This window comes from Salmonella sp. 3C (assembly GCF_025426275.1).
Classification (GTDB): Bacteria; Pseudomonadota; Gammaproteobacteria; order Enterobacterales; family Enterobacteriaceae; genus Salmonella; species Salmonella enterica.
In genome coordinates, this window is record NZ_CP104858.1 from 3,166,216 (window position 1) to 3,223,886 (window position 57,671).

The following is a 57,671-nucleotide window of genomic DNA, read 5'->3' on the forward strand; positions in this document are numbered from 1 at the left end:
GTTTGGTTTCTATGTAAATTCTACCAATATATTCTCCAAGAATACCTATTCCTATCAATTGAACGCCACCCAGGAAAAGAACAGAAACAAGAAGAGACGGGTAGCCAGGAACATTATTTCCAAATATTAATTTATCAATAATCATCCATGCACCGTAAAGGAATGACATACCTGCAATAAACAATCCAATGTAAGTCCATATGCGGAGCGGAAATGTTGAGAAAGAAGTTATTCCCTCCAGCGCCAGGTTCCATAATTTCCAGCCGTTGAATTTCGAATCACCGGCCACGCGTTCGGCACGGGCATATTTAACAACATCCGTTTTTCCGCCAACCCAACTGAGCACACCCTTCATAAACAAGTTGCGTTCTGGCATTTGTTTGATGTTCTCGACAACCGCACGGCTCATTAACCGAAAGTCGCCAACATTTTCTTCGATTTTTGGATTGCTGATTTTATTGTGCAGCTTATAAAACCACTCAGCTGTCTTACGCTTCAACCTCCCATCAGTTGAGCGGTCTGAGCGCTTAGCCAGCACCATATCCGCGCCAGCCTGCCACTTCTCAATGAGATGAGGGATAACTTCTATCGGATCCTGTAAATCGACATCAATAGGAATGACCGCATCTCCGGTTGCATGGTCGAGACCCGCGAAAAGAGCAGGTTCTTTACCGAAGTTTCGCGTAAACGAAAGCGGAATAACGAGCGGATCAGATGCGGCTATTTTGTTAATTATTGATTCAGTCGCATCTTTACTACCATCATTAATAAAAACGATCTCAATTTCATATTCTTTTAGCTCATTAAACTCACGTACCGTTTTATAGAAAATCGGTATCGTGTCTTCTTCGTTAAAAACTGGAACGACAAGAGAGATTTTCATCTTATATCCCTGAAAACAATGAATCTGGAATAGATAAAGCCGCATACCAGGCTAATTGCCGAGAAAGTGATAAGGGTAATCAATGGTGGCAAGGAACATTGGTCAGCCATCCAGCCAACAACAGCGCTCAGTGTTCCCATGAATCCCACATACATCATGTAGCGAAGCGTGGTGGTGGTGGCATTAAAGGTGAAACGCGCATTGGCATAGAAGCTGAACGATACGGCGATAACAAAACCGGAAAAGTTCGCCAGCGCCTGATGCGTATGCATCCCATACACACAAAAAGCAAATACGCCCCAATGAATAAGCGTGTTAAGAACACCGATCGATGTGTACTTAGCGAATAACTTCAACATTATGAAAATCAGCGGATTCGGAAAGGTCTGGAGTGTAGCACTACAAATTGCTTTGATCGATATAAACGATCAATAATGTAAACTTTGATAGTTTAAAGTTATTGTTTGCTCGTTAATTGATCGCTGTTACCGATCAATAGGTATTGCTGATTGCTAAGTAGTTTGGGACAAAAACGGGACACACAAAGCTTTGCATTGGTTTGCAAGGCTTTGCATGTTTTTCGAGGATGGGGCGAGTGTGAGCGCCGTAGTAATGGGATAACTTGTTGTTAGCTCAGGTAGTTCCAGGAACATCTAAGCCGTGGGTCGCAGGTCCGAATCCTGCAGGGCGCGCCACTTATATATCAACTGGTTACGCCTCTTTAATTCTCATATGGGACATCATCACCAAAAATGTCGTCTATTTTCCTCGCGTGTTCCGTTAAATGATTAGGCGCAAGGTGAGCATATCTGTGAATCACCACGGATAACCTGGACACTTCTGAGTCGTTGATGATATAGGTTTTCATATTCAGCCGGTGGCATCTGCTCGCTCGAACCATGCCGGCGTCTACTGTTATAAAACATTTCTATGTAATCAAAAATATCGCTTCTGGCTTCGTCTCTCGTTCCGTAGATCTTTTCCTTTATCCGTTCACGCTTCAGTAGCTGGAAAAAGCTTTCTGCAACCGCATTGTCATGACAGTTGCCACGACGGCTCATTCTGCTCTCCAGTCCGTGCGATTTCAGGATCGACTGCCATTCATAGCGGGTGATTACGTCGCCACACGGCCATCAGAAGCGCATTCAGGACTCTATCTTTTGTCATTCATGGTTGCAGTGACCAATTGAATCTATTGCGGCTTTTTTTAATATGTCCCGTTCGTCAGTAACCCGCTTCAACTCTTTCGGGAGTCGGCGGATTTCGGTCTGATCATCTGACTGCTCTTTATTTCTTTATTGGTGGAGGAGTTCGACCCGTACTTCTTTATCCTGGCGTAAAGACTGTGGGTAGTAATATCGAGATGTGTTGCGACGCTGGAAACAGAATGGCCACGCTCAACAACCTGTCTTACCGCTTCAATTTTAAACTCTTCGGGATAACGTTTACCGCTCATAGGCACCTCTCTTTAAGTCATCTTAAATGGCTCTGAGGTGTCTGTTAAATCCGTGGCGATTCACATTGACCGCAGATTGTCAGGTTCCTTTACCCGGTAGTGAAACCAGTAGGGGGCAGTTTATCCGCACTAAAAGACGGTGTTCCTGCATCTGTGGTGGAGTTGAACCGGATGGGCTTTGGGCACATGCGTATCCTTGCGTGTATTGGTCAGTTGCCGGAGTCTGGATTAATGCACTATGGCTCCGTTGGGTTCTTTTTTGGGACTGATGGTGCATTGCGACTTCTTGCTAAGAAACCTGATGGGGCATTTGTGACATACGATATGTAGGAATCCCCGCCGCCCGTTACCCATTGGTGGCGGGGAACATTAATTATACATGAATGTTATTTAATTATTTCCGTAATATTCTCATTTGTCCTCGCCCCTGTTCTAACGTCCCATGTCCCAGATGTAATTGATTCTAATTCATTTGAATCTATGTCGTTAATCGCCCGCCCGGAAAGCCATCTTCCGTCTATTTGGAATGTCTTCTTGTCGACATCTGCATTTATAATTTTTCCATCCTTTGTTTTAAAGCTAATGAACATCGCTGTCTTCTCATCAAGAGAATCAGCAGGATTCTTATTAAACTCAAATATTACAAAGGTTTTAATATCCATTTGCTGTTTATATATCCATAATGATTTTATATAAACGTTGTTACATATTTTTGCGTTAATATTAAGAGGCTTGAAATTAAAGGCTCGTGAATAGTCGAAAAATCCTGGAGCAGTTATTTTCAAATCAATCCCGTAGTATCTAGACATTGCTTCACTGTTAAACGTATCAAGACTTGGGCCTGCATGCAGTACCGGTGGAAAGTAATAATCAGGAATTATCGCTTGATCTTGTTTGTTATGTTTCGCCCTGTCTATTATTTCTTCCCTAATCTCCGTTTGTTTGCTTATTGATTTAATTGATGAGTAATAGAGGATGTATGATGGAATGAAATATAAAAAAGCCATTGCATATGTAGTAACAGATAAATAAATGGAAGCCTTGTTAAATTTCGTAAATGCAGAATGAGCAACAAAGGAAATCGAAAGAATCATAAAGCAGAGTGCTCCATTGAGAGCCCTGCTGGGCATTGCAGGAGATGCAAGGAACGCAACATTTGCAGCAATTGCACCCAGTATGAATAAAAAGCTTCCAAACATAAGTTTGCTGCTACTATTCCTTGATAACACTACAGAGATTAGTAGTATTATAAATGCAATATAGACCTGCCAATATGCCCCCATTGCTGATGGCAGCCTTTCTGAAAAGTGCTCAAGAACCCTCCATGCAAGTGGTTGATTGTACCAGTCTTGTATTGTAGACGCACGGGATAGGTTTCCCGGAGCCAGCAGGAGAACCCCCGCGCCTATTGCAGATCCGAATACGCCAATCAGTAAATATTTATTTCTATTCATTATAAAGAAATATGCTACAGAAATTAATACAACTACAAGAGATGTATTTTCATTTGAGCAACCTGCAAATATCGATGATATGGCATATACAAAGAGTATTAAATTGGATTTTTTACCATTGCTTAAATATATAGAAATTAGTATATAAATGGCAATGAACATGTTGGTCCATAAGTAATTTGCTGACCCAACAAGCCAGAAGTTAGTTTGACCGAGGGCTGGATTTGCAATGAAGTATAAGAAAAATAAGAAAATCATCACATATGGGGACGGTGACGACTTTGTTAATGTAGCTGGGATCATTGTCCAGCACAACACCATTAATGTTAGCGCTGCTGAGTTTATTGCATTGTAAATATGCGGGGAGAAAAACTTTAATAGAGATGTGCTGATCGTATCTGACACAACCCTTCCGCTCCATCCCAAATAGTGCATTTTTACGCTAGAAAGCGAAAGCTCTCTTAGGGCATAAGTATAGTCATCAGAGTTCATTGGTGTGATAAATCCTATTGAATACACCAACGAGAAAACTATAAGGATAGCAATTACCATTTTTAATCTATTGTTAACCATTTTTCTTCTCATTCTTAATTATGTACTTAGGTCTTTTTTTGGTTTCTATGTAAATTCTACCAATATATTCTCCAAGAATACCTATTCCTATCAATTGAACGCCACCCAGGAAAAGTATAGAAACAAGAAGTGACGGGTAGCCAGGAACATTATTTCCAAATATTAATTTATCAATAATCATCCATGCACCGTAAAGGAATGACATACCTGCAATAAACAATCCAATATAAGTCCATATGCGGAGCGGAAATGTTGAGAAAGAAGTTATTCCTTCCAGCGCCAGATTCCATAATTTCCAGCCATTGAATTTTGAATCGCCGGCAACACGTTCAGCGCGGGCGTATTCAACTATATCAGTCTTGCCGCCCACCCATGACAGAACGCCTTTCATAAACAGATTACGTTCTGGCATCTGTTTAATATTTTCGACAACCTCACGACTCATTAACCGAAAGTCGCCAACGTTCTCTTCAATTTTCGGATTGCTGATTTTATTATGCAGCTTATAAAACCATTCAGCTGTCTTACGCTTCATGCGCCCGTCAGTTGAGCGGTCTGAGCGCTTAGCCAGCACCATATCCGCGCCAGCCTGCCACTTCTCAATGAGATGGGGGATAACTTCTATCGGATCCTGTAAATCGACATCAATAGGAATGACCGTATCCCCGGTTGCATGGTCGAGACCCGCGAAAAGAGCAGGTTCTTTACCGAAGTTTCGCGTAAACGAAAGCGGAATAACGAGCGGATCAGATGCAGCTATTTTGTTAATTATTGATTCAGTCGCATCTTTGCTTCCGTCGTTGATGAAAACAATCTCAACTTCATACGGTTTTAGCTCTTCAAACTCGCGAACCGTTTTATAGAAAATAGGTATCGTGGCTTCTTCATTGAAGACCGGAACGACTAACGAGATTTTCATTTCGCATCCCTAAAGACAATGAACTTTGAATAAATGAATCCGCATATCAGGCTGATAGCTGAAAAGGTGACAAGAGTAAGGAGTGGCGGCAGGGAACATTTGTCAGCCATCCAGCCAACAACGGCGCTCAGTGTTCCCATAAATCCCACGTACATCATGTAGCGAAGCGTGGTGGTGCTGGCGTTAAAGGTGAAGCGCGCATTGGCATAGAAGCTGAACGATACGGCGATAACAAAACCGGAAAAGTTCGCCAGCGCCTGATGCGTATGCATCCCATACACACAAAAAGCAAATACGCCCCAATGAATAAGCGTGTTAAGAACACCGATCGATGTGTACTTAGCGAATAACTTCAACATTATGAAAATCAGCGGATTCGGAAAGGTCTGGAGTGTAGCACTACAAATTGCTTTGATCGATATAAACGATCAATAATGTAAACTTTGATAGTTTAAAGTTATTGTTTGCTCGTTAATTGATCGCTGTTACCGATCAATAGGTATTGCTGATTGCTAAGTAGTTTGGGACAAAAACGGGACACACAAAGCTTTGCATTGGTTTGCAAGGCTTTGCATGTTTTTCGAGGATGGGGCGAGTGTGAGCGCCGTAGTAATGGGATAACTTGTTGTTAGCTCAGGTAGTTCCAGGAACATCTAAGCCGTGGGTCGCAGGTTCGAATCCTGCAGGGCGCGCTATTTAACCTCTCAAAATTATGTTAATCCGTAAGCTTCTGCGGGGGCGACGTTGCGCCATCCGCAGTACGTGACGCTAATATGCAAATAACTAATTGCGTTTAATCTGTTTATGGTGCTCCTCAGCCTGGATCTCGTGGGAGAAAGAATGGGCATTATTCATCGATTGATGGATGACCATTGCTTTTTCATAGTCGTCCATTTCAGAAAAGGATGTCGCATTTTCCACAGTAGCCGGGGCGCTGGTTTTCTGTGTCTGAGCCATTTGCTGATGTGCGAAGGCGTCACCGTTATTCATCATCTCATGCGCCGTGGCGGATAATTGGCGAGATTCCATTTTCTCTGCGGCTTTTACACCAGCTGAAATAAAAAAACGACAGCTAAAAGGGATGTAAACTTATTCATCTTATTTCTCCGGTGTGGGTTAATAAGAGAAATAATAAAACAGTCGTTGGGGCTGGCGCGTGACAGGATAATGACGATTATATCAGATTATTTTGCTGGCTAGTGATAGCGCCTTTCACTATCGCTACAGTTCAACGGAGGTGTTTGGGTAATGTCAAAATAAAACGAGTAGCGCGCGTATCGGAGGTGACAGAAACTTTTCCCTGATGCGCAATGACGATGGATTTTACAATTGCCAGGCCTATACCGCTGCCTTCCCCTTTACGCTGGCGGGAGGGATCAACGCGATAAAAACGATCGAAAAGGCACGGCAAATGTTCCGGCGCGATTGGCGTACCGGGGTTTTCAACAATAATATGTATCTGGTCGTCCGCTTCTTTTATCCGAAGAGTAATGGTTTTACCCGGCGGCGTATAGCGCATCGTATTAGAGAGTAAATTACTGATCGCTCTGCGCAGCATGATGGGATCGCCGGTGATTCAGCAGGCGCGGCCTTCAAAGCGCAAGCTCCCAACACCTTTTCGGCAGAAAAACTCGATGAGGCGCTTTACCACGGGGCGGTGCTCCGGGTGCGGCCAAAAGCCATGACGGTAGCGGTGATTATCGCCGGTCTGCTACCTGTTTTATGGGGGACCGGCGCGGGTTCTGAGGTGATGAGCCGTATTACCGCGCCATTGCTGTCGCTGTTCATCATTCCGGCAGCCTACAAGCTGATGTGGCTGCGCAGGCATCGTCGCCTTGCGGCATAACGTGTGCACCCCGCCTGCGGCGTCAAACTGCAGGCGGGTTCAGCGTACGTTTATCGTCCGAGCGCGCTGACCCGTTTGCGGTACTCGCCTGGTGTACAACCGAATTCACGGACAAAAGCTTTGTGAAAAGAAGATTCGCTCGCATAACCTACCGACTCGGCAATCACCATCACCGGCAGCACTTCACGCGACAGGGTCTGGGCGGCGATTTGCAGGCGCAGCGTTGTTAACACGGCTAAGGGCGTTGTAGCGGACACGTCGCGAAATAGCTGGGCGAAGCTCGCCCGCGACATGTGTACCCGTTGCGCCAGCGTTTCGACCGTCCAGGGATGCGCCGGTGTTTCCAGCATGTGAAGGATCACGCGGCCCAGCCGGGGATGCAGTAATAAATTGAGCACGCTTTTCGCCGTGCCAGCCTGCGATAGCCAGTCGCGAACGGCGAGGGTAAACAGCGTGGCGCACTGCTGACTGTATAAGACATCAGCGCCAGGTAAATGGCGTTCTGACTCCTGCTGTAACAGCAAAATGGCGGCGTTAATCCAGATACTGGCGGGGCTATGCGGCGGCGGGGCAAGACATAACACTTCCGGCAACGCGGTAAGGAAATAACGTGACGTCGTGTGCAGACGTAGACTACCGCAGACGATATGTGTCGGTGATTCGCCAGACTGGCGCAAACGGTGGGCGGAGTTTTGCGGCAGAATCACCACCTTTCCCGGCGTAAGCGTCATGGCGTCGCCGGTAGGCATTTCCAGTTGCGCTTCGCCCTGCGTAACGGTATGCCAGCGAATCACCGATAGCTCGCCAGCGGCGTGCGGCAACTGCCAGTCGCCGCCTAACGGGCAATTCTTGTCGATTGAGCCCTGAGGGGCGTTAAGCGTCAATAGCCGACTAAGCGCATCCATATAGACTCCAGAACAGATTCTTTTTCAAAAATAGGGATAACCATTTCTGTCTCTGATCACTATATTTCGGACTCAATGTCATTTCTACTCTTGTTTTTGCTAAGGGCCAATTTAGACGATAAGACAAAAAATGACGCGTTGCGGATAACTCTGTCTTTTTTGACGTTATTTATACTTGTCCTGACAAACAGATGGTGATTTGGCGGAGAAAGAAGATGACACAGTATCAGGCGCTCATTATTGGTTTTGGCAAGGCAGGAAAAACGTTGGCGGCAACTCTGGCGAAGACGGGATGGCGCGTGGCGATTATCGAACAGTCCGCCAGTATGTTCGGCGGAACCTGCATCAACATTGGCTGTATTCCAACGAAAACGCTGGTGCATGACGCAGAACGTGAGGGCGATTTTTCTGTCGCCATGCAACGCAAAGCGGCGGTCGTAAATTTTTTACGCGACAAAAATTTTCATAATCTTGCCGACCTGGACAATGTCGATGTGATTGAGGGAAGGGCGGAGTTTATTGATAACCATACCTTACGGGTATTTCAGGCGGACGGCGAGCGGGTGTTACGGGGGGAAAAGATCTTCATTAATACTGGCGCAGAGTCGGTGATCCCGGCTATTACGGGCTTAACAACGACGGCAGGGGTGTTCGATAGCACCGGGCTACTCAGCCTGAGCCAGCGTCCGGCGCGGCTGGGGATTTTAGGCGGTGGTTATATTGGCCTTGAATTTGCCTCAATGTTCGCCAACTTTGGTACGAAGGTCACTATCTTTGAAGCAGCGCCGCAATTCCTGCCTCGTGAAGATCGGGATATCGCGCAGGCAATTACCCGTATTTTACAGGAAAAGGGCGTCGAGCTGATTTTAAACGCCAACGTACAGGCCGTATCCTCAAAGGAGGGCGCGGTACAAGTTGAAACGCCGGAAGGCGCGCATCTTGTGGATGCCCTGCTGGTGGCGTCGGGGCGAAAACCGGCGACGGCTGGCTTACAGTTGCAGAACGCCGGCGTGGCGGTGAACGAACGTGGCGGGATCATCGTGGATGATTACCTGCGTACCACGGCGGACAATATCTGGGCGATGGGCGATGTTACCGGAGGGTTGCAGTTTACCTATATTTCACTGGATGATTTTCGTATTGTACGCGACGGGTTATTGGGAGATGGCAAACGCAGTACCCGCGATCGCCAGAACGTTCCATACTCCGTCTTTATGACGCCCCCGCTCTCTCGTGTCGGGCTGACGGAAGAACAAGCGCGGGCAAGCGGCGCAACGGTGCAGGTGGTAACATTACCGGTGGCGGCGATCCCTCGCGCCCGTGTTATGAACGATACCCGTGGCGTACTAAAAGCGGTAGTGGACGTGAATACGCAGCGTATTGTAGGGGTGTCATTGTTATGCGTCGATTCTCATGAAATGATTAATATCGTTAAAACCGTTATGGATGCAGATTTACCTTATACGGTGTTACGCGACCAGATATTTACCCATCCTACAATGAGTGAGTCTTTAAACGATCTCTTCTCTCTCATTAAGTAAAACATAAATAATGTAGCCCTGTTAATCAGGGCTTTTTTTTGCCTGTCAGACCATAAAAATACGCCAGGACAAATATGCTGGCGTCTGAAAGAAAAGGCTTTAGTCAGGCGTAACGTATTATAACACCATTGAAATAACCCACGACTGGAAATCTCGATGTTAAAAGTTACCACACTTATTGCTTCATTATTGGCTGCGCCGCTGGCGTTTTCCGTCTCCGCCCAGCCGCTAACTGACGTTGAATATATCAGCGTTTCTGCGGTGTCAGCAACGCCGTCAATGCTTGAAGACGCTATTGCCAGACTGGCGCAAAGTAAACAGGCGTCGTCATGGAAAATTACGTCAATGCGTATTGATAATACGGGTTACGCCACTGCGATATTATATAAATAAGGAGAGCCTGAGATGGATAAATATCTTCGTCTGTTAAGTCAGGGGGATCGGCTTGGATTAACATTAATTCGCCTGAGTATCGCCATCGTTTTTATCTGGATTGGACTACTAAAATTTGTGCCCTATGAGGCAGACAGTATTACCCCGTTTGTGGCGAACAGCCCGTTTATGTCTTTTTTCTATGAACATCCTGAAGAATATCGTCAGCATCTGACGCATGAGGGCGAACTAAAACCGGAGGAACGCGCCTGGCAAACGGCCAATAATACGTATGCGTTTTCGGATGGTCTGGGCGTGGTGGAATTGATTATCGCGGTGCTGGTACTGGCTAACCCTGTCAGCCGCTGGTTAGGGCTGGCGGGCGGCGTGCTGGCATTCCTGACGCCATTTGTCACGCTGTCGTTTTTAATCACCACGCCGGAGGCCTGGGTTATGCCGCTGGGCGATGCGCATTATGGTTTCCCGTATTTATCGGGCGCTGGGCGGCTGGTATTAAAAGATACGTTAATGCTGGCAGGGGCGGTGATGATCATGGCGGACTCCGCCCGTTCGTTACTTTTACAGCGACAGTAGCGACCCTCTTACCCTCTTACCCTCTTACCCTCTTTATGCCGCGATTCGTCGGGTGGCGCTTGCGCCATCCGACAATGTGTTGATGAATGATGGACTACCCTGACAGAAGTTCCTGTTCCACCTGTTGAACCTGCGCCTCCAGCGTATTGCGAATTTCGGTTAGCGCCCGTTCCTGCTCGGAGAAATAGGCTTCCTTATCCGCAACGGAAGAGGCGAGCCGCCAGGCGTTTTCCGTTTCCAGCTGCGTTATCTCTTTCAACAGCGCGTCGATTTGCGTGCGGAGCTGGCGTATTTTATGGCGCAGATGTTCCAGGTTATTGAGCCTGTCGCTTGCCATCATCGGTTCCAGACCGCTTTGCAGCTGCGTCAATAACGCGCGAATTGCCGCCAGATCGGCATTCTGCCGCGCCTGATTAAGTTGTACCATCATCTGGTGCGCTTTTTCTTTTAATTCATCGGCGACCACATCCGGGTGACACAGGCGGCTGGCCTGACGCCACAAACGTTTTAATTCATTGCGTTCGTCAGCCGACAAACGTTGATCGCGAGCGTAGCGGAATTGCGCTTCCTGCTGCTGCTCCCGGTACTGGTGATAGTCCTGTTCCGCATTTTCCTGCGCCTGGCGGAATGCGCTGTCGTCCTGATGGGAAAAATCCGCTTCCAGCTCGCGAATTTCCGCCAGCAACGCGGTAATTAATTCCGTCTGCTGCTGGATTCGCTGACGGATGCCCACCGCTTCGCGCGAGGCGGCATTCAATCCTGTCCACTGCTGTTTTAGCGTTGCCAGTTGATCCACGGCCTGGGAAATAAATTGCAGGCAGGATTGATAATCCTTTTCCCGGCGTTTTATTTCGGCTTCTTGCTTACGCTGCATACTCACCGCGAGCTGTTTACGCAACTCCAGAATACGGCTCATCAACGGCCCGAGACGCAGATGATAGAGGTCGTTGAAATCGTCGAGGATTTGTACCCGCGCATTTCGTTTGTCAATCAGATCGCGAAGTTGGGCTTCAAGCGCTTTCAGCTCCAGTTTACTGGCGGCAATAGAGGGATCTTGCCACGTCGAGAGCGCCCGTTGAGCCTGTAGCCAGGCGGCGATCTCTTGCATGGCGTCACTGAATCGACGAGCTTCAATCGCCTGGGCAATCGCGCTGATTACGGCATCCTGCGGCTCATTTTTCAGGTAGATGAGCTGCTGACGGATAATCTCTTCGTCCTCAAGTTCGATGGCGCTTTTGATGATCTCTAAACGTTTGATGATCTTATTCATGACGTTGATGCCTGGCGTGGCTCAAAAACGGATAACAGATACCAGGTCTGATTCACCTTTTTGAAAATACTGAAAAAATACTAAATGTATTCTGTAGGGTGTCGTACTTTTCGTCCAGAGTTATTCACATATTTTATACTCGGCGTCTGTCACCCGTAACGTTCTATATCGGCGCGCACTCTTTTCTTTTTACTCCCCGCGACATCTTTTTTTACACGATAACGTTAACGTCCGGAGTTGAGCCTTGACAAACGATTGCGCCTTGCGGCAGCGAGAGCGAAATGTTAAAAGGTGCCCCTCAATAAAAACGATACAGGGGTAGGACGTGAAAAACGCGTCAACTGCATCCGGCGCCAGCGTGTCGGATGCCGCGTCGAAGAATGAACCGACGCTTCAGCGGGGGTTGCAAAACCGCCATATTCAGCTAATTGCGCTGGGCGGCGCCATTGGCACCGGACTGTTTCTGGGCATCGGCCCGGCGATTCAAATGGCGGGGCCGGCTGTTTTGTTGGGCTATGGCGTTGCCGGGATTATCGCTTTTCTCATTATGCGCCAGTTGGGTGAAATGGTCGTGGAAGAGCCGGTTTCCGGATCGTTTGCCCACTTCGCCTGGAAATATTGGGGGCCGTTTGCGGGCTTTTTGTCGGGCTGGAACTATTGGGTCATGTTTGTGCTGGTCGGGATGGCGGAGTTGACCGCGGCGGGCATCTATATGCAGTACTGGCTGCCTGACGTACCAACATGGGTATGGGCGGCGGCGTTTTTTATTATCATTAATGCCGTGAATCTGGTGAACGTTCGTCTGTATGGCGAAACGGAATTCTGGTTCGCGCTGATTAAAGTGCTGGCGATTATCGGCATGATAGGTTTTGGTCTGTGGCTGCTGTTCTCCGGCCACGGCGGCGAACATGCCAGCATTGATAACCTCTGGCGTTATAACGGTTTCTTCGCTACCGGTTGGCATGGTTTGCTTCTGTCGCTGGCGGTGATTATGTTTTCTTTTGGCGGACTGGAGCTGATCGGCATTACTGCGGCGGAAGCGCGCGATCCGCAAAAAAGCATCCCGAAAGCGGTGAATCAGGTGGTATACCGTATTTTGCTGTTCTACATCGGTTCGCTGGTGGTGTTGCTGGCGCTCTATCCGTGGGTAGAGGTGAAATCCAATAGCAGCCCTTTTGTGATGATCTTCCATAACCTGGACAGTAATGTGGTGGCTTCGGCGCTGAATTTCGTTATTCTGGTCGCGTCGCTTTCGGTATATAACAGCGGCGTTTATTCGAATAGCCGAATGCTGTTCGGCCTGTCCGTACAAGGCAACGCGCCGAAATTTTTAACCCGTGTCAGCCATCGCGGCGTACCGGTGAACTCGCTGATACTTTCCGGAGCGATTACCTCGCTGGTGGTGCTGATCAACTATCTGTTGCCGCAAAAAGCGTTTAGCCTGTTGATGGCGCTGGTTGTCGCGACGCTATTGCTAAACTGGATAATGATCTGTCTCGCGCATTTACGTTTTCGCGCGGCGATGCGTCGTAAAGGGCGCGAGACGCAATTTAAGGCGCTGTTCTATCCCGCCGGAAACTATTTGTGCATTGCGTTTCTGGCGCTGATTCTGGTGTTAATGTGTACGATGGACGATATGCGATTGTCGGCGATTTTGCTGCCGGTATGGATTGTATTCCTGTTTATCGCGTTTACAGTTTTGCGCCGTAAGGCTCATTAACTTTTTTGCCCGATCCCATGCTCATGCGATCGGGCAATCCATTAATGCCGCAATGTCCCTGACAGCGCACGAATATCGCTGCCGGTCGGCGTCTGATGAATACGCAAGCCGAACTCTTCCACCACGGCAAAAATATGGTCGAAAATATCGGCCTGGATGCTCTCATATTCCAGCCACACGACGGTATTGGTAAAGGCGTAGATCTCTATCGGCAAACCATGATCGTCAGGCGCCAGTTGGCGTACCATCAGCGTCATGTCTTTACGGATGCGCGGATGGTGGCGTAAATATTCGTTCAGATAGGCGCGAAATGTCCCGATATTGGTCATTCGGCGGTGATTTAAGGCTGATTCCGGCGCATCCAGTTGTTTATTCCATTCATCGATTTCCTGATGACGGCTGGTAAGGTACGGCTTTAACAGTTGCGCGGTTAATAGCCGCTGTTTTTCATCATCATCCAGAAAATGGATACTGGTCGCGTCAATATTAATGCTGCGTTTAATCCGGCGTCCGCCGGACGCAGACATGCCGCTCCAGTTTTTGAACGAGTCGGAAACCAGCGACCAGGTGGGAATGGTGGTGATGGTATTATCCCAGTTGCGTACTTTTACCGTGGTTAAACCAATATCAATGACCGCGCCATCTGCGCCATATTTTGGCATCTCCAGCCAGTCGCCCAGTTTGAGCATATCGTTGGCGGAAAGCTGTATACCAGCAACCAGGCCAAGAATCGGGTCTTTAAAGACCAGCATTAATACCGCGGCCATCGCGCCAAGCCCGCTGATTAAAATTGCTGGTGACTGGCCAATCAGCAGTGAGATCATCAGAATGCCGACGATAATTGCGCCGATGAGCTTAATGCCCTGAAATATTCCTTTTAGCGGTAACTGAGAGGCGGCGGGCCATTTTTGCGATAGATTGAAAATCACGTCCAGCAGAGAAAATAACGACAGCAGGGCGTAGGTCATAATCCATAACTGCGCGCAGGTCGTCAGGATATCCGCAGCCTCACTGCCTTTTTGTAGCCAGAGCGCGGCCTGAATATTGACAATGATGCCTTGTAGCGTAAAAGCCAGACGATGGAATAATTTATTCTGGGTAATAATTTGCAGCCACAGGCGGGAACTGGCGCTGGCGCGTTTTTCGAAAGCGCGCAGTACTATCCAGTGCAAAATAATATGCACGACAACTGCTGTCAGAAAAATAATACCAAATATCACCACCAGCGACGTGGTGTGATTCATTTCAATTCCCGCTAAATCTTCTACCTGGGATATCAATTCCTGCATAATCTCTCCTTTATAAACAGCAGCCTATGATGACTGCTGAATGGCATTTATGCAAATCAGGACGCCTGCGCTTCAGGCATAATCAGCAACAGACGGGTAAAAGCGCCTCTGGGGTTATCCATACGCTATATTTTATCCAGCGCCCTGTAAACGTCGTCATTTTACGCGGTTCCCTCTTTTTGAACAGGCGCCAGTCCGTCAACAATGAATGAAAACTTTTTAACCAGAATGTTTAAAACGATTGCAATATCTCTGTCGGATAATGATTAGCACCGTCGTATCTATCAACAATAACATTAAGGAACATCGGATGACCCAAAAGCGTACCCTGCTAAAATACGGCATACTCTCGCTGGCGCTGGCCGCGCCATTATCTGCCTGTGCGTTTGACTCTCTTACGGTAATTGGCGATAGCCTTAGCGATACCGGAAATAACGGTCGCTGGACCTGGGATAGTGGTCAAAATAAGCTCTACGACGAACAGTTGGCCGAACTATATGGGCTGGCATTAAGCCCTTCCAGCAATGGCGGTTCTAATTATGCCGCCGGCGGCGCGACGGCGACCCCGGAATTAAACCCGCAGGATAATACCGCAGATCAGGTACGGCAGTGGCTTGCCAAAACGGGGGAAAAGCCGACCACAACGGTTTGTATATTCACTGGGTCGGCGGAAACGATCTGGCGGCGGCCACGATCTGGCGGCGGCCACCGCGCGACCTGCCATGGCACAGCAAATAGCCGGTAATAGCGCCACTAGCGCGGCGGCGCAGGTAGGGCTGTTACTGGATGCCGGCGCCGGGCTGGTCGTGGTGCCAAACGTACCGGATATTAGTGCGACGCCAATGCTTCTGGAGGCGGTGATCACCGCCGGGCTGGGCGCAGCGGCTCCCCCGGCGCTAAAAGCGGCGTTAGAGGCGCTGGCGGAGGGAGCTACGCCCGATTTCGCCAGTCGGCAACAGGCGATCCGCAAGGCGTTGCTGGCGGCGGCTGCAACGGTAAGCAGCAATCCGTTTATTCAGCAACTGCTCGTTGAGCAACTGCTGGCGGGCTATGAAGCGGCGGCAGGGCAGGCGTCAGCTCTGACCGATGATTATAATCGGATGGAAGAGAAGGGGCTGGAGCAACACGGCGGCAATATAGCCCGTGCCGATATCAACGGCCTCTTTAAGGAAATTCTTGCCCACCCGCAGGCGTTTGGTCTGACAAATACCGTAGGTATGGCCTGCCCGCCGGGCGTATCCGCTTCGGCGTGCTCCTCGGCAATGCCTGGATTTAATGCGTCGCAGGACTATCTGTTTGCCGATCATTTACATCCCGGTCCGCAGGTCCATACCATTATTGCGCAATATATCCAGTCGATCATTGCCGCGCCGGTACAGGCGACATATCTGAACCAAAGCGTTCAGTCGATGGCGCAAGGTAGTCGTACCACGCTTGACAGCCGTTATCAGCAGCTTCGCCAGGGGGAAAACCCTGTCGGTTCGCTGGGCATGTTCGGCGGATACAGCGGGGGATATCAACGTTATGATAATAATGAGGCCGACGGGAACGGTAATCATAATAATCTGACGGTTGGCGTCGATTATCAGCTTAACGAGCAGGTACTGCTGGGAGGGCTGATAGCTGGTTCTCTGGATAAGCAACATCCTGACGATAATTATCGTTATGACGCCCGTGGTTTTCAGGCCACCGTATTCAGCCATTTGCGCGCCGGTCAGGCGTGGCTGGATGGCGATTTACACTATCTGTCCGCTAAATTCAGTAACATTCAGCGCAGTATCACGCTCGGTGCGCTAAGACGGGTGGAAGAGGGCGAAACCAACGGTCGGCTGTGGGGCGCGAGGTTAACCAGTGGTTATGATTTTGTCATGATGCCGTGGTTAACGACCGGACCGATGCTGCAATATGCATGGGATTACAGCCACGTTAATGGCTATAGCGAGAAGCTCAATACCAGTACATCAATGCGTTTTGGCGACCAAAACGCCCATTCGCAGGTGGGTAGCGCTGGCTGGCGTCTGGATCTCCGCCACAGCATCATTCACTCCTGGGCGCAGATTAATTATCGCCGTCAGTTTGGCGATGATACGTATGTGGCGAATGGCGGCCTTAAATCGACCGCGCTGACGTTTAGCCGCGACGGAAAAGCGCAGGATAAAAACTGGGTTGATATCGCGATTGGCGCAGATTTTCCGCTGTCGGCAACGGTGTCCGCTTTCGCCGGGCTGGCGCAAACGGCAGGGTTAAGCGATGGCAATCAAACCCGTTATAACGTTGGGTTTAGCGCCCGATTTTGATGATACGCCAGGGAGGGCCAACTCCGTGGTGACAATATCGCCATCGTAGGCGCAAACCGGTGTCACGCCGTTTTCTCCTTCATCCAGATGGGGGTATCCAGATATGGCAAACGGCGTGCCAGTTTTAAATATTATTTATTTTCAATAGTTTGAAAGAGAAAGTTAACACTGGCGATGTAAAACCTGGCACTTCGCGCCATTGATCATTGGGGAACCTGGCAGAAAGGTGAAAAAAGCCGGACGGGCGTCCGGCTTAGGCAGGGGATTAAACTTCCGTCAGTGTGGTTTCAAGCGGCAGACGTGATTTCGGCAGCCCGGCGTTGAAATCCTCGACGCTATGATGGCCGACCGGCACCACGACCAGACTGGTATAGCCTTTTTCTTTCAGACCAAATTCAGCGTCGAGCACCTCGGCGTCGAAACCTTCAATGGGGACGGCGTCGAGACCCATCGCGGCGACGCCCAGCAGAAAGTTGCCGACGTTCAGATAAACCTGCTTCGCCATCCACTGGTGGTCATCTTTCAGCGAGACGCGGTGCATATCGGCGAAAAAGCGGCGACCTTTATCATTTGCCGCTTTAGCTTCCGGCGTAGCGAAACGGCCATCAGCATCTTCCTGATCGACGACGCGCTCAAGCCATGCGTCATCCATTGCGGTTTTGGCGCAGAAGACCACCACATGGGAGGCGTCCAGCATTTTGCGTTCGTTGAACGTGTAGTTTCCGGCAGCGGATTTTGCTACGCGCGCTTTGCCTTCTTCCGTACTGGCGACAATAAAGTGCCACGGCTGGGAATTGGTGCTGGAGGGGCTGTACTGTAGTAGTGTTTTTATTTTATCCGCTTCTTCGGCGGTCAGTTTTTTGCTGGGATCGAACGCCTTAGTGGAGTAGCGCTGTAAGGCGACAGAAACGATATCCATAAATGCTCCTGGTTGGTTTAGTACCCTTTTGTATCAGCAGGGTACCGGGTTATCGGTAAAAAGATAAGGGAGGAAAATGCGGAAACGGTTATTGCATCAGCGCGGTCGCAGGCGCAGTTGCTCTCTTTTAGGCAGCCCGTCTACGACCAGATTCCATGAGTCATTTATCAAATCGTTGAGTAGCGAGACGGTGATATCCTCGCCCGCATAGACTGAAATCCAGTGTTTCTTATTCATGTGATAGCCTGGCGCAATGCTGGGGTAAATTTGTTGATTTACCAGGGATTTTTGGGGATCCGACTTCAGGTTTACCACTGGGCGACAGTGATGTTCAGTGAACAGCATGAATATTTTGCCGCCGACTTTAAACACATCGTACTGTGGGCCGAAAGGCCAGCAGTGTTCGGTAAAAGGCAGTTCCAGCGCAAAGCGTTTTGCACAGGCGTGCAGTGTTTGACCGTCCATTATTGCTCCTCGCGAGTCAGCGCGCGCCACATCGCTTCGAATCCCAGCGCAATATATTCGCCAGCGCGAGCGGGATCGCGCGCGGCGAAATCCATTGTTGTTTCAGCCAGCGCCAGAAAAAGGCCGTCGCCGAAGGCGCGGTACTCATCCGACATAAACACCATCAAAACGGAACGATGACATAAATCGCGCAATTCGGGGAACATATCGTCGGCCCGTTGTTCCGTCTCTTTGGTGAGCTTTTCGCTGACGGCCAGTTGACGGATCGCCCGGTGGCGCGCGGGATGGTTCAGACCCCAACTGATGTAACTGTTCCAGATAAAGCGGGTCATCGTTTTGGCATCGGTAATGGATCGATCCAGCTCCATTATCATTGACTGGCAGAGATCCTGCTTTAAATGCAAATACAACGTGTTAATCAGCTCATCTTTGGTCGCGAAATAGCGAAACAATGTTCCTTCTGCAACACCTGCGTTACGCGCAATCACCGCCGTTGAGGCGGCGATACCGGATTGCGCTATCGCCTGGGTTGCCGCTTCCAGTAATGCTTGTTTTTTGTCTTCACTCTTCGGACGAGCCACTACACGTTACCCTTATGTCTGGAAAAACATGATTGAATCATGCCCGTTGTCGCGTCGCAACGGTGAATGTCAACCTTTGAAAAGTACCTTGACGGCGTATCTTTGCTTTCTATAATGAGTGCTTACTCACTCATAATCAAGGGCTGCCGCATGAAGTGGTAGAAAAGCCTATTGCAGGCCATGCGATAAGCCATCTCACAATTTGTGTGGTTATTACTATGCTTATTGCTGTTGCCGTAAATGTGCGGTGCGGGAGCCGCTGACGAGTTTGATAGAGGGGAGAGCACGATGACCATTTCCGCTCAGGTTATCGACACGATTGTCGAGTGGATTGATGATAATTTGAATCAGCCGTTACGTATTGATGATATTGCCCGTCATGCGGGGTATTCCAAGTGGCACCTGCAGCGCCTTTTTATGCAGTACAAAGGGGAGAGTCTGGGGCGCTACGTGCGTGAACGGAAGCTAAAACTGGCGGCGCGCGACCTGCGCGACACCGACCAGAAGGTGTATGATATTTGTCTCAAGTATGGTTTTGATTCGCAGCAAACCTTTACGCGCATTTTTACCCGCACGTTCAACCTGCCGCCAGGCGCTTATCGTAAAGAAAAGCATGGTCGTACGCATTGAAATGTTTAATCGGCCAGCGAAAACCAGCGCCGCCAGATAAAGCGAATGACATAATATTCCAGCGCGCCGAGCAACAGAAACCATAAACAAAACAACAAAGTATAAAGCTGGTTGAGATCCATAAGATGAAAGATCCCGACCAGTTTTTGCGCCAGCGCAAGGCCGAGCGAAGGGGCGGGCAGCAGCAGGCTGGAGAGCAACGCCATCAGCAAAATACCGGCAGCGGTCATCAATGATTCAAGCGGGTGTTTCATGGCTTTGTTAAACGTAAGTTAAAACGCCATTGTCCGGGATATCGCCTGGTAAGGCAAATATGCTGTCTATTGTCCCGCCCAGATTTCACAATGTTTTTGTACCAGACCTATCAGCGATCCGCCGTCGGCAATAAACTCCCGCATATATTGCGCTTCGTTACCGCCTTTTTTCACCTGCAGACGTAGCGCGTCAATGGCGCTGTCGGCGCCCAGCTTGCGCGCAGAGGGGGTAACGTTGTCCAGCAGACGCAGCGTATCATCTGCCAGGCGACGGCGGTCGCCGGTATAGGCATCGGTTATCACGCCCTCCAGACCATAGCGGCAAGCCTGAAAACGGTTGAATTTATATAACAGATAGTCTTGTTCCTGCGGTTTAAAGGGACGCTCGGTCAGCAGCCAGTGCGCGGTCGCCTGAATCAACCCTGCCATATTGATGGCATGATCAAGGGTGAGCGGCGTATCCATCACCCGAACTTCTACCGTGCCAAAGGCCGGGTTGGGGCGGATATCCCAGTGCAAATCTTTGATGCTGTCGATCATCGTGGTGTAAGACAGACGGCGAAATAGTCCGGCAAACTCTTGCCAGTTACTGACCCACGGCATGGGACCGTTATCGGGAAAAGCGGAAAAAATATTCAGGCGCGCGCAGGCAAAACGGGTGTCAGATCCTTGCATATGGGGAGACGCGGCGGAGAGCGCAATAAAGTGCGGCACAAAATGCGACAGCCCGTGTAAAAGATAAATCGCATCGTCGCCATTCGCGCAGCCGACGTGGACATGCTGGCCGAAAACCGTCGCCTGTTGAATTAAGTAGCCGAAATTTTCCAGCGTGCGTTGATAGCGCTCATTATCACAGACCTCCTGACGCTGCCATTTTTGAAAAGGGTGCGTACCGCCGCCGCAAATGCCGAGATGGTGTTCCGACGCCGCCTGTAAAATAACGTGCTGCATGGCAGAAAGTTGGGCCGCCGCCTGGTCAATATCGCGGCAGACGCCCGTGGCCATCTCCAGCATACTTTCGGTGATATCGTGCTTAATTTCTCCCGCAGTAAGTTGGGGCTTAACGGCGTCGATCAGCGTAGAAGAGTCCTGACTTAAATCGTAGCCAGGTGGATTGATCACCTGCATCTCCAGCTCAATACCAAGCGTATAAGGTTCAGAAACGTGAAAATCATTCAGCGCCATAGCGATCTCATTTATCGGGGGATTGCGTTAAGTATAGAAGCGGGAGCGCTCCTGTCGTGGGGAAAGCGCGTTATTGCAGAAACAAGAGTAATAACGCTATTGCTACGTTGAAACCATTCTGTACGGACGGTACGTTCAGCCATCATGGCGGCAAAGGCTGGCAGCAGATGTAACGAGATGTGCGTGGCGGTAAGCGAGGTAACTTTTGCGCTATCGAATCCCGGGAGCGTGACGCGGTCTGAAAAGGCTTTATAAACGCTCTCTTTGGCGGAGAAAGCCAGCGTCAGGGCAAGCGGAAAAGGGAGCGAGCTCGCCTGGAGAATTTGGCGCTCATCGCTATCAATAATGGACGGCGCCAGCTCTGTCGCCGTGTGTTGACTCATGATTTTTTCTATATCAATGCCGATACGCTGTTGGGATATGACGGCCAGCGCCGTTGTCGCACAGTGGCTGATGCTGCCAAATAGGCCGTCCGGCCATAGCGGCTGTCGCTTGTCGCCAATACCGGGCACTGTCCTGACGCCCACCTCGCGTAGCGCATGAACGGCGGCGATGCGGCCTGCCAGATGTTCAGCTTTACGCTTGCGTCCGGCAGACCGGAGCCGATCGTGATGAGGCAGCCATAGCAGGTCGTGTTCGTGAAAGCTGCTCGCATCAAAGTCGACGATATGCAGCCTGTGTCCGGCAAAGGGAAGGGGAAAATGAGATGTCCGCATCGTTTTTTGCTAATTCCCTCCCCGAATGAGGGAGGGAAGGTTGCCATCAGAAATGGGTATTAATGCTCATATACCACGTACGTCCCGGTTCGTTATAGGTGTACGCGCCAGCACCCGCCATATAAGCGCCAGTTTGCGTATCCCTGACGGTTTGCGCGTTACCTTCACGCCACAGACGTTTGTCAAAGAGGTTATCCACGCCACCGGTCAGGCTGACATTTTTGGTCACGTCCCAGGTCGCGCTCAGGCCAACAATACTGTATGGGCTGACCGCTTGCTTATCTGTTCCGGTAACGGGGTTACCCTGATAATCATATTTCTTCGGCTCTTGTTTGCCGTACCAGGTGAAGGTCGATTGCAGAGAAACGTCCTGACGTACCTGCCAGCTCAGGGTAGAGTTAAGCGTGTACTGTGGAATAATCGACAGGCGTTCGCCGGTCTCTTTGTTTTTACTCTGCAGCATATACGTAACGTTATTCGTCCAGTTGACGGTGTCGCTAACCGGTACGTTTAACGTGCCTTCCAGACCTTCAACGACCGCTTTCGGCACGTTCTCCCACTGATAGACATCCGTTTTGCCGTTATTGATACGCTGCAACGGCACTGTACCCGCTTCAATCTTATTGCGGTAATCATTGCGGAACCAGGTGATGCCGGCCAGCCAGCCATCGCGTTTAAATTCCAGACCGATCTCTTTATTGATGCTGGTTTCGGCTTTCAGATCATCGTTACCCATCATATAGCAGCCGATGCCGGTACCCGCGCCAGTCGCGTAGCAACCCTGACCTTTACTGTACAAAATATAGTTTGGGTTAGTCTGGTACAGACTCGGGGCTTTATAAGCGCGGGCGATCCCCATTTTCAGGGTAAAGTCATCCCCCAGACCTTGCGACAGGTTCAGCGACGGGCTCCAGTTATCCCCCACAATACTGTGATGATCGAAACGTAGCCCCGGCGTCAGCATGGTGCTGTCGGTCAGTTCCATGTTGTTTTCAGCAAACAGAGAGAAAATTTCCGCTTTTGAATAGGGGCTACGATTGGTACTGCTGTAACCCGGGATATTTCCCCCCATAAAGGTTTGCGAGTTGGAGAGCTCGTCTTTCATACGCTGTTGGGCCCATTCGGTACCCAGCGTCAGGTTTTGATTGACCAGCAGATCGAAAGGAAGGCTCACTTCGCTGTGTAGGGTGACGTCATTCAAATCGGCATCGGCATATTTTTGCGATGCTTTGGGATCGAAAATTCCTTCGGTGCCGCCTGCCAAGCCTTCCGGCATCCGGGAGTTACGGGTATGTTCGTATTGCACCCAGTTACTGGTGGTTACGCCATTATCCCAGCCGCCGTTCCAGGTCAGAGAGTAGTTCTGCCGATAGAGGCGGTTCGTCTCTTTTCCGTAATTATCTTTCACCAGTTGGTTCGTATTGGTGTTCTGAGTATCGCCGGCATAGAGATTGCCCTGGCGACTGTATCCGGCCTCCAGCTCCAGAGACTGAAGCGGAGCAAAATCCCAACGAACCACGCCGTTGATATCTTTGTTAATGACCCCCTCGCGTCCTGCTGGTAGCGTGTCGGCGTAACTCCCGGTACGTTCAGACTGATGCCCCTGGTTAATATTACGCGCATCCGCCTGCGTTTTGTCGAGGTTGCCATACAGGCGGAAGCTGAAATCCCCGCCCAGCGGGCCGTTCAGGCTAAAGTTAGTGCGTTTGGTCGCGCCTTCGTCTTTATGTTCCGGAGCGTTGAAATAGGTATTCCAGGAACCGTGCCACTCGCTACCGCCTTTTTTGGTAATGATATTGACCACGCCACCCGCCGCGCCGTTACCGTAGCGTGCGGCGGCAGGGCCACGCAGCACTTCAATGCGTTCGATCATCTCCGGCGGCACCCACGCGGTATCGCCACGGGTATCGCGTTCGCCGCGCCAGCCCAGGCGCACCGAGTTACGGCTGGTGACGGGTTTACCGTCTATCAGGATAAGGGTGTTTTCCGGCCCCATGCCGCGAATATCGATTTGGCGGTTATTCCCGCGCTGACCGCTGGTGGAGTTGCCGGTCAGGTTCACGCCCGGCATGGTGCGGATGATTTCTGACACGTCGCGCGCGGGCGGATTTTTGCGGATCTCATCGGCGGTGATAGTGGATACGCCAGGCGCCTGTAGGTTTTGCTGGGCAGCGGTCACCACGATGGTGTCTTCATTGGTGAGCGCAGCGCTATCGGTTTTTTCTTCCGCCATCACGGGCAGAGCGGCCCCGTAAATCCCTAAATTGACCAGTAAGGTCAGGGAATGAATCTTCTTGTTCATTGTATATCCTGCTTTTCTTTAGCCACATAAGCCAAAGCGCCCGTCAAAGGCATTGGCCGGGTGGTGAAATTGTGTTCGCGCGTCCCATAGCGCGACAATACGCTATTGCAAATGCAAATAGTTATCAATAATATTATTAATATATTTCACCTTTTATATACAAAATTCATAATAAACACAGGGTTATAATGAAAGAGGCGCTGGCAACGGGAAGTAAGGCCTGGTGGAGGACGAAAACCGGGCCGGAATGGATACGGGAAAAAGACGGAAATTATCGGGTCACTTTTTGGTGGCGCGACCCGCAGGGAAACGAAACACACTCCCCGATACGGCGTGTCTGGGTCTACATCACTGGCGTAACCGATCATCATCAAAACGCGCAGCCTCAGACGATGGCGCGTATTGCCGGAACGGATGTCTGGCGCTGGAGTACGGCGCTTAGCGCTAACTGGCGTGGCAGCTACTGTTTTATTCCTACCGAACGCGATGACGTTTTTGCCGCTTTTGCGCCGGGCGAAACGCCCGATCGGAACGCACTGCGTGAAGGCTGGCGACAGCTATTACCGCAGGCGATTGCCGACCCGCTTAATTCGCAAAGCTGGCGGGGAGGACGTGGTCATGCGGTTTCAGCGCTGGAAATGCCGGATGCGCCCCTTCAGCCGGGATGGGATCGTCCTGAAACGCCGTACTCGCCGCCTTTGATGATGCAGTGGCATAGCGCACGTCTGGGTAACTCCCGCCGCGTATGGATATTGACGACCGGAGACGAGGCGCCGGAGGAAAGACCGTTGGCTATTCTGCTGGACGGTCAATTCTGGGCGGAAAATATGCCCGTCTGGCCCGCGCTTGCCTCGCTGACTCATCAACGCCTGCTTCCCGGTGCCGTCTATCTGCTGATTGACGCGATTGATACTCACCACCGCAGCCAGGAGTTGACCTGCAATGCCGACTTCTGGCTGGCAGTGCAGCAGGAACTGTTGCCGCAAGTCAGAGCCGTGACGCCTTTTAGCGATGATGCCGGGCGAACGGTGGTCGCCGGACAGAGCTTTGGCGGCCTGTCGGCGCTGTATGCCGGCCTGAACTGGCCGACGCGTTTTGGCTGTGTACTAAGCCAGTCAGGATCGTTCTGGTGGCCTCATCGCATCACCCCGCCGGAGGGGGAAGTCATTACCCGGCTGAAAACCGGCGCATTATGTGCGCGCGGACTGCGTATCGTACTGGAAGCCGGCGTGCGTGAGCCGATCGTGTTTCAGGCGAATCAGGCGCTTTATGCCCAACTGAATACTTCGCAGCAGTCCATTTTCTGGCGTCAGGTTGACGGCGGACACGATGCGCTTTGCTGGCGCGGCGGGCTAACGCAAGGGCTGATGATGCTTTGGCAGCCGCTTATCGACACGCTTTAACCGGGCACATGTCCATGACAGGAGTTGAGTATGGAATTCAGTAATCCCTTCGATAATCCGCAGGGACAGTTTTACATCCTGCAAAATGCGCAGCGTCAATTCAGCCTTTGGCCAGCGGCGTGCACGCTTCCCGCAGGCTGGGACGTGGTATGCGAACCGCAATCGCAGGACGCGTGCCAGCAGTGGCTTAATACGCGCTGGACAACACTGAATCCGGCGCATTATGCCGATAAGCAGGAGGCGAAATGACGCAGCGTTTACCGTTAGTCGCCGCTCAGCCGGGGATCTGGATGGCGGAAAAACTCTCTGATTTACCCTCCGCCTGGAGCGTGGCGCACTATGTGGAACTGAATGGCGAGCTGGATGCCGCCTTGCTGGCAAAAGCGGTAGCGGTAGGGATGCAACAGGCGGATACGCTACGGATGCGTTTTACCGAAGAGAACGGCGAGGTCTGGCAATGGATAGATCCTGAGCACACCTTCGGCGAGCCCCCGATTGCCGATTTACGCGACCATCCCGATCCGCATCACGCGGCGCTGGCGTTAATGCAGGCGGATTTACGGCAAAACCTGCGCGCAGATAGCGGTAAGCCGCTGGCGTTTCACCAGTTAATCCGCATTGATGATACCCGCTGGTATTGGTATCAGCGCTATCACCATTTGCTGGTGGATGGCTTTAGCTTCCCGGCGATAACTCGCCAGATTGCGGCGATTTATCGCGCCTGGCAGAGCGACGCTCCTACGCCGGAGTCGCCTTTTACCCCCTTTGCGGATGTGGTCGAGGAATATCAGCGCTATCGCCAGAGCGAGGCCTGGCAGCGTGACGGCGCCTTCTGGGCGCAGCAGCGCCGCGAGCTGCCGCCGCCGGCGTCAATGTCTGCCGCGCCGTTGCCGGGGCGGTCGGCGAGCGCGGATATTCTACGTATGAAATTGAACGCGCCGGCGGGGGCGTTTCGCCAACTGGCGGCGCACATGCCTGAGATACCGCGAGCGGATCTTGCCCTGGCGCTGGTGACGTTGTGGCTGGGACGATTATGCGGGCGTATGGATTATGCCGCCGGATTTATCTTTATGCGGCGGATGGGTTCGGCGGCGTTAACGGCGACCGGGCCTGTCCTTAACGTGTTGCCGCTGGCGATTAACCTTCATGCGACGGAAGATCTGCCAACGCTGGCGAAGCGTCTTGCGGCGCAGTTAAAGAAGATGCGCCGCCACCAGCGTTACGACGCCGAACAGATTGTACGCGATAGCGGGCGAGCCGCAGGGGAGACGCCGCTATTTGGCCCGGTGCTCAATATAAAAGTGTTTGATTATCATCTGGATCTTCCTGGCATACAGGCGCAAACCCATACCCTGGCGACGGGGCCGGTTAACGATCTTGAACTGGCGCTTTTTCCGGATGAAAACGGCGGTCTGGATATTGAATTGCTGGCGAATGCACAGCGTTACGATGATGCCACGCTCTCCCGCCATGCCTTACGATTGATGGCGCTTATCACGCAGTTTGCGGATAACCCGGCGCTGCGCTGCGGCGATGCGCAAATGCTGCTGGCGGAAGAACAAACGCAATTAGCACACCTTAATAATACGGCGGTAACGATTCCCGCCGCCACGCTTAGCGATTTGGTGGCGCAGCAGGCGCAAAAAACGCCAGAGGCTTCCGCGTTGGCAGATGCGCATTATCACTTTACCTACCGTGAAATGCGCGAACAGGTTGTGGCGCTGGCGTACGCGCTGCGGGAACGCGGCGTTCAGCCTGGCGATAGCGTGGCGGTGGCGTTGCCGCGGTCGGTTTTCCTGACCTTAGCGCTGCATGGCATTGTCGAGGCGGGCGCCGCCTGGCTGCCGCTGGATACCGGTTATCCTGACGATCGGCTGCGAATGATGCTGGAAGATGCGCAGCCGAAACTATTAATTACGACTCAGGCGCAGCTGGCGCGCTTTCACGATATTCCGGGGATGGAATATTTGTGTTATAGCCAACCGCTACCGGTCAGTGACGCCACTCCGCTGGGGCTGTCGTTACCGCATCATACCGCTTACATCATTTTCACCTCTGGCTCGACGGGCAGGCCGAAAGGGGTGATGGTGGGACAAACGGCGATAGTCAACCGGCTGCTGTGGATGCAGGCTCACTATCCGTTGACGGCGGATGATGTAGTAGCGCAAAAAACGCCGTGCAGTTTTGACGTCTCAGTATGGGAGTTTTTCTGGCCGTTTATCGCCGGGGCGAAACTGGTGATGGCCGAGCCGGAAGCGCACCGCGACCCGCTCGCGATGCAGCGGTTCTTTGCGCAATACGGCGTCACGACCACTCATTTTGTGCCGTCGATGCTGGCGGCCTTTATTGCCTCGCTCACGCCAGCGTCGGCGGGGAAAAGCTGCGCTTCCTTAACGCGCGTTTTCTGTAGCGGCGAGGCCCTGCCGACGGCGCTGTGCCGCGAATGGGAGACGTTAACCAACGCGCCGCTACACAATCTGTACGGGCCAACGGAGGCCGCGGTGGATGTGAGCTGGTATCCGGCCTGTGGCGATGAGCTGGCGGCTGTTGACGGCAACAGCATCCCGATTGGTTATCCCGTCTGGAATACCGGTTTACGTATTCTCGATGCGCATATGCAGCCGGTGCCGCCGGGCGTGGCTGGCGATCTCTATCTTACCGGTATCCAACTGGCGCAGGGCTATCTGGGGCGTCCGGATCTTACCGCCAGCCGTTTTATCGCCGATCCTTTTGCGCCAGGCGAACGGATGTACCGTACCGGAGATGTGGCGCGCTGGCTGGATTCCGGCGCGGTGGAGTACCTGGGGCGCAGCGACGATCAGCTCAAAATTCGGGGGCAACGTATTGAACTGGGCGAGATTGACCGCGTCATGCAAACGCTGCCGGATGTTGAACAGGCGGTAGCACATGCCTGCGTCTTTAATCAGGCGGCGGCGACGGGCGGGGATGCCCGGCAACTGGTCGGCTATCTGGTGTCGCACTCCGGTTTGCCGCTGGATTTACCGGCGCTGCAGGAAAAATTACGCCAAAAACTTCCCGCGCATATGGTGCCGGTTGTGTTGTTGCAACTTGCCGGTTTGCCGCTTAGCGCTAATGGCAAGCTGGATCGCAAAGCCCTGCCGCTGCCGGACCTGACGCCGCGCGTGAAAGGGCGTGCGCCGCAGTCCGCAACGGAGATTGCTGTCGCCGCGGCGTTTTCCCGCCTGCTGGGCTGTGAGATTAACGACGTTGAAAGTGATTTCTTTGCGCTGGGCGGACACTCGCTGCTGGCGATGAAACTGGCCGCGCAGCTAAGCCAGACGTTTAACCGCCAGGTGACGCCGGGGCAGGTGATGGTGGCGTCTGACGTGGCGCAGTTAAGTAAGCTGCTCGATACTGACGATGACGAACGCTCGCGCAATCTGGGGTTCGGGCCGCTGTTGCCGCTGCGTGAAAGCGATGGTCCAACGTTATTTTGTTTCCATCCGGCGTCGGGGTTCGCCTGGCAATTTAGCGTATTATCACGCTATCTCAGCCCGTCGTGGTCGATTATGGGGATTCAGTCGCCGCGCCCCGCTGGCCCTATGCAAACCGCAACCACCCTTGATGAGGTATGTGAACATCATCTGGCGACTTTGCTCGCCCGGCAGCCGCATGGCCCTTATTATTTATTAGGCTATTCGCTGGGCGGGATGCTGGCGCAAGGGATCGCCGCCCGGTTGCGCGCGCGCGGCGAAACCGTGGCGTTTTTGGGGTTACTGGACACCTGGCCGCCGGAAACGCAAAACTGGCGGGAAAAAGAGGCGAATGGCCTCAATCCGGACGTATTGGCGGAAATTGAACGTGAACGCGCTGCGTTTGTCGCCGCTCAGCAGGGAAATGCCTCCGAAGCCTTATTTACCGCCATTGAAGGCAATTATGCGGATGCCGTCCGTTTGCTGACGACGGCGCATAGCGTACCGTTTGATGGACATGCTACGCTCTTTGTGGCGGATAAAACGGTGCCGGAAGGCGTATCGCCTGAACAGAGCTGGTCGCCGTGGATAGCGTCGTTGGCTATTTATCGCCAGCCGTGCGCGCATGTAGATATTATTTCTCCCTCCGCTTTTGAAACTATCGGGCCCATCATCAGCGAACTTATTAATAAATAACGGGCGTTGTTTCTGCCTTTAACAAATTAAATCCTGAAACCCATAATAATTACTAATTATTATGGGTTTTTTATTGCAACTATTAATTCTTTTAACATAAGTGATACATGCTACAGGCAAGTTTAATTCCGAATATTTAGCTTTTCGGGCACTGGCGCGCAAAGATTGTTTCGGATAATTCTGACTTGCTGTTAGAATCTCTGACAGGAATGTGTTCTTTCATTGGATAAAGTTTTCAGGTCATACGGCATGCCATCTCTTAATGTAAAACAAGAAAAAAATCAGTCATTTGCAGGTTACTCACTGCCGCCCGCCAACAGTCATGAAATCGATTTGTTCAGCCTTATAGAGGTGTTATGGCAGGCGAAACGTCGTATTCTTGCTACCGTTTTCGCCTTTGCGTGCGTGGGGTTGCTTCTGTCCTTTCTGCTGCCACAAAAATGGACCAGCCAGGCGATTGTCACACCGGCGGAGTCGGTACAGTGGCAGGGGCTGGAGAGAACGTTGACCGCGTTGCGCGTGTTGGATATGGAGGTAAGCGTTGATCGGGGCAGCGTATTTAATCTGTTTATTAAAAAGTTTAGCTCGCCCTCGCTGCTGGAAGAATATCTTCGTTCTTCTCCGTATGTCATGGATCAATTAAAAGGCGCGCAAATAGACGAGCAGGATCTTCACCGGGCGATTGTCCTGCTGAGCGAAAAAATGAAAGCGGTGGACAGTAATGTCGGCAAGAAAAATGAAACGTCGTTATTCACGTCGTGGACGCTGAGTTTTACCGCGCCGACGCGGGAAGAAGCGCAAAAAGTGCTGGCTGGCTATATTCAGTACATCTCCGATATCGTCGTGAAAGAGACGCTGGAAAATATTCGTAACCAGCTGGAAATCAAAACCCGCTATGAGCAGGAAAAGCTGGCGATGGATCGGGTGCGTCTCAAAAATCAGCTTGATGCCAATATTCAACGTCTTCATTATTCGCTGGAAATCGCCAACGCCGCCGGTATTAAGAGACCGGTTTACAGCAATGGTCAGGCGGTAAAAGATGATCCGGATTTTTCTATTTCTCTCGGCGCGGATGGTATTTCCCGCAAACTGGAAATTGAAAAAGGGGTAACGGACGTGGCCGAGATCGACGGTGATTTGCGTAACCGTCAATACCATGTTGAACAACTGGCGGCAATGAATGTGAGTGACGTGAAGTTTACCCCGTTTGAATATCAACTGTCGCCGTCTCTGCCAGTGAAAAAAGATGGCCCGGGTAAAGCGGTCATTATTATCCTGGCGGCGTTGATTGGCGGTATGATGGCCTGCGGCGGCGTATTACTGCGTCACGCGATGGTCTCACGTAAAATGGAAAACGCGCTGGCGATAGATGAACGGTTAGTCTGATTTACCCGAAAAGCCGGATAGCGATATCCGGCTTTGTCATCTGTGTGGGCGACTATCGCCGCCCCAACGGTACCACCAGCGGCGTACCGGCAACCGGATCGTCGATAATCATACAGCGCAGCCCATAGATTTTTTCGATAAGCTCTGCGGTAACAATCTCTTTCGGCGCGCCCTGTGCGACAATATTACCTTCGCGTAATGCAATCAAATGCGTGGCGTATCGGCAGGCCTGATTCAGGTCGTGCAGGACGGCGGCGAGCGTATAACCTTTTTCGCGGTTGAGATCGCTTAACAACTCCAGCAAATCAATTTGATGGCTAATATCCAGCCACGTTGTCGGCTCATCCAGCAGCATGATGGACGTTTCCTGCGCCAGCACCATGGCTATCCACGCCCGCTGACGTTGGCCGCCGGACAGAGTGTCTACACTTTGCGCCGCCAGTGAGGTGATACCTGTTGCACGCATGGCACTGGCGACGGCGTCGGCATCTTCCTTGCGCCAGCGGGTAAATAACGGCTGATGCGGATAACGCCCTCTGGCGACCAGCTCTTGTACGGTTATATCGCCCGGCGTGGTGGCGTTTTGCGCCAGCAATCCGATGCGCCGCGCCACCTCTTTACTGGCGTAACGCTGTATTTGTTCGCCATCCAGCCAGACATGGCCGTCAACAGGCGTCATCAGACGGCTTAGCGTACGTAGCAACGTCGACTTGCCGCAGCCGTTAGGGCCGATGATGGCGGTAAAATGGCCGTCCGGAATCGAAACATTAAGGTTTTTTGCGACGGTATAGCTGCCATAACCCAGCGTTAACTGGTCGCCGCGCAAACGGGCTACGGATTCGGTCATTTTTTGCGGGACTCCTGAATTAACAAGACGATAAGGTAAATACCGCCGAGGCTGACGGTGACCACGCCCACTGGAAGCTGATAAGGCATAAACAGTTGCTGCGCGCACGCATCGGCGGCCAGTAGTAATAATGCGCCGCACAGCGCCGACTGGGTTAATCCCCAGCGCGCTGTGCCGCTAAGACGGTGGGCGATGTGCGGCGCGACAAGGGCAATAAACGAGATGGGGCCTGCCAGTGCCGTTGCCGCAGCGGTGAGCGACACCGCCACCAGCATCAGCATCAGGCGTGACCGCTCCACGCTAACACCCAGCGCGCAGGCGCTGTCATCGCCCATCTCCAGCAGCCGCATACGACGCACCAGTAGCGCGGCGCCTGTCAGCATTACAATAATCAGTGGCGCTGAAGGCCAGGTTTTTGCCCATGTCAGACCGTTGAGCGACCCGGCGTTCCATAAGCCGGCGGTGAGCGCCGTTTCCAGCGACGCCTGCAACAGAAGCCAGGTATTAAAGGCGACTAACATCGCGCGGATGCCGATACCGATGATAATCAGCCGGAAAGTTTCAATCCCGTTACGCCAGGCGAGCAGCCAGACAATCAATGACGTGACGATACCGCCCGCCATTGCAGCCAGCGCGATCGCGGTAAGATGCTGGCCAAACAGGACCATTGCGACCAGTACGCCGCTCCAGGCGCCGGTATTAAAGCCCATCACATCAGGGCTGCCTAGCGGGTTACGCATCAACGACTGAAAAATCGCGCCACTGACGCCAAGCGCAGCGCCAATCAGCAGCGCCATTAATACGCGCGGTAGTCGCCATTCGGTTACGACAAGGGTGATGTTACGCGGCGCGTCGCCCAGCAGCGCGGCAATAATCTGCCCGGTCTCAAGAGGCACGGCGCCGCTTTGCAGACTCCATAAGCCAATGGCGAAGCAGCCAGCCGCCAGAAGCAGGCAACTTACGATAAGCCGACGAGAAAGAAACATCACAGGCCGCCTCCGTTCGATTTACGGCGTACCAGAAAGATAAGTACCGGCGCGCCGATAAACGCACTGACGACCGATACCCGGAGTTCGCCCGGCACCAACAGACGACCAATAATATCGGCAAAAAGCAGCAGAGCAGGGGTGGCCAGTAGCGTCACTGGCAGCGACCAGCGGTGGTCTGCGCCCACCAGCCAACGCGCCATATGCGGCATCATCAGACCAATAAAGGCGATAGGGCCGACCAGCGCCGTTGCGCTGCCGCACAAGACGGTAATCGCCAGTAAACCGATAAGTTGGGTGCGCGCCACTTTACTCCCCAGCGCCGTCGCGGTATCGCTGCCGAGGCTCAGGCTGTTCAGCGCTCGGCTCAGAAATAGCGCCACGATCCCAGCGATAACCACGGGCGCGAGCGCGACTTTCAACGTTTGCAGGCTACGAATGTCCAGCGATCCCGCCTGCCAGAAGCGAAGCTGATCATAGACCTCTGGATTTAACAGCGCGATGCCGCTGGTCAATCCTTCCAGTACCGCGCCAAGCGCCACGCCCGCCAGTGTCAGGCGGACCGGGCTTAACTGGCCGCCGCCCTGACTACCGGTGAAGGCGACAATCAGCGATGCGATAAGCGCGCCGCTAAATGCCATGAAAAGCTGCTCCAGCGGCGTGGAGAAACCAAACAGCGCCGCGCCCAGTACAATGGCGAAGCTGGCGCCGTTGTTAACGCCCAGAATCCCCGGGTCGGCGAGCGGGTTGCGAGTAAGTGTTTGCATGAGCGCCCCGGCGAGGCCCAACGCGCCGCCTGCCAGTAATCCGGCCAGCGTACGCGGCAAACGCGCATCCAGGACGATGGTGCAATCGGCGCTTTGGCACACGCCGGTGAACGCCTCCAGCACGACGGCGGCGGGCAGCGGTTTCGCGCCAATGACCAGGCTTAAAACCGCGGCGAGACTCAGTAATAACAACAATCCGGGCACGGCAAACGCGCGCGTCACGGAAAACGAGCATGACATAGTAACTTCCCTGATAATGATAGTAATTATCGTTATCTATCTTATTTGGTTATGTTAGCATGTGCAGCCATTGAATGGATATTTAAAAAAACTCGCATTAAGGCGTTGTAATGAATCGACAATCCTGGCTGCTCAATCTCAGCCTGTTGAAGACGCACCCTGCATTTCGCGCAGTATTTCTGGCCCGTTTTATCTCTATTGTCTCGCTGGGGCTGCTTGGCGTGGCGGTTCCGGTACAGATCCAAATGATGACGCACTCCACCTGGCAGGTAGGGCTGTCGGTAACGTTAACCGGCGGCGCCATGTTTATTGGCTTAATGGTGGGCGGTGTGCTGGCCGATCGCTACGAACGCAAAAAGGTGATTCTGCTGGCGCGCGGTACTTGCGGTATTGGCTTTATTGGCCTGTGCGTGAACGCGCTGTTGCCGGAACCGTCATTGCTGGCGATATATCTCCTTGGCCTGTGGGACGGCTTTTTCGCGTCTCTGGGCGTGACCGCGTTACTGGCGGCGACGCCAGCGCTGGTCGGAAGAGAAAATCTGATGCAGGCCGGCGCGATTACCATGCTGACGGTACGTCTGGGATCGGTTATTTCCCCGATGTTGGGGGGCATATTGCTTGCCAGCGGCGGCGTAGCCTGGAACTATGGGCTGGCGGCCGCCGGGACGTTTATTACGCTATTGCCGTTACTGACGCTGCCGCGACTGCCTGTTCCTCCGCAGCCGCGGGAAAATCCTTTTATCGCGTTACTGGCGGCATTTCGTTTTTTGCTCGCCAGTCCGCTTATCGGCGGTATTGCGCTGCTTGGCGGTCTGGTGACGATGGCAAGCGCGGTACGCGTCCTCTATCCGGCGCTGGCGATGAGCTGGCAGATGTCGGCGGCGCAAATCGGTTTGCTGTATGCGGCAATTCCGCTGGGGGCGGCCATTGGCGCGCTGACCAGCGGACAACTGGCGCATAGCGTTCGTCCGGGGCTCATTATGCTGGTTTCGACAGTCGGTTCTTTTCTGGCGGTGGGGCTGTTCGCCATCATGCCGGTCTGGATCGCAGGTGTTATCTGTCTGGCGCTGTTTGGCTGGCTTAGCGCCATCAGTTCGTTATTACAATACACCCTGCTGCAAACCCAGACGCCGGAAAATATGCTGGGGCGAATGAATGGCCTGTGGACCGCGCAAAACGTCACGGGAGACGCTATCGGCGCGGCGCTGTTAGGCGGTTTTGGCGCAATGATGACGCCGGTCGCTTCCGCGAGCGTGAGTGGATTCGGGCTGGTGATTATCGGTTTGCTGCTGCTGTTAGTGCTGGGCGAGCTACGCCGTTTTCGCCAGACGCCGCCGGTTAGCGATGCTGGCTGATGAAGGGGCGTTTATCCGACTGACAAAATCGGTCTGGTCAGTCGGATAAGACTCCGATAAGGCTAAAACAGGGCGGCAAGCCGGTTAAGCAACAATGTTGCGCTGTAATAATCCAGACGGAACGTCTCCGTACCCAGGGCATAGACGCGCTTATTTTGCACCGCTGGCAGGTGCGCCAGCAGCGGATTGGCGTAAAGGGCCGCAACATCGTTGTTGTCGCCGGCAAACAGGAAAAGAGATTCACCGTTTAACCCGGCGGCCAGATTTTCACCGCCAAGCTGAATGATATCGTGGCGCTTACCCTGGCTTTTGCTGGTTTGCAGCCCTCGGGGCAATGTCGCCAGCGTAAAGCCTAACTGTGTCAATAGCTTGCCTTGTGCTGATTCTGGCGTCCACAGATTGGCGCTATGCGCGGCAGGGGTATACACCAGCGCGCTAACCGGCTGCGGCGGCAGGGCGATTCGCTGTTTAACCGTCGTCAGTTGCGCCTCAAATTCCGCTATTCGCGCGGCGGCCTGTTTCTCCTGACCGGTGATCTCGCCAAGTTGCGTGAGCAAACTCTGCCAGCTTTTATCGTCATAATTGATGACGAGTGTCGGCGCGATAGCGGAGAGCTGATCGTAAAGCGCCAGCGCGGAGTCGCCGCCGGTGGCGCTAATCAAAATGAGATCCGGCATTTGCGCGGCGACCGTTTCGGCATTCGGTTCGCCGATGTACAGCCGGGCGACATGGCGAGCCTTTGCTACGTCGCTCCACTGGCGCATAAACCCTTGATCGTCGGCAAAGCGGTTATTCGGCGTAGTGGCTCCGCTGGCGACGACGGGCGCATCAATCGCCAGCAGCGAGCCTGTCAACGTCACGCTGGTAGAGACGATACGCGCGGGTTTGTGGTCCAGAGTATGAACGCCGCGGCTGTCCTGGATTTGCCGGGGCCAACCGGCGTCCTGGGCTAAGGATATTCCTGAAATTGATATACCAACCACTAAAAGCAGCCAACGATAAAAGGCGGGGAGTCTCACAATAGCGTCCTGTTATTAATAAAGTTAATGCTTCTCATTTTCATGTCGGCGGCAGCGAGATGCAAGCCTTAGTGCCATTTAACTCATGACCAGAGTTGACAGAGCGACGTTTTACTCTTAGGTTAGCGCACTAAAAATAGAAATAATAATCATTATTATACACAAAATCATTCAAGAAGCATCGCAACGGCAAGGGAAGAAATCCCCGCGGGCATAGATAACTGTGTGACCGGGGTTTCTGAGCGCAGCCAACAAAGAGGCAGCTTGAAAGATGAAGTGTATATAAGCCTTTATCATTGGAGGATGATATGGATATGTCACTGGCCGAGGACGCTCAGGAGACAATGGCAACGCTTGCTCCCGATCGCTTTTTCTTCATGTCGCCGTATCGCAGTTTTACCACTTCCGGGTGCTTCGCCCGTTATACCGAGCCTGCGGTTGCCGGAGATTCGCCGGATAGCCCTTTCCAGCAGAAATTGCGCCAGCAGTTTGCCGAGGCCAAATCGCAGGGCATCGCCAACCCTATCCTGGTGGGGGCGATTCCCTTTGATACCCGCCAGCCGTCGTCGCTATTTATCCCGATGGCGTGGCAGTCCTTTTCCCGCCAGCAAAAGCAGCGCACGGCGCGTTATTTTACTGACCATCAGTCGCTGACGGTGACGGCGCGAAAGGCGATTCCGGAGCAGGATGCTTTTGAAGCGATGGTCGCACGCGCGGCTATGCTGACCGCCACGCCAGACGTCGATAAAGTGGTGCTTTCCCGGCTGGTAGATATCACCACTGATGTAGCGGTGGATAGCGGAGCATTGCTGGAGCGGCTGGTTGCGCAGAATCCAGTTAGTTACAACTTCCATGTGCCACTGGCGGATGGCGGCGTTCTGCTGGGCGCCAGCCCCGAATTGCTGCTACGCAAAGAGGGCGAGCGGTTTAGTTCGCTGCCGTTAGCAGGCTCGGCACGCCGACAGCCCGATGACGTTCTGGATCGCGAGGCGGGAAACCGACTGCTGGCTTCACAAAAAGATCGCCATGAACATGAGCTGGTGACGCAGGCGATGAAGCAGATCCTGCGCGATCGCAGCACGGAACTGCAATTACCTTCCTCTCCGCAGTTGATCACCACGCCGACGCTATGGCATCTCGGTACGCCGTTTGAGGGCAAGGCCAACGCCGGAGAAAACGCGCTGACGCTGGCCTGTCTGCTGCATCCAACGCCTGCGTTAAGCGGTTTCCCTCATCAGGTCGCGAAAAAGCTGATTGCTGAACTGGAACCGTTCGATCGTGAACTGTTTGGCGGCATTGTCGGCTGGTGCGATGCCGAAGGAAACGGCGAGTGGGTAGTGACGATTCGTTGTGCGAAATTGCACGGTAATCAGGTGCGCCTGTTCGCTGGCGCCGGGATTGTCCCTGCCTCTTCGCCAGTCGGCGAGTGGCGGGAAACCGGCGTCAAGCTCTCTACGATGTTGAACGTTTTTGGACTGCATTAAGGAACGATGATGCGTATACCTTTCACCCGTTGGCCGGATGAATTTGCCCGCCGTTATCGTGAAAAAGGCTACTGGCAAGACGTGCCGTTGACCGATATTCTGACCCGCCACGCTGACAGCGACAAGACGGCGGTCATTGAAGGCGAGCGCGCATTCAGCTATCGCCAGCTCAACCAGGCCGCAGATAATTTGGCCTGCTATTTACGCCATCAGGGCATCAAACCTGGCGAAACCGCTCTGGTGCAACTGGGGAATGTACCGGAACTGTATATCACATTTTTCGCCCTGTTGAAGCTTGGCGTAGCGCCCGTTCTGGCGCTGTTTAGCCATCAACGTACCGAACTTAACGCCTATGCGATGCAGATCGCGCCGACGCTGGTGATTGCCGATCGCCAACATACGCTGTTCGCCGGGGAGGACTTTCTCAACACGTTTGTGGCTGAACACCGCTCTGTGCGGGTGGTGTTATTGCGCAACGACGACGGCGATCACAGCCTGGACGCGGCGATGCGGCAGGCGGCGGAAGATTTCACCGCCACGCCATCACCTGCTGACGAAGTGGCCTACTTTCAGCTTTCCGGCGGTACTACCGGCACGCCAAAGCTTATTCCCCGTACCCATAACGACTATTACTACAGCGTGCGCCGCAGCAATGAGATTTGCGGTTTCAACGAGGAGACGCGTTTTCTGTGCGCGATTCCCGCCGCGCATAACTACGCCATGAGTTCGCCGGGCGCGCTGGGCGTTTTTCTCGCCAAAGGAACGGTAGTGCTGACGACCGATCCTGGCGCCACGCTCTGTTTCCCGCTGATCGAAAAACACCAGATTAATGCCACGGCGCTGGTGCCGCCCGCGGTCAGTCTATGGCTACAGGCTATCCAGGAGTGGGGCGGCAATGCGCCGCTGGCGTCATTAAGGTTATTGCAGGTTGGCGGCGCGCGGCTTTCTGCGACGCTGGCCGCCCGTATTCCGCCTGAAATTGGCTGTCAGTTGCAGCAGGTCTTCGGCATGGCGGAAGGGTTAGTGAACTATACCCGGCTGGACGATAGTCCGGAACGGATTATCAATACCCAGGGAAGACCCATGTGTCCGGACGACGAAGTGTGGGTGGCGGATGCCGACGGGAATCCACTGCCGCCGGGCGAGATTGGTCGTCTGATGACGCGCGGCCCCTATACTTTTCGCGGCTATTTCAACAGTCCGCTACACAATGCCAGCGCCTTTGACGCCAACGGTTTTTACTGTTCCGGCGATCTGATCTCCATTGATCAAGACGGTTACATCACCGTTCACGGGCGTGAAAAAGATCAGATCAATCGGGGCGGCGAGAAGATAGCCGCCGAAGAGATAGAAAACCTGTTACTACGCCACCCGGCGGTGATCCATGCGGCGCTGGTCAGCATGGAAGATGAACTGCTGGGGGAAAAAAGTTGCGCATATCTGGTGGTAAAAGAGCCGCTGCGAGCGGTACAGGTTCGCCGTTTCCTGCGAGAACAGGGCGTGGCGGAATTTAAATTACCGGATCGCGTGGAGTGCGTTGCGTCACTGCCGCTGACGCCGGTTGGTAAAGTCGATAAAAAACAATTACGCCAGCGGTTGGCGTCACGTTCACCGCTCTGAAGGAGAAAGAGAGATGGCAATCCCGAAACTACAGTCTTACGCGCTGCCCACCGCACTGGATATCCCGACCAACAAAGTGAACTGGGCATTTGAGCCGGAGCGCGCGGCGCTGCTCATCCACGATATGCAGGATTACTTTGTCAGCTTTTGGGGCCGCAACTGCCCAATGATGGACCAGGTAATTGCCAATATCGCCGCTCTGCGCCAGTACTGTAAGGAGCATCATATCCCGGTCTATTACACCGCTCAGCCGAAAGAGCAAAGCGATGAAGATCGCGCGTTACTCAATGATATGTGGGGGCCGGGACTGACGCGCTCTCCGGAACAGCAGAAGGTGGTAGAAGCCTTAACGCCGGATGAGGCGGATACGGTGCTGGTGAAGTGGCGCTATAGCGCGTTTCACCGCTCGCCGCTGGAACAGATGTTAAAAGATACCGGACGCAATCAGCTCATCATTACCGGCGTGTATGCGCATATTGGCTGTATGACCACCGCTACCGATGCGTTTATGCGCGACATTAAGCCGTTTATGGTGGCGGATGCGCTGGCGGATTTCAGCCGGGAAGAGCATCTGATGGCGCTGAACTATGTGGCGGGGCGTTCCGGTCGCGTCGTCATGACCGAGTCGCTGCTGCCGACGCCGGTTCCTGCCAGTAAAGCGGCGCTGCGGGCGTTGATTCTGCCGTTGCTGGATGAGACCGACGAGCCGCTGGATGATGAAAACCTGATTGATTATGGCCTGGATTCAGTACGCATGATGGGGCTGGCAGCGCGCTGGCGTAAAGTACACGGCGATATCGACTTCGTGATGCTGGCGAAAAACCCGACCATTGACGCCTGGTGGGCGCTGCTTTCTCGCGGGGTAGAGTAATGCCCTGTATTGATTTTTCAGACAAAACGGTATGGGTGACCGGGGCGGGGAAAGGGATCGGTTACGCGACGGCACTGGCGTTTGTTGACGCCGGGGCGCGGGTGATCGGCTTCGATCGCGAATTTACGCAAGAGAGTTATCCCTTTGCTACCGAAGTTATGGATGTGGCGGATGCCGGGCAGGTTGCGCAGGTGTGCCAGCGTGTGTTGCAAAAAACGCCGCGGCTGGATGTGCTGGTCAACGCTGCCGGTATTTTGCGTATGGGAGCGACCGATGGGCTTAGCGTCGACGACTGGCAGCAGACATTTGCGGTCAATGTGGGCGGGGCATTTAACCTGTTTTCGCAGACGATGGCGCAGTTTCGCCGTCAGCAGGGAGGGGCGATTGTCACCGTAGCCTCAGATGCGGCGCATACGCCGCGTATCGGTATGAGCGCTTACGGCGCCTCTAAAGCGGCGCTGAAAAGCCTGGCGCTAACCGTAGGGCTGGAGCTGGCGGGCTGTGGGGTGCGCTGTAATGTGGTGTCGCCCGGTTCGACCGACACCGATATGCAGCGCACGTTATGGGTGAGTGAAGATGCCGAACAGCAGCGCATTCGCGGTTTCGGCGAACAGTTTAAGCTCGGCATACCGCTCGGTAAAATCGCCCGTCCGCAGGAGATAGCCAATACCATTTTGTTTCTTGCCTCCGATCTGGCCAGCCACATTACCTTGCAGGATATCGTGGTGGACGGCGGTTCAACATTGGGAGCCTGACGATGATCTGGAAACGGCATTTAACGCTGGATGAATTGAACGCTACCAGTCAGAACACGCTGGTGGCGCATCTGGGCATTGTTTACACCCGTCTGGGCGATGACGTGCTGGAGGCGGAAATGCCCGTCGATGCCCGCACTCATCAACCGTTTGGTCTGCTACACGGCGGCGCATCGGCAGCGCTGGCGGAGACGTTAGGATCAATGGCGGGTTATCTGATGACCCGCGACGGGCAGTGCGTGGTCGGGACCGAGTTAAACGCCACCCACCACCGCGCCGTCTCGCAGGGGAAAGTACGCGGCGTTTGCCTGCCGCTGCATCTGGGGCGGCAGAATCAAAGCTGGGAAATTACGCTCTTTGACGAGCAGGGGAGGCGCTGCTGCACCTGTCGCCTGGGAACGGCGGTAATGGGATAGTTCTGGCAAAGTAAAATGCAATTGCAGCGTCAACGAAGAAAGGAAGTGATCTGGTTAACACTGTAATGTAAAAAATGGGTAACGATACGGTTTTATCATGTTGTTGTGTTATTAATTACGGTAAAGGTGTTATAGAAACAAAATGTAACATCTCTCTGGAACACCCAAACGGACAACAACTATGAATAAATCAGGGAAATACCTCGTCTGGACAGCGCTCTCAGTATTGGGTGCGTTTGCCCTGGGCTATATTGCGTTAAATCGTGGGGAACAGATCAACGCGCTATGGATCGTGGTGGCGTCGGTCTGTGTCTATCTTATTGCGTATCGTTTTTATGGGCTCTATATCGCCAAAAAAGTGCTGGCGGTTGACCCAACGCGTATGACGCCCGCGGTACGTCATAATGATGGTCTGGATTATGTCCCGACCGATAAGAAAGTGCTTTTTGGTCACCATTTTGCGGCCATTGCTGGCGCAGGTCCGCTGGTCGGGCCGGTACTGGCGGCGCAGATGGGCTATCTGCCGGGGATGATCTGGCTGCTGGCGGGCGTCGTGCTGGCGGGAGCGGTGCAGGACTTTATGGTGCTGTTCGTCTCGACCCGGCGCGATGGGCGTTCGCTTGGCGAGCTGGTTAAAGAGGAGATGGGCGCGACGGCAGGGGTGATCGCGCTGGTGGCCTGCTTTATGATCATGGTGATCATTCTGGCCGTCCTGGCGATGATCGTGGTGAAAGCGCTGACCCATAGCCCGTGGGGAACGTACACTGTCGCGTTCACTATTCCACTGGCGATTTTTATGGGCATCTACCTGCGTTATCTGCGTCCGGGGCGCATCGGCGAGGTGTCGGTCATTGGGCTGGTATTTCTTATTTTCGCTATTATTTCCGGCGGATGGGTGGCGGCAAGCCCAACCTGGGCGCCGTACTTTGATTTTACTGGCGTGCAGCTTACCTGGATGCTGGTGGGGTATGGTTTTGTCGCGGCGGTACTGCCGGTCTGGCTGCTGCTCGCGCCGCGTGATTACCTCTCTACCTTCCTGAAAATTGGTACGATTGTCGGTCTGGCGGTCGGGATTCTGATTATGCGTCCGACGCTGACTATGCCGGCGCTGACCAAATTTGTTGATGGTACCGGGCCGGTCTGGACGGGCGACCTGTTCCCGTTCCTGTTTATTACCATCGCCTGCGGCGCGGTATCCGGTTTCCATGCGCTCATCTCCTCCGGCACGACGCCGAAGATGTTGGCCAACGAAGGCCAGGCCTGCTTTATCGGCTACGGCGGGATGTTAATGGAATCTTTCGTCGCCATTATGGCGCTGGTCTCCGCCTGTATTATCGATCCGGGCGTTTACTTTGCGATGAATAGCCCGATGGCGGTACTGGCGCCAGCGGGGACAGCGGATGTCGTGGCTTCTGCCGCGCAGGTGGTCAGTAGTTGGGGTTTCGCTATCACGCCGGATACGTTACACCAGATTGCCAATGAAGTCGGCGAACAATCCATTATCTCCCGCGCAGGCGGTGCGCCAACGCTGGCGGTAGGGATGGCCTACATTTTACATGGCGCGTTGGGCGGCATGATGGATGTGGCGTTCTGGTATCACTTCGCCATTCTGTTTGAAGCGCTGTTTATTCTGACGGCGGTGGATGCGGGTACCCGTGCGGCGCGCTTTATGTTGCAGGATCTGTTGGGCGTAGTGTCGCCAGGGCTGAAACGTACCGATTCGCTGCCAGCGAACCTGCTTGCTACGGCATTGTGCGTGCTGGCGTGGGGGTATTTCCTCCATCAGGGCGTGGTCGATCCGTTGGGCGGTATTAACACCCTGTGGCCGCTGTTTGGCATCGCTAACCAGATGCTGGCGGGGATGGCGCTGATGCTTTGCGCCGTGGTACTGTTCAAAATGAAGCGTCAGCGTTATGCGTGGGTCGCGCTGGTGCCAACGGCCTGGCTGCTGATTTGTACGCTGACGGCGGGCTGGCAGAAAGCGTTTAGTCCGGATGCGAAAATCGGCTTCCTGGCCATTGCCAATAAGTTCCAGGCGATGATCGACAGCGGCAATATTCCGCCGCAGTACACCGAATCGCAGCTCGCGCAGTTGGTATTCAATAACCGTCTGGATGCCGGGCTAACCATCTTCTTTATGGTGGTGGTCGTGGTGCTGGCGGTCTTCTCTATTAAGACGGCGCTGGCCGCTCTGAAGATTGACAAACCGACGGCGAATGAAACGCCGTATGAGCCGATGCCGGAAAATGTGGATGAGATCGTGACGCAGGCGAAAGGCGCGCACTAATCTTTTTACATCAATAGCCCTCTCCAGAATAAGGAGAGGGCATTTGGATGACAGGTGACAACGATGTTCGATACGCTTTCGAAAGCCGGAAAATATCTGGGACAGGCCGCAAAAATGATGATTGGCGTGCCAGACTACGACAACTATGTTGAGCATATGCGCATAACGCATCCGGATCAGACGCCGATGACCTATGAAGAATTTTTCCGCGAGCGGCAGGATGCGCGCTATGGTGGAAAAGGCGGCGCGCGTTGCTGCTGAGGGTTGCCAGGCCTGATAAACGCAACGTCACCAGGCTATATTCTGAAAAATTCAACTTTTTCAAACGCCGCACGCAGGGTGTCTGGCGTTAACGTCACCGGTAAATAGTGGATGGATTCGACCGGGCGCAGGGTATGCGCGATTACCCTATCGATCTCGGCGGTGTTATGAATATCCACGTCCAGTTCGCTAAGCCGGGCCGGCAGATGAAATCGCCGGTACGCTGTAATCAATTGCGCCAGCACGTCATCTTGTCCCAGTAGCGCGCTTTGCACCAGAATGCCATAAGCTACTTTCGTTCCGTGCAGGAATTTTTCCGTTTGCGGCAGAACGGTCAGACCGTTGTGTACCGCATGGGCGGCGGCGACACGGGTATAGCGTTCCCCGAGGCCGCCGACCATACCGCCGCCAGCGATAATCGCATCCACCACGTCGCAAAATGCCTGGGTCAGCCGACGCTGCTGTTTATCCGCTAATGCTTGTTCGCTGCTGGTCAGCAGGAGATCGCGAATAGCGCACGCGCTGTTAATGCCCAGTCTTACGGTCAATGGCAACGTTTCAGGCTGCGGCGCAAGCACAACGGCTTCATACCATTTCGCCAGCGTATCGCCAATGCCAGCTAACAGATAGTCATCGGGCGCCTGCAGAATAATGCGCGGTTCGACCAGCACCAGAAAATTGGCATCATCAAAAATTTCGAACTGTAACGCCTGTCCCGCGTCGTTATACCAGACGGAAAGCGGTGTCCAGGCGGCGCAGGTTGCCGCGATTGTCGGGATAGCGACAAACGGCCGCCAGACGGCGGGCGAGCGCTTTGGCGGTATCGAGCAGCGCGCCGCCGCCGACGCCTATCACCACCTGACGATCGTCGTTGCAGGCGTGCGCCAGTTGGGCAACATGGCGTTCGCTACAATGGCCGGTAAACGGCAGATGCTTTGCGCCAGCACGTTCAAACGCTTCCGGCAGGTAAGGCCGGGCGGCGGCAATCGCGCGTTCGCCGTACACCCAAACGGCGTGGGAAAGCTGTTCCGGCGTGAAAAAGTCGGTCAGTCTTTCGAGGCTTCCTGCATGGGAAAAATAATTCGCCGGGCCGGTAACGACGCGGATCTCAGTGTGGTTCATGTTGTGTTGTCCTTAGGGTCTTCTCACCGTTGTTATTATATTTAGACATCTAAACGTCTTGATTGCCAAATACTAACACCCTGTGATAGTGTGTCAACAACCACATCACTGGCGGGTATGAAGATAATGAGAAATAACCCACTGATTCCAAAAAGCAAATTGCCAAATCTTGGTACCACGATTTTTACGCAAATGAGCGCGCTGGCGCAGAAACATCAGGCAATAAATTTATCGCAAGGCTTCCCTGATTTTGATGGTCCTCGTTATTTGCACGAGCGGTTGGCTTATCATGTCGCGCAGGGCGCGAATCAATATGCGCCGATGACGGGGGCGCAGGCGCTGCGGGAGGCCATTGCCGATAAAACGGCGGAAATATATGGTTATCGACCCGATGACGTCAGTGATATCACCGTCACAGCGGGCGCGACAGAAGCGCTGTATGCGGCGATTACCGCGCTGGTGCGGGCAGGGGATGAGGTTATCTGTTTCGATCCCAGTTACGACAGCTATGCCCCGGCCGTGGCGCTCTCCGGCGGAGTGTTAAAACGCATAGCGCTTACGCCGCCGCATTTTCGCGTCGACTGGCAGGCGTTTTCGGCGTTGCTTAGCGAGCGCACGCGACTGGTGATCCTCAATACGCCGCATAATCCCACCGCTACCGTCTGGCGCCAGGCGGATATCGAGGCGCTGTGGCAGGCTATCGGCGAGCGGGAAATTTATGTATTAAGCGATGAAGTGTACGAACATATTTGTTTTGCCGCCGAAGGTCATGCCAGCGTACTGGCGCACCCTCAGTTACGAGAGCGGGCGGTTGCCGTTTCATCGTTTGGTAAAACCTTTCATATGACAGGATGGAAGATTGGTTACTGCGTTGCGCCTGCGGCCATTAGCGCCGAAATACGCAAAGTTCATCAGTACCTGACGTTTTGCGTCAATACGCCGGCGCAACTGGCGCTGGCGGATATGCTGCGCGCCGCGCCGGAACACTATCGCGCGTTACCCGATTTTTACCGGAAAAAACGCGATGTGCTGGTTAACGCGCTGGCGCAAAGCCGATTAAAAGTGCTGCCCTGTGAAGGTACCTATTTTCTGTTAATCGATTACAGCGCAGTGTCGACGCTAAATGACGTTGAGTTTTGTCAGTGGCTAACCGAAGAAGTCGGTGTCGCCGCTATTCCGCTCTCTGTCTTTTGCGCCGCCCCTTTCCCGCATCAGCTTATACGTTTATGTTTCGCTAAACAGGAGTCAACGCTGCTGGCCGCCGCAGAGCGCCTGTGTAAACTGTAGTTATTTAACCGTCCACGCTCTGGAGAATCGACGGTCTGCAAAAAGCTCCTGCAGGCCGTTGATCTGTTTCAGGCGCAGGACTTCATCGGCGTCCATACCTAACTCCTGGCCGATTTTGCTCTCGTCCCAGCCTAGCAGAGAAAGTTCGCGCACGATTTCTGACATGGCGTGGATCTGGTGGCGCCCGCGCGCGCGGTTATGTCGAATGGTTGCCGCCATGCGTTCGTGACGTTCTCTGTCCAGACACGTTATCGGCAGGTAGCCTTTCAGACGCCTTTTCAGGGCCGCTTTTCCTTTGCCCAGCTCATGACGGTGAAAACCGTCTACAATCTCGTACTCCTCCGTATTGGCCTTTACCACCACGATCGGCTGAGTAAACCCATCTTGTTCAATCGATTTAAGCAGCAGTTTTTTCTCCGGCGGCGCAACGTTATTCGGGTTGTAGTCATTAGGTGAAATATGATCGTTTTTCACCCACAGGACACAATCGACAGGCTCATCGCGAAAAGGACTAACGCTATGTATCGCCATTCTAAATTCATTAATGGCGGCGATCCTCTCCTCTTCAGGCAGTTCAGAGAGAAAGTGAGTTATTTCGGTTGTGAGTCGGTGTTGCATAAGATCCCCCATTCCTGGCGTTTAGCTTTCATACGTTCGTTATAACGCTGGTAATTCTTAGGTTTTGTCGGACTGAATGACAGCGCCCGGCACCAGTAATCATTGTTCAGTAATACTTTGCAGATCCGTCGCCACGACGGAATATCGCGCGATCCGATATCGCCATGCTGCGTTTGTGGAATGGTGTGCATGCCTTTTTTCTTATACCACTGCAAATAAACGGCGATTTTATTACGGTAATGTTCGGCAGTGACTTCAGGCATACTGTGTAGCAGGAGCAGCGCGTACTCTTCCCAGTTAAGGTGATCGGGTTTTAAAATTTTCCGGTGGCCGTAAAAATGGCTGTCTTGTCCGGCGTATATTCCTCCGCTGAGTGCGCCGCTGACTCTGGCGCACATGGCCGCCCAGCGCTCAGGTTCGATAACATGATACAGCCATAACCCCTGTCGTTGTTCCGGGCCGAACGGTTCGCAAATACGCATGTAACGGGGCGGTACTCCAGCCTGATACATCAAATTATACAAAGGGTTACATGGTTTACCTGTTTTGGCGAACCAGGTCCAGATATCTGCGGTTTTCCAGTCATAGATGGGATAGATATACCAGGTGTGCCCCTTAGGGGCTAACGTGGTCCAGGGCTTATCGTCGGCAAAGCGCAGCTTATGCGAGTTAGCGATAGCGGCAAATCGGTTATAGGATTCGTCGGAACGAATACCGACCAGCATAGCGGCAGGACGTTTTTCTGAAAACCAGTCGGCAAAATCGCGAACGAACTGTTCAAAGGTCATGCCGTGTTGATAAAAGGAAAAAAAGGCCGGATCGGTAATCGCATCTTCTGGCGGTTGTCGTACCCAGTCGGTACCCGGCTGCCAACACTGCCACTCCGGCTGGTATTGTGAAAGGGAATTTTGTGTGGTTAAGGGTAATGCGACCCAATAAAAACGCTCAATAACGTCCGCGTAGTATTCACGTAACGATTCAATATAGGCGATGGTACAGGAGAATTGCGCTTCCCAGTCAATGAAGAGAACATGGATCTTTTTATTCATTTTGCGCGCCAACGTTGCCGTCAGGTGCAACATAAGTCCTGAATCTTTACCACCAGAAAATGAGACGCAGACCCGGGGTAAGGTTTCCAGGGTCCACATTATACGCTCTTGAGCCGCTTCCAGAACATTTTGCTCGAGCGGAACTTTATAAACCGACATCTCTGGATAGTCTCCGATGTGTTAACTACAGTATATTCGAAATAATTAACATAAAGGATAAGCAGATTAGATGAACTTGCAATGCTTTATTATATTTGTAAAATAAATATATTCCATAAACATATACATTAAATTTATATTAATATCCGTTATCTGACCTTCTTATTAATGTTTTTTGTGATGTGCTCAATGAGCTCAGCAAATCCGCTATTATTCAGCGAAGCCCTATTATACATAAGATAGAATTGTATGGGAGCAATGGTAAAAGGTATGGTGACTTTTTTAAGTTTGATAGAGGAAGAGTAATAGTCAAAAAATGTTTGTGGTAAAAAACCAATAAGCTCCGTGGAGCTGATAGAGTTGGCGATGGTCATCAGCGATTTGCTTCTGAAACCAATTATTCTTTCCCCCAGCACATCATCCATAAGTGAATGATATTCTTTCATACCGGTTGCCCGGGAGACGAGTTGCGTAAATGACTCTTGTAGAATTTCGTCGATAGTGGCGGTGTCGCCTAGTCGGGGATGGTTTTCACTGCAAACCAGGATGCATTCTAGCCTATTAAAGTGAGTACAAACAATAGAACGATTATTCAGTGGGGCCATTGAAACCACAATATCTGCTTTGCGGTAGGCAAGCAGATCTTCAGGCAGTTCGTCAGTGGTCAAAATGTCGTGATGTTCAATTTCAACCTGTGGATCTTTGCGGATATATTTAACTAATTTCATCACATATTGGGTGATCAACAGCTGTGGGCTGTAGATAATAAATTTTTTCTTCAGGCTGGACTGATTCATTATATTAATAGTTTGTTCCAGGCTGTTAAGATTATTTTCTAAATGATAATGTAAATTAATGCCTGTTACGGTAGGCGTAATTCCTTTGCCTGAACGAATAAATAGAGGGTCGTTGAATTGCGTGCGCAGGCGTTGCAATGACTGGCTTACGGCAGAAGGTGTAATATAGAGTGTTTCTGCTGCTTTGCTAATGCTTAAATGTTGATAGATACATTCAAATATAACCAACAGGTTAAGATCAAATTTTTTAAGGTCGTAAAGGTTAGCCATAGTATGTTCCCGGCATTATCATGGTATCTTCCATGATTATGACTTAATCTCAATAATTTACCAGAGTTATGTTTATTAAACTTAATGTAGAGTTTATTTAAACTAAAATACCACAGTTATGAATATTTTAGCAAGTAAATAATTACAGTAAAGGCGGACATAACGTACACTTTTATAACCACGCCGTTAGTCTAAAAAGGCTGTGTCGGATGACATGCTGGTCTGGCGTTGCGTTAATGCCAGTCAGAGGTTGGCCCGACAAACGTAGCGCTATCGGGCGTGGTACGGTTAAGCTCCAGCTTTGCTAATTTCTGCGTTAAGGCTGCCCCATCATGGCGTCCAGTTGCGCTTTTTCCGGTAAACCCACAACCTGTTGCAAAATCTTATCTTTATTCATGTAATAAATTGCTGGCGTCGCGTTAGCGCCAAGATCGTCCATTAACTGCTGATTCTGATTAATGACTTTCATCTGCGCCGGGGGGATGGACGCCGGAACCTCCAGCTTCATCTTTCCTGCGGAGGTTTCATAGTCATGCCAGGTTTTCGCCGGGTCTTTCGCGGCTAAAATCGCTGCGGCTGTGGCCGGGCTTTCCGGTTTAATCACGCCGACCAGTAATGTGCGTAATTGTACCTTGCCGGATTCGACCCTCGGACGAGCTTGTTGCCAAAACTGCTTACAATAGGGGCAGAAAGGGTCGGCGAAGACATACAGCACCACCGGCGCGTCTTTTTTACCGTCGAGTATCCATGACGCTTTTTCCATTTTCTGCCACATTTCACGTCCGGCCGGTGCATAGATCTCTTTTTCTATCAGGGCGTTGCTAAGATTTTCGCCTTTTTCATTATACATATAGCCGGAAATCGCGTGTTTACCGTCCGGCGTCAGGTAAATCGTGACGCCCATATCCTGATACTTTCCGAGATAGCCCTTCATGCCCCCCGGCGCCTCGAAGGATTTCAGGATTGTTATGCCCTGTTTTTCAATGGCTTTAACCGGCGCAGGAAGTTCTTCCGCGTGGGCGAGAATGGGCAGCATAGCAAGCAGCAATGTACGTTTAATCATATTTTTTCCTTTTAAGATCAAAGCGAAAAGAGTATTAATGATGATGCCTATCACAGACATAGGTAAGAGCTGGCGTGGCAGGATTGCCCTTTCTGTGCTGGGGTGATGTAATCCTTTTCGCTGTTACAGCCTTTGTTAAGGTAATGTAGAGCGCAACACTTAGCCAGCATATACGCTATGGATTTCGAGTTGCAGACAATACGTCTGTAATTTGCAAGACGAGTCGTACTGGCTCTGAAGTTACCTACGGGTAGTTCAGGTAATGGGGCCGCCTGTCAGGCGGCCTTTTTACTTTAGATGGCTGACAGGGCGCAGTGTTCACAATGTCGCCCGAATCGGGTTGTTAGTTAACGCTTATTGATTTGATAATGGAAACGCATTAGCCGAATCAGCAAAATTTCGTTAACTTACTCCTCAACGAAAACACGGAGGAAGTATAGATGTCCTTAATTAACACCAAAATCAAACCTTTCAAAAACCAGGCGTTCAAAAACGGTGAATTCATTGAAGTCACCGAGAAAGATACCGAAGGCCGCTGGAGCGTCTTCTTCTTCTACCCGGCCGATTTTACCTTTGTTTGCCCGACTGAACTGGGTGACGTTGCCGACCATTACGAAGAACTGCAGAAGCTGGGCGTAGACGTTTATTCCGTCTCAACCGATACTCACTTCACGCATAAAGCATGGCACAGCAGCTCTGAAACTATCGCAAAAATCAAATATGCGATGATCGGCGACCCGACTGGCGCCCTGACCCGTAACTTCGACAACATGCGTGAAGACGAAGGTTTGGCAGACCGTGCAACCTTTGTTGTTGACCCGCAGGGTATCATCCAGGCGATCGAAGTTACCGCTGAAGGTATCGGCCGTGACGCGTCTGACCTGCTGCGTAAAATTAAAGCAGCACAGTACGTTGCCGCTCACCCAGGCGAAGTATGCCCGGCGAAATGGAAAGAAGGTGAAGCGACTCTGGCTCCATCCTTAGACCTGGTCGGTAAAATTTAAATTTCCGTCGTCTTTCACGCCATAGCTGTGTTGGCGTCGCCTGCTCACCCCGGTCACTTACTTCAGTAAGCTCCCGGGGATTCTCAGGCTAGCCGCCTTACTCTGACGTGAAATACCTTGGAAATTGTTTCAGTCATGGGCGCACCCGCGCCCATTTCATTTCAGCACCATGACGCAAGTTGCATTAATGCAGTCCCGCGAAGTCGGCTTGCATGATGATGTTTTCAGAGAGGGAAGAAGAATGCTCGACACAAATATGAAAACCCAGCTCAGGGCTTACCTTGAGAAACTGACCAAACCTGTTGAGCTGATTGCCACGCTGGATGACAGCGCTAAATCGGCGGAAATCAAGGAACTGCTGGCTGAAATCGCCGAGCTGTCCGACAAAGTCACGTTTAAAGAAGACAATACTCTGCCGGTGCGCAAGCCGTCTTTCCTGATTACGAATCCAGGTTCTCAGCAAGGGCCGCGCTTTGCCGGTTCTCCGCTGGGCCACGAATTTACCTCGCTGGTTTTGGCGCTGCTGTGGACCGGCGGTCATCCGTCAAAAGAAGCGCAGTCGCTGCTGGAGCAGATTCGCGATATTGACGGCGATTTTGAATTCGAAACTTATTATTCACTCTCCTGCCATAACTGCCCGGACGTAGTGCAGGCGCTGAACCTGATGGCGGTGCTGAACCCGCGTATTAAACATACGGCAATTGATGGCGGCACCTTCCAGAACGAAATCACCGAACGTAACGTGATGGGTGTTCCGGCGGTATTTGTTAACGGTAAAGAGTTCGGCCAGGGACGTATGACTCTGACCGAGATTGTCGCCAAAGTGGATACTGGCGCAGAAAAACGCGCGGCGGAAGCGCTGAACAAACGCGATGCGTATGACGTGCTGATTGTCGGCTCCGGCCCGGCGGGCGCGGCGGCGGCGGTCTACTCGGCGCGCAAAGGCATCCGTACCGGTCTGATGGGCGAGCGCTTCGGCGGTCAGGTGCTGGATACCGTGGATATCGAAAACTATATCTCGGTGCCGAAAACCGAAGGCCAGAAACTGGCGGGCGCGCTGAAAGCGCATGTCAGCGATTACGACGTTGACGTTATCGACAGCCAGAGCGCAAGTAAACTGGTTCCGGCCGCGACAGAAGGTGGCCTGCATCAGATTGAAACGGCGTCCGGCGCAGTATTGAAAGCGCGCAGTATCATCATCGCCACCGGCGCGAAATGGCGCAATATGAATGTGCCGGGCGAGGATCAGTATCGCACCAAAGGCGTCACCTATTGCCCGCACTGCGACGGTCCGTTATTTAAAGGGAAGCGTGTGGCGGTCATCGGCGGCGGCAACTCCGGCGTTGAAGCGGCTATCGATCTGGCAGGTATTGTAGAACATGTTACGTTGCTGGAGTTCGCGCCGGAGATGAAGGCGGATCAGGTGCTACAGGACAAAGTGCGTAGCCTGAAAAATGTCGATATCATTTTGAATGCGCAAACGACAGAAGTGAAGGGCGACGGTTCGAAAGTGGTGGGGCTGGAGTATCGTGACCGTGTCAGCGGCGATATTCATAGCGTCGCGCTGGCAGGGATTTTTGTGCAGATTGGTCTGTTGCCGAATACCCACTGGCTGGAAGGCGCGCTTGAGCGTAACCGCATGGGCGAGATCATTATTGACGCCAAATGTGAAACCAGCGTTAAGGGCGTCTTCGCTGCAGGCGATTGCACCACCGTTCCTTACAAACAGATTATCATCGCCACAGGCGAAGGGGCGAAAGCCTCGTTGAGCGCCTTTGATTATCTGATTCGTACCAAAATCGCATAAAAAGAAGTAAGCACACCTGCAAGGTCAGTTAACTGGCCATCGTAAACGGCCCGATAGTGTAAGCTATTCGGGCCTGCGGTGTTTATGCCCGGGGAACGCCGCCGGGTAAAACACGTTCTTCATTATCAATACTCTGAAACCGTCTGTTAATAACAGACGGTTTTTTATTTCAACGGTCTTCTGTTTTTAAACTTTGAAACAATAAAAAAGCCTTCTACGGATTTAACTGGAATTTTTCTGTTTTTTTATCAAAGAAAGATTAAGCGCTTCCGCTAACATGCCCATTCTTTTTTCTTGATTTATATTGCATTTGTATGTGAGGTTATTTATTCATGGATTCAATCTATGAATCACTGACGGAATTAGAAAAAACAGGGCTTACATTGCGTGATTTTTTTAATTCTCATGATAGTCATTCACTGAAATCTGCCTACGTGAGATTAAATCCCTCTGCTGCGGTAAACCTTACCGACCGGGCGTGGCTGGAAGCGGAGTATGACTTTAATGCGCTATTCGTCGGTCCTGGCAAGCTGCTGGCTGCGCCTTTCGCTTCAGTGTATCTGGAAGAGGATGCGCTGGTGATGGGAAAGGCGACGCTGGAGATACGGGAGTTTATGGCAGCGTTGGGATTATCGGTTAATCAGGAGAGCAATATCCCTGACGATCATATTTCCTGCGTGCTGGAATTGACCACACTATTACTGGCTAATACCCGGCAAACGTCACCATACCGCTCTACTCTCACTCAATATATCAATAACTATTTAACAAAGTGGGTGCCATTATATATCGAAAAAATAAAAACTCATGCACAAACGACCACGTTATATACGGTGGCGGACATCTTATTTTATTGGCTTGATGAATTAAAACGAGAGTATCAATATGAGTAATGAGACGGGACATCTGAACAGACGTTCTTTTTTAAAGGGGATAGTGGCACTGGGCGCCGTTGCGACTTTACCCGGAGGATTACTGACCTCCCGATGCGCGCTTGCGCAGCCGCCTGTTCCCTTTAACCCTAAAACGTACAAAATTTATCGTAACGCGTGTCCGCGTAACTGCTATGACACCTGTAGCCTCAAGACGTGGGTAAAGGACGGGGTCATTACTTTCGTGGAAGGCGCGCCGGAATCAACATTTACTCACGGTACCCCTTGCGTCAAAGGGTTAAGCTATCCGCGCCGGGTTTATAGCCCCGATCGTATTAAATATCCCAATGGCGCAGGACGTTCGCGGTAGCGGCAACTGGCGTCGCATCTCATGGGAAGAGGCGATGCAGCGCATTGCCGCCAAAATGCTGGAGATTAAGAAAAAAGACGGTTCTATGCTCGGTCTGGCGCTGACCAAATATTCCGGTAAGTTTGGCGTGCTGAACTATGCCGTTGAAGGGATGATGTCCTCGCTTGGCTACACCACCCGTTTTGCCGGTACGCCGTGCTGGCCTGCCGGTATCGACGCGCAAAACTACGACATGGGCGACATGTGGTGTAACGACCCGGAAGATATGGTGAAAGCGAAATACATCATTATCTGGGGCGCCAACCCGGCCTGGTGCTCAATGCACAGCATGAAGTACATCTATCAGGCGCGCGAGAAAGGGGCGAAGGTCGTGGTTATCGACCCGCTGCTGTCGCAGACTGCTGCCAAAGCCGATCTCTACCTGCGCGTACGGCCTGGCTCAGACGGCGCGCTGGCGCTGGGAATGGCGCGTCATCTGGTGGATAAAGGCCTGGTGGATCAGGATTTTGTTAACAACGATGCTCACGGCTATCCGGAATTTGAAGCCTATCTGCGTAACCATGTAACCGTGGAGTGGGCGGCAGAAATCTGCGGCCTGTCTGCGGATGTCATTCGCCAGCTAGCGGAAGAGTTTACGGCGGTTAAGCCGGCCACGGTCTGGATTGGTTACGGGATGCAGCGTCATGTCAACGGCGGCGCCAACGTTCGCGCTATCGATGCCTTTGTCGCTATGTCCGGCAACATCGGTGTCGAAGGCGGCGGCGCGCGTTATGGCCATCTGCATACCTGGGGCTTTAACTATAACGCCATGCTGCAGAAGCCGCCGGTGGGCGCTATTGGCATACCGGGAGCGGCGGGCACCACCAGTGAATTCGGGGCTGCCGCTGGCAGCGACGCCGTGCAGTACTCCGATCGCTCTCTGAATATCAACCAGACGGCGCAGGGGATTCTGGAGGCCAACGATCCGCCGGTTCGTATGCTGTGGGTCGCCTGTAAAAACCCGTTTGCCCAGGATTTCGATCGCAGCAAGATGAAAAAAGCGTTTGAAAAACTGGAAATGGTGGTCTGCGCCGATCAGTTCTTCAACGAAACGGTGCAACACGCTGATATCGTGCTGCCCGTTACCACCGCGTTTGAAGAGTGGAACGTGGATGCTTCTTACTGGCACTACTGGCTTTCCATTAATCAGCCGGCGATTAAGCCGATGTATGAAGCAAAATGCGACCTTGAAATCGCTACCATGCTGTCGCGCACCATTAATAAGATGGCGCCGGGTTCCTGTACCTTCCCGCAAGAGTTCGATCACAAGCGCTGGCTGGATCAGGAGTTCAACGACGGTATGGCGAAAATGTTTGGCATCTCTTCCTGGGACGATCTGCTGGACGGGCCGAAAAAAGCGATCCTGCCAAGTTCTGCCGCCTGGTACGATCGCAAGTTCAAAACGCCGTCAGGCAAGTATGAATTTAAATCTGAACTGGCGGAGAAAAACGGCCACACCGCGCTGCCGGAATACAAACCGGAAGCCGAGAGCAAACTGCCGTTCCATCTGTTTACGCCGCACGTGCAGTTTGGCCTGCACTCGCAGTTTATCAACCTGGACTGGATGCAGGTGTTCTACCCGGAACCGTTCGTTTATATCCATCCTTCTTCCGCGAAGAAAAAGGGCATCAGTGAGAACGATCTGGTCAAAGTTTTCAATGGCACCGGTGAAGTTGAGCTGCGGGCAAAAGTCACCACCAACGTGCCGGAAGATTTTCTGGTGATGTATGAAGCGTGGTTCCCGAAACGGCAGTACAACGTGCAAAACGTCGTGGCCGATACGCCTGCTGATATGGGGCTGATGAAAACTGGCGCGCTGGGCGCCGCTATCCACAGTCAGTTTGCTGACGTTGTATTGATCGGTAAAGGGGAATCCGTAGCATGAGACGTGCGTTTTTAGTGAATAGCGATAAGTGCATCGGCTGCCGCGGCTGTGCTATGGCGTGTAAAAGCTTTAACCAACTGGAGCCGGATCGCTTCTGGCGCTACGTTTATCCGTTGGATAAAGACATCTATCCACATGAAGAGCGGGCGTTTTACTCGCTGGCCTGTAACCACTGCGAACATCCGGCCTGCGTCGCCGCCTGTCCGGTCGAAGCCTATACCAAACGTGAAGATGGCGTGGTGGTGCATAACCCTGAGCGCTGCATCGGCTGTAAAAACTGTATTCGTAACTGTCCTTATGGCGCGCCGCGTTTTAATGAAGAGACGCGTAAAGCGGAAAAATGCAGTATGTGCTACGAGCGTCTTGATATCGGTATGAATCCGGCGTGCGTAAACGCCTGTCCGGTGGGCGCCTTGTCGATTATCGATTTGGATGCCGATCCTGTGCCCGATAATGCGGTGCAGTATCCGCCAGGGTTCCCGCATATGCCACAGCTTAATCCAGGAACGCGCTTTATTCTGGCGCGCCAGCCTAAGCAGCCGGAGGACAAGTAATGGAAAAATATGAACTGCCGCTGGTGTTTTTTACGGTATTAAGCCAGATGTCTGTCGGGATGGCTTTGGTACTGACATGGCGTACGCTGCGTGGTGAAGTGGAAGGCCAGCGTTTCTGTTGGTTGGCCACCGGGCTGGTGCTGGCACTGGCGTCTATTGCCGCGATTCTGCATCTGGCGCATCCCGATCGCGCTTATGATGCGCTGATTAACCTGCGACATGCCTGGTTAAGTCGGGAAATCCTGGGCGCCACGTTGTTTGGCGCAGTGGTCGGCGTAACGTTCCTGGCAAAGGGACATAAAGCGATGGCTCTTATCGCCTCCGTGTTCGGCGTGTTACTGGTGGCGGTGCAGGGGATGACCTACGCCGCGCCAGCGATGGTAGCTATCGCTAATGGATTTACCATGCTGTTATTTTTTATTACGGTATGGGTCATGGGTTGCGCGGTGATTCCGCTGTTAAAACTCAGGCCTGCCGTTCCTGCGTTACGCCAGGGGATTGTGGTGTGTATCGCGGTACTTATCGCGGCGCCGCTGGTGTGGTTAAGCGGGGGAACGGTCATGCAGATGACGGCGCGTTCATGGCTGGCTTCACCGTTTTATCTGGCAAGCCTGGTCTGCCTTGCGCTCGCTTTTGTCGCCAGCCGTCACGGTGATTCGCGCCCGAAACTCCTGTTCGTCTTGTTATTCGTCGGCGTATTTCTGAGTCGGCTGGTCTTTTTTGGCGACACGGTGAGTACTATTGTGAATATCGGGCATTTGTACTAACGATAATGCA

General features: G+C 52.5%; 48 protein-coding genes and 7 pseudogenes (1 of these 55 running past the window's edge). 26 read left to right on the forward strand and 29 right to left on the reverse strand.

Annotation, left to right across the window (positions count from 1 at the left end):
• The 10 genes and pseudogenes from N7E69_RS15060 to N7E69_RS15100 form a co-directional block, all read right to left on the reverse strand.
• Window positions 1–883: the 5' portion of a glycosyltransferase family 2 protein gene (locus tag N7E69_RS15060; protein WP_000703639.1), read on the reverse strand. It extends 50 nt beyond the left edge of the window; the window shows 883 of its 933 coding nt (coding positions 1–883); its start codon is at window positions 881–883; its stop codon lies off the left edge, out of view.
• A complete protein-coding gene (locus N7E69_RS15065) occupies window positions 880–1,242 on the reverse strand; it encodes a GtrA family protein (protein WP_000915528.1) in 363 nt (120 codons plus the stop codon). Before N7E69_RS15065 ends, N7E69_RS15060 begins: the two co-directional genes overlap by 4 nt.
• Before the next feature lie 362 nt (window positions 1,243–1,604).
• Window positions 1,605–1,703: pseudogene (locus N7E69_RS24590) on the reverse strand (hypothetical protein); the annotation flags it as partial.
• Window positions 1,672–2,050: pseudogene (locus N7E69_RS15070) on the reverse strand (IS3 family transposase); the annotation flags it as partial. The pseudogenes N7E69_RS24590 and N7E69_RS15070, both read right to left, overlap by 32 nt.
• A gap of 70 nt (window positions 2,051–2,120) precedes the next feature.
• On the reverse strand, window positions 2,121–2,339 hold the full coding sequence (locus N7E69_RS15075) for an IS3 family transposase (RefSeq protein ID WP_001575776.1): 219 nt from the start codon (window positions 2,337–2,339) through the stop codon (window positions 2,121–2,123).
• Window positions 2,340–2,725: 386 nt separating this feature from the next.
• Window positions 2,726–4,378: a putative glucosyltransferase GtrC1 gene (gene gtrC1 / locus N7E69_RS15080; RefSeq protein ID WP_001575778.1), complete on the reverse strand. Its 1,653-nt coding sequence runs from the start codon at window positions 4,376–4,378 to the stop codon at window positions 2,726–2,728.
• Window positions 4,359–5,285 carry a glycosyltransferase family 2 protein gene (locus tag N7E69_RS15085; RefSeq protein WP_000703618.1) on the reverse strand — a complete coding sequence of 309 codons (927 nt, stop codon included), beginning with the start codon at window positions 5,283–5,285 and terminating at the stop codon, window positions 4,359–4,361. The genes gtrC1 and N7E69_RS15085 overlap by 20 nt, the downstream gene beginning before the upstream one ends.
• Window positions 5,282–5,644 carry a GtrA family protein gene (locus tag N7E69_RS15090; protein WP_000915523.1) on the reverse strand — a complete coding sequence of 121 codons (363 nt, stop codon included), beginning with the start codon at window positions 5,642–5,644 and terminating at the stop codon, window positions 5,282–5,284. The genes N7E69_RS15085 and N7E69_RS15090 overlap by 4 nt, the downstream gene beginning before the upstream one ends.
• Window positions 5,645–6,068: 424 nt before the next feature.
• On the reverse strand, window positions 6,069–6,314 hold the full coding sequence (locus N7E69_RS15095; protein ID WP_000445907.1) for a hypothetical protein: 246 nt from the start codon (window positions 6,312–6,314) through the stop codon (window positions 6,069–6,071).
• A 199-nt stretch (window positions 6,315–6,513) separates the two neighbouring features.
• A pseudogene (locus N7E69_RS15100) lies at window positions 6,514–6,888 on the reverse strand (ATP-binding protein); the annotation flags it as partial.
• A gap of 3 nt (window positions 6,889–6,891) precedes the next feature.
• Here N7E69_RS15100 and N7E69_RS15105 point away from each other — a divergent pair.
• Window positions 6,892–7,131: pseudogene (locus tag N7E69_RS15105) on the forward strand (efflux RND transporter permease subunit); the annotation flags it as partial.
• 50 nt (window positions 7,132–7,181) lie between these two features.
• On the opposite strand, the gene rclR reads toward N7E69_RS15105, so the two are convergent.
• Window positions 7,182–8,036 (reverse strand): reactive chlorine-specific transcriptional regulator RclR, encoded by an 855-nt coding sequence (rclR, locus tag N7E69_RS15110; protein ID WP_000339632.1) that lies wholly within the window; start codon window positions 8,034–8,036, stop codon window positions 7,182–7,184.
• A 215-nt stretch (window positions 8,037–8,251) separates the two neighbouring features.
• Between rclR and rclA the strand changes: the two genes are divergently transcribed.
• The 3 genes from rclA to rclC all read left to right on the forward strand — a co-directional run bounded on the left by rclA (window position 8,252) and on the right by rclC (window position 10,543).
• Entirely contained in the window at window positions 8,252–9,577 is a 1,326-nt protein-coding gene (gene rclA, locus N7E69_RS15115) for a reactive chlorine resistance oxidoreductase RclA (RefSeq protein WP_000195929.1), read from the forward strand.
• A gap of 156 nt (window positions 9,578–9,733) precedes the next feature.
• Window positions 9,734–9,970, forward strand: a complete 237-nt coding sequence (gene rclB, locus N7E69_RS15120) for a reactive chlorine resistance periplasmic protein RclB (protein WP_000922173.1) — start codon at window positions 9,734–9,736, stop codon at window positions 9,968–9,970.
• A gap of 12 nt (window positions 9,971–9,982) precedes the next feature.
• On the forward strand, window positions 9,983–10,543 hold the full coding sequence (rclC, locus tag N7E69_RS15125; protein ID WP_000362181.1) for a reactive chlorine resistance membrane protein RclC: 561 nt from the start codon (window positions 9,983–9,985) through the stop codon (window positions 10,541–10,543).
• A 94-nt stretch (window positions 10,544–10,637) separates the two neighbouring features.
• Here the strand turns inward: rclC and N7E69_RS15130 are convergent, their stop codons facing one another.
• Window positions 10,638–11,813 (reverse strand): DnaJ family molecular chaperone, encoded by a 1,176-nt coding sequence (locus tag N7E69_RS15130; protein WP_001033453.1) that lies wholly within the window; start codon window positions 11,811–11,813, stop codon window positions 10,638–10,640.
• A 325-nt stretch (window positions 11,814–12,138) separates the two neighbouring features.
• Here N7E69_RS15130 and pheP point away from each other — a divergent pair, with 325 nt between their 5' ends.
• A complete protein-coding gene (gene pheP / locus N7E69_RS15135; RefSeq protein ID WP_000786288.1) occupies window positions 12,139–13,533 on the forward strand; it encodes a phenylalanine transporter in 1,395 nt (464 codons plus the stop codon).
• Between the two features lie 41 nt (window positions 13,534–13,574).
• Here pheP and N7E69_RS15140 read toward each other — a convergent pair whose 3' ends face one another.
• On the reverse strand, window positions 13,575–14,822 hold the full coding sequence (locus N7E69_RS15140; protein WP_001156971.1) for a mechanosensitive ion channel family protein: 1,248 nt from the start codon (window positions 14,820–14,822) through the stop codon (window positions 13,575–13,577).
• Between the two features lie 310 nt (window positions 14,823–15,132).
• On the opposite strand from N7E69_RS15140, the pseudogene N7E69_RS15145 reads away from it, so the two are divergent.
• Window positions 15,133–17,119 (forward strand): annotated as a pseudogene (locus tag N7E69_RS15145) (autotransporter outer membrane beta-barrel domain-containing protein).
• Between the two features lie 265 nt (window positions 17,120–17,384).
• Here N7E69_RS15145 and nfsB read toward each other — a convergent pair.
• The 3 genes from nfsB to N7E69_RS15160 all read right to left on the reverse strand — a co-directional run bounded on the left by nfsB (window position 17,385) and on the right by N7E69_RS15160 (window position 19,084).
• On the reverse strand, window positions 17,385–18,038 hold the full coding sequence (nfsB, locus tag N7E69_RS15150) for an oxygen-insensitive NAD(P)H nitroreductase (protein WP_000355879.1): 654 nt from the start codon (window positions 18,036–18,038) through the stop codon (window positions 17,385–17,387).
• 96 nt (window positions 18,039–18,134) lie between these two features.
• Window positions 18,135–18,503, reverse strand: a complete 369-nt coding sequence (locus tag N7E69_RS15155; RefSeq protein ID WP_000348989.1) for an MmcQ/YjbR family DNA-binding protein — start codon at window positions 18,501–18,503, stop codon at window positions 18,135–18,137.
• A complete protein-coding gene (locus tag N7E69_RS15160) occupies window positions 18,503–19,084 on the reverse strand; it encodes a TetR/AcrR family transcriptional regulator (protein ID WP_000113613.1) in 582 nt (193 codons plus the stop codon). The genes N7E69_RS15155 and N7E69_RS15160 overlap by 1 nt, the downstream gene beginning before the upstream one ends.
• A 288-nt stretch (window positions 19,085–19,372) precedes the next feature.
• Here N7E69_RS15160 and N7E69_RS15165 point away from each other — a divergent pair, with 288 nt between their 5' ends.
• Entirely contained in the window at window positions 19,373–19,714 is a 342-nt protein-coding gene (locus N7E69_RS15165) for a RamA family antibiotic efflux transcriptional regulator (protein WP_000155633.1), read from the forward strand.
• A gap of 5 nt (window positions 19,715–19,719) precedes the next feature.
• Here the strand turns inward: N7E69_RS15165 and N7E69_RS15170 are convergent, their stop codons facing one another.
• From N7E69_RS15170 to N7E69_RS15185, 4 genes are all read right to left on the reverse strand, one after another.
• Window positions 19,720–19,968, reverse strand: a complete 249-nt coding sequence (locus tag N7E69_RS15170) for a DUF1158 family protein (protein WP_000682497.1) — start codon at window positions 19,966–19,968, stop codon at window positions 19,720–19,722.
• A 66-nt stretch (window positions 19,969–20,034) separates the two neighbouring features.
• Window positions 20,035–21,153 carry a YbdK family carboxylate-amine ligase gene (locus N7E69_RS15175; RefSeq protein ID WP_001196902.1) on the reverse strand — a complete coding sequence of 373 codons (1,119 nt, stop codon included), beginning with the start codon at window positions 21,151–21,153 and terminating at the stop codon, window positions 20,035–20,037.
• 11 nt (window positions 21,154–21,164) lie between these two features.
• Window positions 21,165–21,869 carry an enterobactin synthase subunit EntD gene (gene entD / locus N7E69_RS15180; RefSeq protein WP_261743128.1) on the reverse strand — a complete coding sequence of 235 codons (705 nt, stop codon included), beginning with the start codon at window positions 21,867–21,869 and terminating at the stop codon, window positions 21,165–21,167.
• Between the two features lie 46 nt (window positions 21,870–21,915).
• A complete protein-coding gene (locus N7E69_RS15185; protein ID WP_001034966.1) occupies window positions 21,916–24,171 on the reverse strand; it encodes a TonB-dependent siderophore receptor in 2,256 nt (751 codons plus the stop codon).
• A gap of 188 nt (window positions 24,172–24,359) precedes the next feature.
• Between N7E69_RS15185 and fes the strand changes: the two genes are divergently transcribed.
• From fes to wzz(fepE), 4 genes are all read left to right on the forward strand, one after another.
• On the forward strand, window positions 24,360–25,574 hold the full coding sequence (fes, locus tag N7E69_RS15190) for an enterochelin esterase (protein WP_000656609.1): 1,215 nt from the start codon (window positions 24,360–24,362) through the stop codon (window positions 25,572–25,574).
• Window positions 25,575–25,604: 30 nt separating this feature from the next.
• Window positions 25,605–25,823 carry an MbtH family protein gene (locus tag N7E69_RS15195; protein ID WP_000396012.1) on the forward strand — a complete coding sequence of 73 codons (219 nt, stop codon included), beginning with the start codon at window positions 25,605–25,607 and terminating at the stop codon, window positions 25,821–25,823.
• Window positions 25,820–29,704, forward strand: a complete 3,885-nt coding sequence (entF, locus tag N7E69_RS15200; RefSeq protein WP_000194135.1) for an enterobactin non-ribosomal peptide synthetase EntF — start codon at window positions 25,820–25,822, stop codon at window positions 29,702–29,704. Before N7E69_RS15195 ends, entF begins: the two co-directional genes overlap by 4 nt.
• Before the next feature lie 249 nt (window positions 29,705–29,953).
• Window positions 29,954–31,090: an LPS O-antigen length regulator Wzz(fepE) gene (gene wzz(fepE), locus N7E69_RS15205; protein WP_001139582.1), complete on the forward strand. Its 1,137-nt coding sequence runs from the start codon at window positions 29,954–29,956 to the stop codon at window positions 31,088–31,090.
• Window positions 31,091–31,142: 52 nt separating this feature from the next.
• On the opposite strand, the gene fepC is transcribed toward wzz(fepE), so the two are convergent.
• From fepC to fepD, 3 genes are read right to left on the reverse strand one after another with little or no spacing between them, the layout of a single operon-like run.
• Window positions 31,143–31,937, reverse strand: coding sequence for an iron-enterobactin ABC transporter ATP-binding protein (fepC, locus tag N7E69_RS15210; RefSeq protein WP_000140620.1), 795 nt, complete (start codon window positions 31,935–31,937; stop codon window positions 31,143–31,145).
• Entirely contained in the window at window positions 31,934–32,923 is a 990-nt protein-coding gene (gene fepG, locus N7E69_RS15215) for an iron-enterobactin ABC transporter permease (RefSeq protein ID WP_000480061.1), read from the reverse strand. Before fepG ends, fepC begins: the two co-directional genes overlap by 4 nt.
• Window positions 32,923–33,930, reverse strand: coding sequence for a Fe(3+)-siderophore ABC transporter permease (fepD, locus tag N7E69_RS15220; RefSeq protein WP_001277879.1), 1,008 nt, complete (start codon window positions 33,928–33,930; stop codon window positions 32,923–32,925). The genes fepG and fepD overlap by 1 nt, the downstream gene beginning before the upstream one ends.
• 110 nt (window positions 33,931–34,040) lie before the next feature.
• On the opposite strand from fepD, the gene entS reads away from it, so the two are divergent.
• Window positions 34,041–35,285 (forward strand): enterobactin transporter EntS, encoded by a 1,245-nt coding sequence (gene entS / locus N7E69_RS15225; RefSeq protein ID WP_001081658.1) that lies wholly within the window; start codon window positions 34,041–34,043, stop codon window positions 35,283–35,285.
• Window positions 35,286–35,347: 62 nt separating this feature from the next.
• On the opposite strand, the gene fepB is transcribed toward entS, so the two are convergent.
• Window positions 35,348–36,304, reverse strand: a complete 957-nt coding sequence (gene fepB, locus N7E69_RS15230) for a Fe2+-enterobactin ABC transporter substrate-binding protein (RefSeq protein ID WP_001238987.1) — start codon at window positions 36,302–36,304, stop codon at window positions 35,348–35,350.
• A 308-nt stretch (window positions 36,305–36,612) separates the two neighbouring features.
• On the opposite strand from fepB, the gene entC reads away from it, so the two are divergent.
• From entC to N7E69_RS15265, 7 genes are all read left to right on the forward strand, one after another.
• Window positions 36,613–37,788 carry an isochorismate synthase EntC gene (entC, locus tag N7E69_RS15235; protein WP_000367604.1) on the forward strand — a complete coding sequence of 392 codons (1,176 nt, stop codon included), beginning with the start codon at window positions 36,613–36,615 and terminating at the stop codon, window positions 37,786–37,788.
• Between the two features lie 9 nt (window positions 37,789–37,797).
• Window positions 37,798–39,408 carry a (2,3-dihydroxybenzoyl)adenylate synthase EntE gene (gene entE, locus N7E69_RS15240; RefSeq protein WP_001222457.1) on the forward strand — a complete coding sequence of 537 codons (1,611 nt, stop codon included), beginning with the start codon at window positions 37,798–37,800 and terminating at the stop codon, window positions 39,406–39,408.
• A 13-nt stretch (window positions 39,409–39,421) separates the two neighbouring features.
• The gene (locus tag N7E69_RS15245) at window positions 39,422–40,279 is read left to right on the forward strand and encodes an isochorismatase (protein ID WP_001007166.1); all 858 of its coding nucleotides are present in this window, start codon (window positions 39,422–39,424) and stop codon (window positions 40,277–40,279) included.
• Complete coding sequence (entA, locus tag N7E69_RS15250) at window positions 40,279–41,034, forward strand: 2,3-dihydro-2,3-dihydroxybenzoate dehydrogenase EntA (RefSeq protein WP_001112177.1); 756 nt, start codon at window positions 40,279–40,281, stop codon at window positions 41,032–41,034. The genes N7E69_RS15245 and entA overlap by 1 nt, the downstream gene beginning before the upstream one ends.
• A 2-nt stretch (window positions 41,035–41,036) precedes the next feature.
• A complete protein-coding gene (entH, locus tag N7E69_RS15255; RefSeq protein WP_000637966.1) occupies window positions 41,037–41,450 on the forward strand; it encodes a proofreading thioesterase EntH in 414 nt (137 codons plus the stop codon).
• Between the two features lie 181 nt (window positions 41,451–41,631).
• Window positions 41,632–43,737: a pyruvate/proton symporter CstA gene (gene cstA / locus N7E69_RS15260; RefSeq protein WP_001043108.1), complete on the forward strand. Its 2,106-nt coding sequence runs from the start codon at window positions 41,632–41,634 to the stop codon at window positions 43,735–43,737.
• Between the two features lie 63 nt (window positions 43,738–43,800).
• Window positions 43,801–43,998, forward strand: coding sequence for a YbdD/YjiX family protein (locus N7E69_RS15265; protein WP_000460619.1), 198 nt, complete (start codon window positions 43,801–43,803; stop codon window positions 43,996–43,998).
• Window positions 43,999–44,033: 35 nt separating this feature from the next.
• Here N7E69_RS15265 and N7E69_RS15270 read toward each other — a convergent pair.
• Window positions 44,034–45,120, reverse strand: a pseudogene (locus tag N7E69_RS15270) (oxidoreductase).
• 126 nt (window positions 45,121–45,246) lie between these two features.
• Between N7E69_RS15270 and N7E69_RS15275 the strand changes: the two are divergent.
• The gene (locus N7E69_RS15275; RefSeq protein ID WP_001245592.1) at window positions 45,247–46,407 is read left to right on the forward strand and encodes a pyridoxal phosphate-dependent aminotransferase; all 1,161 of its coding nucleotides are present in this window, start codon (window positions 45,247–45,249) and stop codon (window positions 46,405–46,407) included.
• On the opposite strand, the gene N7E69_RS15280 is transcribed toward N7E69_RS15275, so the two are convergent.
• From N7E69_RS15280 to dsbG, 4 genes are all read right to left on the reverse strand, one after another.
• Window positions 46,408–47,025, reverse strand: coding sequence for an IbrB-like domain-containing protein (locus tag N7E69_RS15280; RefSeq protein WP_001164756.1), 618 nt, complete (start codon window positions 47,023–47,025; stop codon window positions 46,408–46,410).
• On the reverse strand, window positions 46,998–48,233 hold the full coding sequence (locus N7E69_RS15285; RefSeq protein ID WP_000118137.1) for a phosphoadenosine phosphosulfate reductase: 1,236 nt from the start codon (window positions 48,231–48,233) through the stop codon (window positions 46,998–47,000). Before N7E69_RS15285 ends, N7E69_RS15280 begins: the two co-directional genes overlap by 28 nt.
• 149 nt (window positions 48,234–48,382) lie before the next feature.
• Window positions 48,383–49,300, reverse strand: coding sequence for a DNA-binding transcriptional repressor CitR (gene citR / locus N7E69_RS15290; RefSeq protein ID WP_000002498.1), 918 nt, complete (start codon window positions 49,298–49,300; stop codon window positions 48,383–48,385).
• 316 nt (window positions 49,301–49,616) lie between these two features.
• On the reverse strand, window positions 49,617–50,363 hold the full coding sequence (dsbG, locus tag N7E69_RS15295; RefSeq protein WP_000597119.1) for a thiol:disulfide interchange protein DsbG: 747 nt from the start codon (window positions 50,361–50,363) through the stop codon (window positions 49,617–49,619).
• A 440-nt stretch (window positions 50,364–50,803) separates the two neighbouring features.
• On the opposite strand from dsbG, the gene ahpC reads away from it, so the two are divergent.
• The 6 genes and pseudogenes from ahpC to N7E69_RS15325 all read left to right on the forward strand — a co-directional run bounded on the left by ahpC (window position 50,804) and on the right by N7E69_RS15325 (window position 57,661).
• The gene (gene ahpC, locus N7E69_RS15300; protein ID WP_000052802.1) at window positions 50,804–51,367 is read left to right on the forward strand and encodes an alkyl hydroperoxide reductase subunit C; all 564 of its coding nucleotides are present in this window, start codon (window positions 50,804–50,806) and stop codon (window positions 51,365–51,367) included.
• 241 nt (window positions 51,368–51,608) lie between these two features.
• The gene (gene ahpF, locus N7E69_RS15305) at window positions 51,609–53,174 is read left to right on the forward strand and encodes an alkyl hydroperoxide reductase subunit F (protein ID WP_000887644.1); all 1,566 of its coding nucleotides are present in this window, start codon (window positions 51,609–51,611) and stop codon (window positions 53,172–53,174) included.
• A 332-nt stretch (window positions 53,175–53,506) separates the two neighbouring features.
• Entirely contained in the window at window positions 53,507–54,067 is a 561-nt protein-coding gene (locus N7E69_RS15310; protein ID WP_000377433.1) for a molecular chaperone, read from the forward strand.
• A pseudogene (locus tag N7E69_RS15315) lies at window positions 54,060–56,340 on the forward strand (molybdopterin-dependent oxidoreductase). Before N7E69_RS15310 ends, N7E69_RS15315 begins: the two are co-directional and overlap by 8 nt.
• Window positions 56,337–56,894, forward strand: coding sequence for a 4Fe-4S dicluster domain-containing protein (locus N7E69_RS15320; RefSeq protein ID WP_001250381.1), 558 nt, complete (start codon window positions 56,337–56,339; stop codon window positions 56,892–56,894). Before N7E69_RS15315 ends, N7E69_RS15320 begins: the two are co-directional and overlap by 4 nt.
• Entirely contained in the window at window positions 56,894–57,661 is a 768-nt protein-coding gene (locus N7E69_RS15325) for a dimethyl sulfoxide reductase anchor subunit family protein (protein WP_000417090.1), read from the forward strand. The genes N7E69_RS15320 and N7E69_RS15325 overlap by 1 nt, the downstream gene beginning before the upstream one ends.
• Window positions 57,662–57,671: the final 10 nt, after the last annotated feature.

What these genes read in the sequence shown, in the direction of transcription:
- N7E69_RS15130 (WP_001033453.1), bottom strand. Translation starts at nt 11,813, where the DNA reads ATGAATAAGATCATCAAACGTTTAGAGATCATCAAAAGCGCCATCGAA.
- N7E69_RS15275 (WP_001245592.1), top strand. Translation starts at nt 45,247, where the DNA reads ATGAGAAATAACCCACTGATTCCAAAAAGCAAATTGCCAAATCTTGGT.
- N7E69_RS15175 (WP_001196902.1), bottom strand. Translation starts at nt 21,153, where the DNA reads ATGGCGCTGAATGATTTTCACGTTTCTGAACCTTATACGCTTGGTATT.
- rclA (WP_000195929.1), top strand. Translation starts at nt 8,252, where the DNA reads ATGACACAGTATCAGGCGCTCATTATTGGTTTTGGCAAGGCAGGAAAA.
- rclR (WP_000339632.1), bottom strand. Translation starts at nt 8,036, where the DNA reads ATGGATGCGCTTAGTCGGCTATTGACGCTTAACGCCCCTCAGGGCTCA.
- N7E69_RS15075 (WP_001575776.1), bottom strand. Translation starts at nt 2,339, where the DNA reads ATGAGCGGTAAACGTTATCCCGAAGAGTTTAAAATTGAAGCGGTAAGA.
- N7E69_RS15165 (WP_000155633.1), top strand. Translation starts at nt 19,373, where the DNA reads ATGACCATTTCCGCTCAGGTTATCGACACGATTGTCGAGTGGATTGAT.
- entS (WP_001081658.1), top strand. Translation starts at nt 34,041, where the DNA reads ATGAATCGACAATCCTGGCTGCTCAATCTCAGCCTGTTGAAGACGCAC.
- N7E69_RS15185 (WP_001034966.1), bottom strand. Translation starts at nt 24,171, where the DNA reads ATGAACAAGAAGATTCATTCCCTGACCTTACTGGTCAATTTAGGGATT.
- cstA (WP_001043108.1), top strand. Translation starts at nt 41,632, where the DNA reads ATGAATAAATCAGGGAAATACCTCGTCTGGACAGCGCTCTCAGTATTG.
- fepG (WP_000480061.1), bottom strand. Translation starts at nt 32,923, where the DNA reads ATGTTTCTTTCTCGTCGGCTTATCGTAAGTTGCCTGCTTCTGGCGGCT.
- rclB (WP_000922173.1), top strand. Translation starts at nt 9,734, where the DNA reads ATGTTAAAAGTTACCACACTTATTGCTTCATTATTGGCTGCGCCGCTG.
- rclC (WP_000362181.1), top strand. Translation starts at nt 9,983, where the DNA reads ATGGATAAATATCTTCGTCTGTTAAGTCAGGGGGATCGGCTTGGATTA.
- ahpF (WP_000887644.1), top strand. Translation starts at nt 51,609, where the DNA reads ATGCTCGACACAAATATGAAAACCCAGCTCAGGGCTTACCTTGAGAAA.
- N7E69_RS15310 (WP_000377433.1), top strand. Translation starts at nt 53,507, where the DNA reads ATGGATTCAATCTATGAATCACTGACGGAATTAGAAAAAACAGGGCTT.
- nfsB (WP_000355879.1), bottom strand. Translation starts at nt 18,038, where the DNA reads ATGGATATCGTTTCTGTCGCCTTACAGCGCTACTCCACTAAGGCGTTC.
- entE (WP_001222457.1), top strand. Translation starts at nt 37,798, where the DNA reads ATGCGTATACCTTTCACCCGTTGGCCGGATGAATTTGCCCGCCGTTAT.
- N7E69_RS15065 (WP_000915528.1), bottom strand. Translation starts at nt 1,242, where the DNA reads ATGTTGAAGTTATTCGCTAAGTACACATCGATCGGTGTTCTTAACACG.
- N7E69_RS15140 (WP_001156971.1), bottom strand. Translation starts at nt 14,822, where the DNA reads ATGCAGGAATTGATATCCCAGGTAGAAGATTTAGCGGGAATTGAAATG.
- N7E69_RS15155 (WP_000348989.1), bottom strand. Translation starts at nt 18,503, where the DNA reads ATGGACGGTCAAACACTGCACGCCTGTGCAAAACGCTTTGCGCTGGAA.
- N7E69_RS15265 (WP_000460619.1), top strand. Translation starts at nt 43,801, where the DNA reads ATGTTCGATACGCTTTCGAAAGCCGGAAAATATCTGGGACAGGCCGCA.
- entF (WP_000194135.1), top strand. Translation starts at nt 25,820, where the DNA reads ATGACGCAGCGTTTACCGTTAGTCGCCGCTCAGCCGGGGATCTGGATG.
- entD (WP_261743128.1), bottom strand. Translation starts at nt 21,869, where the DNA reads ATGCGGACATCTCATTTTCCCCTTCCCTTTGCCGGACACAGGCTGCAT.
- N7E69_RS15090 (WP_000915523.1), bottom strand. Translation starts at nt 5,644, where the DNA reads ATGTTGAAGTTATTCGCTAAGTACACATCGATCGGTGTTCTTAACACG.
- fes (WP_000656609.1), top strand. Translation starts at nt 24,360, where the DNA reads ATGAAAGAGGCGCTGGCAACGGGAAGTAAGGCCTGGTGGAGGACGAAA.
- ahpC (WP_000052802.1), top strand. Translation starts at nt 50,804, where the DNA reads ATGTCCTTAATTAACACCAAAATCAAACCTTTCAAAAACCAGGCGTTC.
- N7E69_RS15095 (WP_000445907.1), bottom strand. Translation starts at nt 6,314, where the DNA reads ATGGAATCTCGCCAATTATCCGCCACGGCGCATGAGATGATGAATAAC.
- fepC (WP_000140620.1), bottom strand. Translation starts at nt 31,937, where the DNA reads ATGACCGAATCCGTAGCCCGTTTGCGCGGCGACCAGTTAACGCTGGGT.
- citR (WP_000002498.1), bottom strand. Translation starts at nt 49,300, where the DNA reads ATGGCTAACCTTTACGACCTTAAAAAATTTGATCTTAACCTGTTGGTT.
- fepD (WP_001277879.1), bottom strand. Translation starts at nt 33,930, where the DNA reads ATGTCATGCTCGTTTTCCGTGACGCGCGCGTTTGCCGTGCCCGGATTG.
- N7E69_RS15170 (WP_000682497.1), bottom strand. Translation starts at nt 19,968, where the DNA reads ATGAAACACCCGCTTGAATCATTGATGACCGCTGCCGGTATTTTGCTG.
- N7E69_RS15285 (WP_000118137.1), bottom strand. Translation starts at nt 48,233, where the DNA reads ATGTCGGTTTATAAAGTTCCGCTCGAGCAAAATGTTCTGGAAGCGGCT.
- N7E69_RS15325 (WP_000417090.1), top strand. Translation starts at nt 56,894, where the DNA reads ATGGAAAAATATGAACTGCCGCTGGTGTTTTTTACGGTATTAAGCCAG.
- N7E69_RS15280 (WP_001164756.1), bottom strand. Translation starts at nt 47,025, where the DNA reads ATGCAACACCGACTCACAACCGAAATAACTCACTTTCTCTCTGAACTG.
- dsbG (WP_000597119.1), bottom strand. Translation starts at nt 50,363, where the DNA reads ATGATTAAACGTACATTGCTGCTTGCTATGCTGCCCATTCTCGCCCAC.
- N7E69_RS15245 (WP_001007166.1), top strand. Translation starts at nt 39,422, where the DNA reads ATGGCAATCCCGAAACTACAGTCTTACGCGCTGCCCACCGCACTGGAT.
- entC (WP_000367604.1), top strand. Translation starts at nt 36,613, where the DNA reads ATGGATATGTCACTGGCCGAGGACGCTCAGGAGACAATGGCAACGCTT.
- N7E69_RS15085 (WP_000703618.1), bottom strand. Translation starts at nt 5,285, where the DNA reads ATGAAAATCTCGTTAGTCGTTCCGGTCTTCAATGAAGAAGCCACGATA.
- N7E69_RS15195 (WP_000396012.1), top strand. Translation starts at nt 25,605, where the DNA reads ATGGAATTCAGTAATCCCTTCGATAATCCGCAGGGACAGTTTTACATC.
- entA (WP_001112177.1), top strand. Translation starts at nt 40,279, where the DNA reads ATGCCCTGTATTGATTTTTCAGACAAAACGGTATGGGTGACCGGGGCG.
- gtrC1 (WP_001575778.1), bottom strand. Translation starts at nt 4,378, where the DNA reads ATGAGAAGAAAAATGGTTAACAATAGATTAAAAATGGTAATTGCTATC.
- N7E69_RS15320 (WP_001250381.1), top strand. Translation starts at nt 56,337, where the DNA reads ATGAGACGTGCGTTTTTAGTGAATAGCGATAAGTGCATCGGCTGCCGC.
- entH (WP_000637966.1), top strand. Translation starts at nt 41,037, where the DNA reads ATGATCTGGAAACGGCATTTAACGCTGGATGAATTGAACGCTACCAGT.